The sequence below is a fragment of the Aliidiomarina soli genome, from assembly GCF_003986975.1.
GTDB lineage: Bacteria > Pseudomonadota > Gammaproteobacteria > Enterobacterales > Alteromonadaceae > Aliidiomarina > Aliidiomarina soli.
Window position 1 is genome coordinate 229,996 of sequence record NZ_PIPO01000006.1, and the last position, 55,368, is coordinate 285,363.

At 51.5% G+C, this 55,368-nt stretch carries 61 protein-coding genes, 1 tRNA gene and 1 pseudogene (2 of these 63 cut by a window edge); 49 read left to right on the forward strand and 14 right to left on the reverse strand.

Annotated features, from left to right (window positions below; genetic code table 11):
* Positions 1–2,238: the 3' portion of a bifunctional [glutamate--ammonia ligase]-adenylyl-L-tyrosine phosphorylase/[glutamate--ammonia-ligase] adenylyltransferase gene (gene glnE, locus CWE14_RS13445; protein WP_126799853.1), read on the forward strand. The gene continues 639 nt to the left of window position 1, outside the view; only the last 2,238 of its 2,877 coding nucleotides appear in the window; its start codon lies beyond the left edge, outside the window; its stop codon occupies positions 2,236–2,238.
* Here glnE and lpxL read toward each other — a convergent pair.
* The 3 genes from lpxL to tolC form a co-directional block, all read right to left on the reverse strand.
* On the reverse strand, positions 2,235–3,194 hold the full coding sequence (gene lpxL, locus CWE14_RS13450) for an LpxL/LpxP family Kdo(2)-lipid IV(A) lauroyl/palmitoleoyl acyltransferase (RefSeq protein ID WP_126799854.1): 960 nt from the start codon (positions 3,192–3,194) through the stop codon (positions 2,235–2,237). The genes glnE and lpxL overlap by 4 nt on opposite strands.
* A 28-nt stretch (positions 3,195–3,222) precedes the next feature.
* Positions 3,223–4,020: an undecaprenyl-diphosphate phosphatase gene (locus tag CWE14_RS13455; RefSeq protein ID WP_126799855.1), complete on the reverse strand. Its 798-nt coding sequence runs from the start codon at positions 4,018–4,020 to the stop codon at positions 3,223–3,225.
* Positions 4,021–4,090: 70 nt separating this feature from the next.
* Complete coding sequence (gene tolC, locus CWE14_RS13460) at positions 4,091–5,467, reverse strand: outer membrane channel protein TolC (protein WP_126799856.1); 1,377 nt, start codon at positions 5,465–5,467, stop codon at positions 4,091–4,093.
* Positions 5,468–5,700: 233 nt separating this feature from the next.
* Between tolC and nudF the strand changes: the two genes are divergently transcribed.
* The 6 genes from nudF to rraB all read left to right on the forward strand — a co-directional run bounded on the left by nudF (position 5,701) and on the right by rraB (position 12,267).
* A complete protein-coding gene (nudF, locus tag CWE14_RS13465; RefSeq protein ID WP_126789318.1) occupies positions 5,701–6,318 on the forward strand; it encodes an ADP-ribose diphosphatase in 618 nt (205 codons plus the stop codon).
* 25 nt (positions 6,319–6,343) lie between these two features.
* Positions 6,344–6,811 (forward strand): DUF1249 domain-containing protein, encoded by a 468-nt coding sequence (locus tag CWE14_RS13470; protein WP_157981832.1) that lies wholly within the window; start codon positions 6,344–6,346, stop codon positions 6,809–6,811.
* An 18-nt stretch (positions 6,812–6,829) separates the two neighbouring features.
* Positions 6,830–8,716, forward strand: coding sequence for a DNA topoisomerase IV subunit B (parE, locus tag CWE14_RS13475; protein WP_126799859.1), 1,887 nt, complete (start codon positions 6,830–6,832; stop codon positions 8,714–8,716).
* A 3-nt stretch (positions 8,717–8,719) separates the two neighbouring features.
* Positions 8,720–11,017 (forward strand): DNA topoisomerase IV subunit A, encoded by a 2,298-nt coding sequence (gene parC / locus CWE14_RS13480; protein WP_126799860.1) that lies wholly within the window; start codon positions 8,720–8,722, stop codon positions 11,015–11,017.
* A gap of 83 nt (positions 11,018–11,100) precedes the next feature.
* A complete protein-coding gene (locus CWE14_RS13485) occupies positions 11,101–11,844 on the forward strand; it encodes a 1-acylglycerol-3-phosphate O-acyltransferase (RefSeq protein ID WP_126799861.1) in 744 nt (247 codons plus the stop codon).
* 9 nt (positions 11,845–11,853) lie between these two features.
* Positions 11,854–12,267: a ribonuclease E inhibitor RraB gene (rraB, locus tag CWE14_RS13490; protein ID WP_126799862.1), complete on the forward strand. Its 414-nt coding sequence runs from the start codon at positions 11,854–11,856 to the stop codon at positions 12,265–12,267.
* A gap of 112 nt (positions 12,268–12,379) precedes the next feature.
* Here rraB and CWE14_RS13495 read toward each other — a convergent pair whose 3' ends face one another.
* The 3 genes from CWE14_RS13495 to pepA are packed head-to-tail and all read right to left on the reverse strand — an operon-like array spanning position 12,380 to position 17,207.
* Positions 12,380–15,241 (reverse strand): valine--tRNA ligase, encoded by a 2,862-nt coding sequence (locus tag CWE14_RS13495; protein WP_126799863.1) that lies wholly within the window; start codon positions 15,239–15,241, stop codon positions 12,380–12,382.
* Positions 15,242–15,253: 12 nt separating this feature from the next.
* Entirely contained in the window at positions 15,254–15,700 is a 447-nt protein-coding gene (locus tag CWE14_RS13500) for a DNA polymerase III subunit chi (RefSeq protein WP_126799864.1), read from the reverse strand.
* Between the two features lies 1 nt (position 15,701).
* On the reverse strand, positions 15,702–17,207 hold the full coding sequence (gene pepA / locus CWE14_RS13505) for a leucyl aminopeptidase (RefSeq protein ID WP_126799865.1): 1,506 nt from the start codon (positions 17,205–17,207) through the stop codon (positions 15,702–15,704).
* 181 nt (positions 17,208–17,388) lie between these two features.
* On the opposite strand from pepA, the gene lptF reads away from it, so the two are divergent.
* Positions 17,389–18,495, forward strand: a complete 1,107-nt coding sequence (gene lptF / locus CWE14_RS13510; protein WP_126799866.1) for an LPS export ABC transporter permease LptF — start codon at positions 17,389–17,391, stop codon at positions 18,493–18,495.
* The gene (gene lptG / locus CWE14_RS13515) at positions 18,495–19,565 is read left to right on the forward strand and encodes an LPS export ABC transporter permease LptG (RefSeq protein WP_126799867.1); all 1,071 of its coding nucleotides are present in this window, start codon (positions 18,495–18,497) and stop codon (positions 19,563–19,565) included. Before lptF ends, lptG begins: the two co-directional genes overlap by 1 nt.
* Positions 19,566–19,638: 73 nt before the next feature.
* Here the strand turns inward: lptG and CWE14_RS13520 are convergent, their stop codons facing one another.
* On the reverse strand, positions 19,639–20,142 hold the full coding sequence (locus tag CWE14_RS13520) for an RDD family protein (protein WP_126799868.1): 504 nt from the start codon (positions 20,140–20,142) through the stop codon (positions 19,639–19,641).
* Between the two features lie 143 nt (positions 20,143–20,285).
* Between CWE14_RS13520 and CWE14_RS13525 the strand changes: the two genes are divergently transcribed.
* The 6 genes and pseudogenes from CWE14_RS13525 to CWE14_RS14910 all read left to right on the forward strand — a co-directional run bounded on the left by CWE14_RS13525 (position 20,286) and on the right by CWE14_RS14910 (position 24,344).
* Positions 20,286–20,372 (forward strand) — tRNA-Leu (locus tag CWE14_RS13525).
* A gap of 354 nt (positions 20,373–20,726) precedes the next feature.
* Positions 20,727–21,254, forward strand: a complete 528-nt coding sequence (locus tag CWE14_RS13530; protein ID WP_126799869.1) for a hypothetical protein — start codon at positions 20,727–20,729, stop codon at positions 21,252–21,254.
* A 37-nt stretch (positions 21,255–21,291) separates the two neighbouring features.
* Positions 21,292–21,663 (forward strand): DUF805 domain-containing protein, encoded by a 372-nt coding sequence (locus tag CWE14_RS13535; RefSeq protein ID WP_126799870.1) that lies wholly within the window; start codon positions 21,292–21,294, stop codon positions 21,661–21,663.
* A 329-nt stretch (positions 21,664–21,992) separates the two neighbouring features.
* Complete coding sequence (locus tag CWE14_RS13540) at positions 21,993–22,775, forward strand: ferredoxin--NADP reductase (RefSeq protein ID WP_126799871.1); 783 nt, start codon at positions 21,993–21,995, stop codon at positions 22,773–22,775.
* A 342-nt stretch (positions 22,776–23,117) separates the two neighbouring features.
* Positions 23,118–23,816, forward strand: a pseudogene (locus CWE14_RS14905) (PAS domain-containing protein); the annotation flags it as partial.
* 33 nt (positions 23,817–23,849) lie between these two features.
* Positions 23,850–24,344 carry a methyl-accepting chemotaxis protein gene (locus tag CWE14_RS14910; RefSeq protein WP_420837107.1) on the forward strand — a complete coding sequence of 165 codons (495 nt, stop codon included), beginning with the start codon at positions 23,850–23,852 and terminating at the stop codon, positions 24,342–24,344.
* Between the two features lie 43 nt (positions 24,345–24,387).
* Here CWE14_RS14910 and CWE14_RS13550 read toward each other — a convergent pair whose 3' ends face one another.
* The 5 genes from CWE14_RS13550 to CWE14_RS13570 all read right to left on the reverse strand — a co-directional run bounded on the left by CWE14_RS13550 (position 24,388) and on the right by CWE14_RS13570 (position 30,938).
* Positions 24,388–25,932: a methyl-accepting chemotaxis protein gene (locus CWE14_RS13550; RefSeq protein ID WP_126799873.1), complete on the reverse strand. Its 1,545-nt coding sequence runs from the start codon at positions 25,930–25,932 to the stop codon at positions 24,388–24,390.
* 97 nt (positions 25,933–26,029) lie between these two features.
* Entirely contained in the window at positions 26,030–26,980 is a 951-nt protein-coding gene (locus CWE14_RS13555) for a GGDEF domain-containing protein (RefSeq protein WP_126799874.1), read from the reverse strand.
* A complete protein-coding gene (locus CWE14_RS13560) occupies positions 26,977–28,005 on the reverse strand; it encodes a response regulator (protein ID WP_338022827.1) in 1,029 nt (342 codons plus the stop codon). Before CWE14_RS13560 ends, CWE14_RS13555 begins: the two co-directional genes overlap by 4 nt.
* A gap of 77 nt (positions 28,006–28,082) precedes the next feature.
* The gene (locus CWE14_RS13565; RefSeq protein WP_126799876.1) at positions 28,083–28,883 is read right to left on the reverse strand and encodes an aldo/keto reductase; all 801 of its coding nucleotides are present in this window, start codon (positions 28,881–28,883) and stop codon (positions 28,083–28,085) included.
* A 138-nt stretch (positions 28,884–29,021) separates the two neighbouring features.
* Positions 29,022–30,938: a DUF885 domain-containing protein gene (locus tag CWE14_RS13570; protein ID WP_126799877.1), complete on the reverse strand. Its 1,917-nt coding sequence runs from the start codon at positions 30,936–30,938 to the stop codon at positions 29,022–29,024.
* Between the two features lie 215 nt (positions 30,939–31,153).
* On the opposite strand from CWE14_RS13570, the gene rnr reads away from it, so the two are divergent.
* From rnr to alr, 9 genes are all read left to right on the forward strand, one after another.
* Entirely contained in the window at positions 31,154–33,544 is a 2,391-nt protein-coding gene (gene rnr / locus CWE14_RS13575; protein ID WP_126799878.1) for a ribonuclease R, read from the forward strand.
* A 7-nt stretch (positions 33,545–33,551) separates the two neighbouring features.
* A complete protein-coding gene (gene rlmB, locus CWE14_RS13580) occupies positions 33,552–34,298 on the forward strand; it encodes a 23S rRNA (guanosine(2251)-2'-O)-methyltransferase RlmB (RefSeq protein ID WP_126799879.1) in 747 nt (248 codons plus the stop codon).
* Positions 34,295–34,720, forward strand: a complete 426-nt coding sequence (locus CWE14_RS13585) for a hypothetical protein (protein WP_126799880.1) — start codon at positions 34,295–34,297, stop codon at positions 34,718–34,720. The genes rlmB and CWE14_RS13585 overlap by 4 nt, the downstream gene beginning before the upstream one ends.
* 129 nt (positions 34,721–34,849) lie before the next feature.
* Positions 34,850–35,257, forward strand: a complete 408-nt coding sequence (gene rpsF, locus CWE14_RS13590) for a 30S ribosomal protein S6 (RefSeq protein ID WP_126799881.1) — start codon at positions 34,850–34,852, stop codon at positions 35,255–35,257.
* 20 nt (positions 35,258–35,277) lie between these two features.
* On the forward strand, positions 35,278–35,610 hold the full coding sequence (gene priB / locus CWE14_RS13595) for a primosomal replication protein N (RefSeq protein WP_126789343.1): 333 nt from the start codon (positions 35,278–35,280) through the stop codon (positions 35,608–35,610).
* A gap of 12 nt (positions 35,611–35,622) precedes the next feature.
* A complete protein-coding gene (rpsR, locus tag CWE14_RS13600; protein ID WP_126789344.1) occupies positions 35,623–35,850 on the forward strand; it encodes a 30S ribosomal protein S18 in 228 nt (75 codons plus the stop codon).
* Between the two features lie 42 nt (positions 35,851–35,892).
* Positions 35,893–36,345 (forward strand): 50S ribosomal protein L9, encoded by a 453-nt coding sequence (gene rplI / locus CWE14_RS13605; protein WP_126789345.1) that lies wholly within the window; start codon positions 35,893–35,895, stop codon positions 36,343–36,345.
* Positions 36,346–36,539: 194 nt separating this feature from the next.
* Positions 36,540–39,440, forward strand: coding sequence for a replicative DNA helicase (gene dnaB / locus CWE14_RS13610; protein ID WP_241972419.1), 2,901 nt, complete (start codon positions 36,540–36,542; stop codon positions 39,438–39,440).
* Positions 39,440–40,522 carry an alanine racemase gene (gene alr, locus CWE14_RS13615; RefSeq protein WP_126799882.1) on the forward strand — a complete coding sequence of 361 codons (1,083 nt, stop codon included), beginning with the start codon at positions 39,440–39,442 and terminating at the stop codon, positions 40,520–40,522. Before dnaB ends, alr begins: the two co-directional genes overlap by 1 nt.
* 83 nt (positions 40,523–40,605) lie before the next feature.
* Here alr and CWE14_RS13620 read toward each other — a convergent pair whose 3' ends face one another.
* Complete coding sequence (locus CWE14_RS13620) at positions 40,606–41,076, reverse strand: chemotaxis protein CheX (protein ID WP_126799883.1); 471 nt, start codon at positions 41,074–41,076, stop codon at positions 40,606–40,608.
* Positions 41,077–41,095: 19 nt separating this feature from the next.
* Positions 41,096–41,548 carry a zinc uptake transcriptional repressor Zur gene (gene zur / locus CWE14_RS13625; protein WP_126789349.1) on the reverse strand — a complete coding sequence of 151 codons (453 nt, stop codon included), beginning with the start codon at positions 41,546–41,548 and terminating at the stop codon, positions 41,096–41,098.
* A gap of 92 nt (positions 41,549–41,640) precedes the next feature.
* Between zur and dusA the strand changes: the two genes are divergently transcribed.
* From dusA to rplO, 25 genes are all read left to right on the forward strand, one after another.
* Complete coding sequence (gene dusA, locus CWE14_RS13630) at positions 41,641–42,612, forward strand: tRNA dihydrouridine(20/20a) synthase DusA (RefSeq protein WP_126799884.1); 972 nt, start codon at positions 41,641–41,643, stop codon at positions 42,610–42,612.
* A 206-nt stretch (positions 42,613–42,818) separates the two neighbouring features.
* Positions 42,819–43,076, forward strand: coding sequence for a hypothetical protein (locus CWE14_RS13635; protein WP_126799885.1), 258 nt, complete (start codon positions 42,819–42,821; stop codon positions 43,074–43,076).
* Positions 43,077–43,281: 205 nt separating this feature from the next.
* Positions 43,282–44,478, forward strand: a complete 1,197-nt coding sequence (locus CWE14_RS13640; protein WP_126799886.1) for a dipeptidase — start codon at positions 43,282–43,284, stop codon at positions 44,476–44,478.
* Positions 44,479–44,702: 224 nt separating this feature from the next.
* Positions 44,703–45,014, forward strand: coding sequence for a 30S ribosomal protein S10 (rpsJ, locus tag CWE14_RS13645; protein ID WP_126789353.1), 312 nt, complete (start codon positions 44,703–44,705; stop codon positions 45,012–45,014).
* A gap of 33 nt (positions 45,015–45,047) precedes the next feature.
* Positions 45,048–45,686 carry a 50S ribosomal protein L3 gene (rplC, locus tag CWE14_RS13650; RefSeq protein WP_126789354.1) on the forward strand — a complete coding sequence of 213 codons (639 nt, stop codon included), beginning with the start codon at positions 45,048–45,050 and terminating at the stop codon, positions 45,684–45,686.
* Positions 45,687–45,704: 18 nt separating this feature from the next.
* Positions 45,705–46,310 carry a 50S ribosomal protein L4 gene (gene rplD / locus CWE14_RS13655; RefSeq protein WP_126789355.1) on the forward strand — a complete coding sequence of 202 codons (606 nt, stop codon included), beginning with the start codon at positions 45,705–45,707 and terminating at the stop codon, positions 46,308–46,310.
* Positions 46,307–46,609 carry a 50S ribosomal protein L23 gene (gene rplW / locus CWE14_RS13660; protein WP_126799887.1) on the forward strand — a complete coding sequence of 101 codons (303 nt, stop codon included), beginning with the start codon at positions 46,307–46,309 and terminating at the stop codon, positions 46,607–46,609. The genes rplD and rplW overlap by 4 nt, the downstream gene beginning before the upstream one ends.
* A gap of 17 nt (positions 46,610–46,626) precedes the next feature.
* On the forward strand, positions 46,627–47,451 hold the full coding sequence (rplB, locus tag CWE14_RS13665; protein WP_126789357.1) for a 50S ribosomal protein L2: 825 nt from the start codon (positions 46,627–46,629) through the stop codon (positions 47,449–47,451).
* A 19-nt stretch (positions 47,452–47,470) separates the two neighbouring features.
* Positions 47,471–47,749 carry a 30S ribosomal protein S19 gene (gene rpsS, locus CWE14_RS13670; RefSeq protein WP_126789358.1) on the forward strand — a complete coding sequence of 93 codons (279 nt, stop codon included), beginning with the start codon at positions 47,471–47,473 and terminating at the stop codon, positions 47,747–47,749.
* 12 nt (positions 47,750–47,761) lie between these two features.
* Entirely contained in the window at positions 47,762–48,094 is a 333-nt protein-coding gene (rplV, locus tag CWE14_RS13675) for a 50S ribosomal protein L22 (protein WP_126789359.1), read from the forward strand.
* 10 nt (positions 48,095–48,104) lie between these two features.
* A complete protein-coding gene (gene rpsC / locus CWE14_RS13680) occupies positions 48,105–48,797 on the forward strand; it encodes a 30S ribosomal protein S3 (RefSeq protein WP_126789360.1) in 693 nt (230 codons plus the stop codon).
* 11 nt (positions 48,798–48,808) lie between these two features.
* On the forward strand, positions 48,809–49,222 hold the full coding sequence (gene rplP, locus CWE14_RS13685) for a 50S ribosomal protein L16 (RefSeq protein ID WP_126789361.1): 414 nt from the start codon (positions 48,809–48,811) through the stop codon (positions 49,220–49,222).
* Positions 49,222–49,413, forward strand: coding sequence for a 50S ribosomal protein L29 (gene rpmC / locus CWE14_RS13690; protein WP_111570013.1), 192 nt, complete (start codon positions 49,222–49,224; stop codon positions 49,411–49,413). The genes rplP and rpmC overlap by 1 nt, the downstream gene beginning before the upstream one ends.
* The gene (gene rpsQ / locus CWE14_RS13695) at positions 49,413–49,676 is read left to right on the forward strand and encodes a 30S ribosomal protein S17 (protein ID WP_126789362.1); all 264 of its coding nucleotides are present in this window, start codon (positions 49,413–49,415) and stop codon (positions 49,674–49,676) included. Before rpmC ends, rpsQ begins: the two co-directional genes overlap by 1 nt.
* Positions 49,677–49,818: 142 nt before the next feature.
* Complete coding sequence (locus tag CWE14_RS13700; protein WP_241972420.1) at positions 49,819–51,117, forward strand: carbohydrate porin; 1,299 nt, start codon at positions 49,819–49,821, stop codon at positions 51,115–51,117.
* A 232-nt stretch (positions 51,118–51,349) separates the two neighbouring features.
* Positions 51,350–51,718, forward strand: a complete 369-nt coding sequence (gene rplN / locus CWE14_RS13705; protein ID WP_126789364.1) for a 50S ribosomal protein L14 — start codon at positions 51,350–51,352, stop codon at positions 51,716–51,718.
* A gap of 10 nt (positions 51,719–51,728) precedes the next feature.
* On the forward strand, positions 51,729–52,043 hold the full coding sequence (gene rplX, locus CWE14_RS13710; protein WP_126799888.1) for a 50S ribosomal protein L24: 315 nt from the start codon (positions 51,729–51,731) through the stop codon (positions 52,041–52,043).
* A 19-nt stretch (positions 52,044–52,062) separates the two neighbouring features.
* Positions 52,063–52,608 carry a 50S ribosomal protein L5 gene (gene rplE, locus CWE14_RS13715; protein ID WP_126799889.1) on the forward strand — a complete coding sequence of 182 codons (546 nt, stop codon included), beginning with the start codon at positions 52,063–52,065 and terminating at the stop codon, positions 52,606–52,608.
* A gap of 4 nt (positions 52,609–52,612) precedes the next feature.
* A complete protein-coding gene (rpsN, locus tag CWE14_RS13720; RefSeq protein WP_126789367.1) occupies positions 52,613–52,918 on the forward strand; it encodes a 30S ribosomal protein S14 in 306 nt (101 codons plus the stop codon).
* 26 nt (positions 52,919–52,944) lie between these two features.
* Positions 52,945–53,337 carry a 30S ribosomal protein S8 gene (gene rpsH, locus CWE14_RS13725; RefSeq protein ID WP_126789368.1) on the forward strand — a complete coding sequence of 131 codons (393 nt, stop codon included), beginning with the start codon at positions 52,945–52,947 and terminating at the stop codon, positions 53,335–53,337.
* A 14-nt stretch (positions 53,338–53,351) separates the two neighbouring features.
* A complete protein-coding gene (gene rplF, locus CWE14_RS13730; protein ID WP_126799890.1) occupies positions 53,352–53,885 on the forward strand; it encodes a 50S ribosomal protein L6 in 534 nt (177 codons plus the stop codon).
* A gap of 9 nt (positions 53,886–53,894) precedes the next feature.
* On the forward strand, positions 53,895–54,248 hold the full coding sequence (rplR, locus tag CWE14_RS13735; RefSeq protein WP_126789370.1) for a 50S ribosomal protein L18: 354 nt from the start codon (positions 53,895–53,897) through the stop codon (positions 54,246–54,248).
* A 9-nt stretch (positions 54,249–54,257) separates the two neighbouring features.
* Positions 54,258–54,758, forward strand: a complete 501-nt coding sequence (gene rpsE / locus CWE14_RS13740) for a 30S ribosomal protein S5 (RefSeq protein ID WP_126789371.1) — start codon at positions 54,258–54,260, stop codon at positions 54,756–54,758.
* 7 nt (positions 54,759–54,765) lie between these two features.
* A complete protein-coding gene (gene rpmD, locus CWE14_RS13745; protein ID WP_126789372.1) occupies positions 54,766–54,948 on the forward strand; it encodes a 50S ribosomal protein L30 in 183 nt (60 codons plus the stop codon).
* A 3-nt stretch (positions 54,949–54,951) separates the two neighbouring features.
* Positions 54,952–55,368: the 5' portion of a 50S ribosomal protein L15 gene (gene rplO / locus CWE14_RS13750; RefSeq protein WP_126799891.1), read on the forward strand. It continues 18 nt past the right edge of the window; the window shows 417 of its 435 coding nt (coding positions 1–417); its start codon is at positions 54,952–54,954; its stop codon lies off the right edge, out of view.

The following is a 55,368-nucleotide window of genomic DNA, read 5'->3' on the forward strand; positions in this document are numbered from 1 at the left end:
GGACAAAACCTGATTAAGCTGCTGGGCCAGCAAACGGTGGACGGTCAGGCGTTTCGGGTCGATATGCGCCTGCGCCCTTTCGGTCAGTCTGGCCCGATGGCGGTGAGCTTCTCCGCACTGGAGGATTACTATCAGGAGCAGGGGCGGAACTGGGAACGCTATGCGATGGTCAAGGCGCGTTACCTGAACGCCACTGAGCGTTTGCAGGAAGTGCTTTTTCAGTTGTTACGGCCGTTTGTATTTCGCCGTTACATTGATTACAGCGCCATTGAAGCGTTGCGCAAAATGAAACTGCTGATTAACCAGGAAGCGCGGCGCCGCGGCGTCAGTGCCAATATTAAGCTGGGCCCGGGCGGTATCCGTGAGGTTGAGTTTATTGCGCAAACCTTTCAGCTGATTCGGGGTGGCCGCGACATCGATTTGCAGACACGCTCACTGCTAAAAGCGCTGCATGTATGTGAAAAGCTGAACTTACTCAATGAGGACAGCGTTGCCGAGCTGCATTATGCCTATTTGCTGCTGCGTAAGGTTGAGCACGTGCTGCAACAGTTGCGTGACGAACAGACCCAGACTTTGCCGGCGGATGACACGGATCGTATGCGCGTCGCCGTGGCCTGTGGCTTTGACAGCTTTGAGCCGCTGCTGGAGGTGATTAAACAACAAATGCAGTGCGTTCACGGTCACTTCCTCAATGTGGTGGGGGGCGAAGATGATCTGGAGGATGAAGATGACAGTGAACTCGCCATTCTGTGGCAGGATCTACTCGACGATGCGACGGCGCAGGATGTGCTGGCAGACGCTGGGGTCAGTGATGTGGAAGGCTGGTGGAAGGAAATCAGTGATTGTCGGCGCGATGTGCGCAAAAAAAGCCCGGGTGTGCGCGGCCGCGAGTTGCTGGCTACCGTGGTGCCACGGCTCATTGAACGGGTGCTTGAGTGCGACGGCAACAGTGAGTTGTTAAAACGGGTCTTTACCATTTTGCAGACGATTGCCTCGCGCACCGCCTATCTCGATTTGCTGGCCAGCAACAAGGGAGCGCTGAAGCAGCTGGTGATTTTGTGTAAAGCGAGCCCCTGGATAGCGCACCAAATCCAGCGTTATCCACACTTGCTGGATGAACTGATTGACCCGCAGCAACTGTATGACCTGCCTGTGCTGACCAGTTATCGGGCTCAGGTTCAGGAATTTCTGACCCGCATTCCACAGGATGATATGGAAGCGCAAATGGAGGCCCTGCGTCAGGTTAAACAGAGCTTTCAGCTTAAAGTCGCGGCGGCGGATGTGAACGATGCTGTGCCTTTAATGAAGGTGAGCGATCATCTGACTTACCTCGCTGAGGCGGTCATTGAGCAGGTAGTCTGGATGGCCTGGCAGCAGCTGACTGACCGCCATGGTGCACCGCCGGGGCGGGATACCCACAATACGGGTTTCGCGGTGATCGCGTACGGCAAGCTGGGCGGTATCGAACTTGGCTATGGATCGGATCTGGATTTGGTGTTTGTCTGTGATGAGATCCCCGAGGTGCAGACCCAGGGAGCTAAACCGATTGATGCACAGCAGTTTTACCTGCGGCTGGCACAGCGTGTTTTACACTTGTTTACGACGCGGACCCTGAGCGGCGTGCTGTATGAGGTGGATATGCGCTTACGGCCGTCCGGTAACTCCGGCTTGATGGTGGTGCAGCTGAGTACCTATGCCAGTTATCTGCAGGACGATGCATGGACCTGGGAGTTACAGGCACTGGTGCGGGCGCGGATGGTTTTTGGCCATGATGGCCTGGCCAGACGGTTTGCCTCGATCCGTGCGGAGCGACTGCAACAACCGCGAGAACTGGATGTATTACGCAGTGATATTTGCGCGATGCGGGAAAAAATGCGCGGCCACCTGTGGCAGTCACGCCCGGGGTATAGCGATATTAAACAGATGCCCGGGGGCATGACCGATATCGAGTTTATTACTCAGTATCTGGTGCTGGGGTATGCGCAACAATACCCTCGGTTATGTGAGTTTACCGATAACGTACGGATTCTTGAGGTAGCGGCGGAGCATGACTTAATCAGCGACGACGATGCCGCGGCGTTAATCAGCAGCTATAAAGTGTTTCGGGCCAAAGTGCACCGGCTGGCACTGGCGGAGCAGGGCGGTTTGACTGAACACGACTTTAGCCAGCACACGGCCATGGTAAGTGCTATCTGGCAGCGCTTGCTGGGAGCCGGTTCAGTCAACCCAGACGGTTAGCTTAAGTTGTGATAGTAGCTGGGTAAGTCTGGAGCTGGCCGGGTTTTATAGCGACGGTGCATCCACATATAAAGTTCAGGCTGGATGGCAACGGCCCGTTCAACTTCCTTATTCACGTTGCAGGCGTCCTGAAAGCTGTCGCCGCTGGGGATAGCCTGTTCTGGCGGGTAGAATATGAGACGGTAACCGCGCCCTTTGGGCAGACGCTGCAGCACCGAGATCATCGTTGTTGCGTTTTTGACATTGGCAAAAATACTGGTGCCGGTGGTGGTGCAGGCATCTTCAACATCGAACAGGGGGGCGAATACACTGCGTCGCGGGCCGTAATCCTGATCCGGCAAATAACCAGCAATTTCGCCGTCCTTCAACGCCCCGATCATGCCACGGACGTCTTTGCGGTCGACCATGTATTTGTTGCTGCGGCTGCGCCCTTTGGTTTGCAGATACTCCATCAGCGGATTGTTGTGCGGGCGGTATAGCCCTACTGAGGGTTCGAACAGTCCGACGGAGCGGGCATGTACTTCCAGATTTAGAAAGTGGAACAGCAGGACAAAGGTGCCGCGGCCCTGATCAAGGTTCTTCTGCACATGTTCCCAGCCTTCCAGCGTGATCTTCCGTTTTAGCCGCCAGTCCGGCCACCACCAGGCAATACCCGTTTCAAACAAGGCGATGCCGGCATTTTTGAAATTTTCTTTGAGCAGCTGTTCGCGTTCGTCCTCCGGCATATCCGGAAATGACAGTGCGAGGGTGCGACGAGCTACTTTTACCCGCTTTGGGGCGACTTTCATCAGTAGCCGGCCAACGGCTTTGCCCATTGCCAGTTGCAGGCGATAAGGCAACCATGACAGCGCGTACAGAAAGCCGACCATCAACCAGGTAGGCCAATAGGTTGGCAGTAGAAAGCGAAGTTTAAAACGGGGCAGCCGGACTGCGCGCTTGTCTTCAGTGGTGCTCATTCAAATACCTTATGTTTTCCAGCAGAACTTACCAGAAGAACCAAATTAATAGCAAACCAAGCAAGATACGGTAGACCACGAATGGTTGCATGCCGATTTTACGGATGAAGGCGAGGAAATAATGGATGCACAGGTAGGCACTCAGGCCAGAGAGAACTGCACCCACTACCAACGCGAGCCAATCTACCTCGGTGTCCGCCTGAACCAGCCCCAGCGTCTCGTAACCGCCGGCGAGGGCAATCACTGGGATCGAGAGTAAAAAGGAAAAACGAGCGGCGGCTTCGCGGGACAGTCCGAGGAAAAGCGCGGCGGTGATGGTAATGCCTGACCGTGAGGTGCCGGGGATCAAAGCCAGCGCCTGAGCGAGGGCGATGCAGAGTACGTCCCAGCGTGACATCTGGTATTCACTGCGGTTGCCACGATGGCGCCAGTCTGCGATACCAAGGACGATACCGAAGCCTATCAGCCCGGCGGCAACGATCAGAGGTGAACGCAGTGTCGAGGAGATGAAATCGTTGAAAAGTAAACCTGCTACTGCCACTGGAATGGTGGCCAGAAGAACCGCCCAGGCCAGCTTGCCGTCTTCGTCGACCTGGCGGGTGCGTAAGGACTGAATCCAGGCCCACCACATGCGCGCAATTTCGTGACGAAAGTAAATAACAACCGCACTCAGGCTACCAATATGCAGCGCAACATCGAAGGCGAGGCCCTGATCCTGCCAACTGGTAACAACCGGAACCAGTAATAAATGAGCTGAGCTGGAAACCGGTAGAAACTCGGTAAGACCCTGAATAATAGCGAGAATTATAACGTGCAATAAATCCATAACAGGCACTCAATGAGGAACAAATAGTAAAAAGCCGGCGCGAAGCCGGCTTATGGTAACTGATTTTTGGCTAGTCGTCTTGCGGGGCAGGACGCAACGCGTCGTTGATAGCAAAAAGTGCGTCTTCACTGATAGTGCCGGCGGCCTGTTGCAGTTGCAGAATACCCTGAATGTAGCCGTAGCGGGCTTCAGACAGGTTGCGACGAGCGTTAAACAGGTTGCGGGTGCTGTCGAGCACATCGACGATGGTGCGGGTACCTACTTCAAAACCAGCCTGGGTGGCATTGAGTGCACTGTCGGCAGACACCACAGCCTGTTCAAGGGCGCTAATGGTGGAAATATTGGCGACTACATCAAGGTATGCACTGCGCACTTCGCGTTCAACGGCTCGGCGGTTTTCTTCCAGAGTCTGACTTACGGCAACATAGTCACTGCGCGCTTCTTCGGTGCTGGCGACCGTACGGCCACCACTAAACAGCGGCACGTTCAGTTGCAAACCGATGGAGCTTGAGTCAAGCCCGTCATAGCTGCGACCACCGCCATAGTTTACATCGCGGTTGCCATAACTGGCAGTCAGGCTAACGGTTGGATAGTGCCCGGAGCGAGCCAGTTCGATGCGCTGGTCGGCAATCTCAAGGCCACTGCGGCTGATCAGCAGCTGCAGGTTACGTTCGTGTGCTAAATCGACCCACCGTCGTGGTGAGTCAGGTTGTGGCGTGACGGGTTCGAATAAATCGGTATTCAGTACATGTACGTTCTGATGCTGGCGTCCGGTAATTTCACGCAATGCTTCATAAGCAATTTCAACCGAGTTCTGAGCCTGGATTTCACGGGCCAGAGCCTGATCATACTGTGCCTGAGCTTCATGCACGTCAGTTACCGCAGTCAGACCGACCGAAAAGCGATGACGGGTTTGATCCAGCTGGCGCTCAATGGCACGCTTTTCCGATTGGGCAAATTCAAGATTATCGCGAGCAGCGAGGATCGAGAAATAGGCGTCGGTGACGCGAAGCATGAGTTGCTGACGGGTCAGTAAGTAGTTGACTTCGGCCTGGTAGGCTTGTTTTTCAACGATGCCAGTGGCACGCCAGGTGCCCAAGTTAAAGACTTCCTGACTAAGGGTTAATTCACGGTTGAAGGTGCGCGAACTGCTACCGTTGATCGCAGTAACGGGCTCTCCTTCGGGGTCATCAGGGTCAACCACATTAGCGGTGTTGTCTGAGTCGCTGTAGTTATAACCAAGACGGAATCCGATTTGTGGATACCAGTCGGCTCGTGACACATCAACAGCAGAACGGGCGGCGTCACGCTCAGCGGATGCACGCAATAACTGAGGATCGTTTTCCAGCGCCATACGATAGATATCGGTCAAGTCTGTGGCGTTGGCTGTCAAACCGGAAAGGCCAAGCCCTAAGCTTAGCGCGAGTGACAGGATTTTGATTTTCATCGATCGTTTCCTTCAAAGTAGTATTGAAAAACACCGCGTTGCGCTGGTTTTCGCTTTGTATGTTTTTTCTTTTGCTTTGTTGTTTGCTTTTTTGAAACTGCCGCCATGTTAGCGCGTTTTTATAGAAAAGCGTATGCTAAACGCACTTTCTGAGCCCGGCCAAGTGTAACAGAATGTTTGGATGAAACATGGCCGAATCGTTAACAGGTATAGAATCTACGGTGACTTCATTGATGAGAGTAAAGTTTTCTGGCAGTGATGTGAAGGTATTAGAAAAAAAGCCTTTGCATCAAGGATTTTTTAAGACCACGTTGTACCGTTTGCAGCATAAGCTGTTTCGCGGCGGGTGGAGTGAAACCATTGAGCGTGAGGTGATGGATCGCGGCCACGCGGTGGTAGTGTTACCTTATGACATGGAACGCGACGAGATAGTGATGCTGGAGCAGTTTCGGGTTGGTGCTATCGCTACCAGCGAAACGCCCTGGTTGCTGGAGCTGGTCGCTGGCATGACTGAGCCGGGCGAAACCGTGGAGGCGGTGGCGTTGCGTGAGCTTGACGAAGAAGCGGGGTTAACCAGTGACAGGCTGCGTTTTGCGCTAAGTTACCTGTCCAGCCCCGGTGGGCTGACGGAACGGATTTATATTTACATGGCGCGGGTTGATGCCCGGCGAGCCAGTGAGTACGGAGGCCTGGCCAGCGAGCATGAGGATATCCGGGTGCAGGCAGTCACGCGGGCCGATGCGATGCAATTGCTGGATGAAGGTAAAATAGATAATGCAGCGACGGTCATTGCGTTACAATGGCTGGCCTTGCATAAAGAAACGCTGTGCAACGAGTGGGCACAGGAGTAGACCGGGTTATCAACCCAGGAGTAGTATGAATAAGAAGCGCTACGTCCCTGATTTACGTGAGCTGCAAAGTTTGGCCGAACGCAATTATGCGGCGGCCTGTGGTTTGTTGGCGGACGAGTATCAGCAGGGCGACGTGCGGCAGCTGACGTTGGGCGAAGGGCTTAACTTTAGCGTTACCATATTAACCGCCGCGCCTTACACAACCGACATTAAGGTTGAACAGCAGAGTGCGGCGGCGGACTACCTTAAGTCCAGTTTTGTGGTGCGGCTGTATCATGACATGCAACTGGCGGAGATGATTTCCAGCCAGGGCCTGGAGCGTTTTGCAGCGACTTATGAACAGCCAAATCCGCAGATGCACCAGCGCGATGAGAAACGGCAGATTAATCATTTTCTGGCAGACTGGTTACGGCTTTGTTTTCACCGCGGACACTGGCATGATGTAGCTATCTCTACGAGCGGCACAACTTTCGAGTTTCAGGTAAAAAGATAACTCAGGTAAACAATACTAATGACAGATTATAAAGCAGATGCCATTGAGGTCCTCAACGGCCTTGAGCCTGTGCGACGTCGCCCGGGCATGTACACCGACACCTCGCGGCCTAACCATCTGGCGCAGGAAGTAATAGACAACAGTGTGGATGAGGCGCTTGCCGGCCATGCGCGATCAATTAAAGTCATTCTGCATACCGACCAGTCGCTGGAAGTCATTGACGACGGACGCGGAATGCCGGTCGATGTGCACCCGGAAGAAGGTTTACCCGGGGTCGAGCTGATCATGACCAAGCTGCATGCTGGTGGTAAGTTTTCCAACAAAAACTATCAGTTTTCCGGTGGTCTGCACGGTGTCGGGATCTCGGTGGTGAATGCGTTGTCGTTGCGGGTTGAAGTGACCGTTAAGCGCGATGGCCAGGTTTATCAGATGGCGTTCGAGAACGGCGACAAGGTCAGCGAGCTGGAAGTGACCGGTACCGTGGGTAAACGTAATAGTGGAACCACGCTGCGCTTCTGGCCTGATGTAAAATATTTTGATTCGCCTAAATTTTCGGTGCGCACCCTGATGTATCAGTTGCGCGCCAAGGCAGTATTGTGTCCGGGGCTGGCAATTACCTTTATTGACCATAACCAGAGCCTGGAAGAAAACTGGCTGTATGAAGGCGGTTTGCAGGATTATTTATGCGAAGCGGTGGATGGCTTTGAACGTTTACCGCAAGAACCTTTTATCGGTACTTTTAGTGCTCGCGAAGAGGCGGCTGAATGGGCGGTGACCTGGTTGCCTGAGGGCGGCGAAGGTCTGCATGAGAGCTACGTCAACCTGATCCCGACCGCTCAAGGCGGTACCCATGTAAACGGCTTACGCCAGGGGATGCTCGAAGCACTGCGTGAATTCTGCGAGTTTCGTAACCTGTTACCGCGCGGGGTCAAGCTGACGCCGGAGGACATCTGGGAGCGCTGCAGCTTTATTCTGTCGATAAAAATGGCTGACCCGCAGTTCTCCGGACAAACCAAAGAGCGCCTGTCTTCCCGCCAGACCTCTGCGTTCGTGAGTGGCGTGGTAAAAGATGCCTTTAGCCTGTGGCTCAACGAACACACAGATTTAGCCGAACAGATTGCCGAGCTTTGTATTAACAATGCCCAGCGGCGCATGCGCGCGAGCAAAAAAGTAGTGCGCAAACGAGTGACCTCAGGACCTGCCTTGCCGGGAAAATTAACCGACTGCTCGACCTCGGACACCATGCGCGGCGAACTCTTTCTGGTCGAGGGTGACTCGGCGGGTGGTTCCACCAAGCAGGCACGGGACCGTGATTTCCAGGCGGTGATGCCGCTGCGCGGAAAGATCCTCAATGCCTGGGAGGTAGACCCGGATCAGGTGCTGGCGTCGCAGGAAATTCATGATATTTCGGTGGCCTTAGGGGTCGACCCGGGCGCCGCTGATTTGACCAAACTGCGCTACGGTAAAATTTGTATCCTCGCCGATGCGGACTCTGATGGGTTGCACATTGCGACCTTGCTCTGTGCGCTCTTTGTGCGCCACTTCAGACCGCTGGTGGAAGCGGGCCATGTCTATGTGGCGATGCCACCGCTGTACCGTGTGGATGTCGGCAAAGAGGTGTTCTACGCACTGGATGAAAGTGAAAAACAAGGCATTTTGGATCGAATTGAAGCGGAGAAAAAGCGCGGTAAAGTCAACGTGCAGCGCTTCAAAGGTCTCGGTGAGATGAACCCGCTGCAGTTACGTGAAACCACCATGGACCCGAATACCCGGCGCCTGGTGCAGTTGACGGTGACAGATAACGAACAGACCGATGCGCTGATGGACATGTTGTTGGCGAAGAAACGTTCAGGTGATCGCAAAACCTGGCTGGAGTCAAAAGGAAACCTGGTGGAGCTTGCCTAAACAATGAGTACTATGGTTGAAAGCACAGAACAAATGGAACTGCATCGCTTTACTGAAGATGCCTACCTGAATTATTCGATGTACGTGATTATGGATCGGGCGTTGCCACATATTGGCGACGGTCTGAAGCCGGTCCAGCGGCGTATTATCTACGCCATGTCTGAGCTGGGCCTGTCGGCATTGGCCAAGTATAAAAAATCGGCGCGTACCGTCGGTGACGTATTGGGTAAGTTTCATCCCCACGGTGATTCCGCCTGTTATGAAGCCATGGTGTTGATGGCGCAGCCGTTTTCCTATCGCTACCCGCTGGTCGATGGCCAGGGTAACTGGGGCTCACCGGATGACCCTAAGTCGTTCGCGGCGATGCGTTATACCGAATCCCGTTTGTCACGCTTCAGTGAAGTTTTATTGTCTGAACTGGGGCAGGGCACATCGGACTGGGTACCGAACTTTGACGGTACCATGAATGAACCTAAGGTGTTGCCAGCCCGTTTGCCACATATTCTGTTGAACGGGATAACTGGCATCGCGGTCGGCATGGCGACGGATATTCCGCCGCACAATGCCCGCGAACTGGCCAGTGCCTGCTCGCTGTTACTGGATAAGCCAACGGCTGATCTGGATGAAGTAATGGAGCACGTGCACGGGCCTGACTACCCCACCGACGCGGAAGTGATTACACCGCGCAAAGACCTTGCCCAGATTTACCGTACTGGTAAAGGGTCGGTCCGGATGCGCGCGCGCTACAAAATGGAAGACGGTGAAATTGTCATCGATGCGCTGCCGCATCAGGCTTCAGGTGCACGTATTCTGGAGCAGATTGCGGGGCAGATGCAGGCGAAAAAACTGCCACTGGTAGCAGACTTACGTGACGAGTCAGACCATGAAAACCCAACCCGGCTGGTGGTTGTGCCGCGTTCGAACCGAGTCGACACCGACCAGCTGATGGCGCATTTGTTTGCGACCACCGATCTGGAAAAAAGTTATCGGGTTAACCTTAATATGCTCGGCCTGGATGGCCGGCCACAGGTTAAGCCGCTTGTCACTATCTTAGGTGAGTGGCTGCAGTACCGTATTCAGACGGTTACCCGGCGCTTGCAATATCGCCTGGATAAAGTGGAAGCGCGGCTGCATATTCTTGAAGGTTTGCTGATTGCGTTTCTGAACATTGACGAAGTGATTGAGATTATCCGCAGCGAAGACAAGCCTAAACCTGTGTTGATGGAGCGCTTTAAGCTAACGGATACTCAGGCCGAAGCGATTCTGGAACTGAAATTACGCCACCTGGCAAAGCTCGAAGAGCATAAGCTACGTGGTGAGCAGGACGAACTGGCAAAAGAGCGCGAGCATCTGGCTAAGTTGTTAGGGTCCGAGCGTCGTTTAAAAACGCTGGTGAAAAAAGAACTGCAGGCTGATGCCGAGAAATATGGCGATGCGCGCCGCTCACCACTGGTTGAACGTGGTGAAGCCAAGGCATTCAGTGAGCGTGAACTGGCGCCTTCAGAGCCAGTGACGGTGGTTCTGTCGAAGAAAGGCTGGGTGCGGGCGGCAAAAGGCCATGACGTTGATGGTGCAGCGCTGGCTTATAAGTCAGGCGATGAGTTTCTTGCCAGTGCGAAAGGGCGCAGCAACCAGCCTGTGGTCTTTATTGATTCTTCCGGGCGCAGTTTTGCCTGTGAAGCACACACCTTGCCGTCAGCGCGGACCCATGGCGAACCGGTGACCGGGCGCTTCTCGCTGGTCAGTGGTGAGTCGATTGAGCGGGTCCTGATGGGTGCTAACGAGCAGTGTTATCTGGTCGGTTCGGATGCGGGCTACGGCTTTGTGACTAAGTTCAGTGATATGCAGAGCCGGGTCAAAAACGGCAAGGCGCTGCTTAGCCTGCCGAGTGCTGCCAAGGTTCTGGCGCCAGTGCCGGTGCATACCATTGAGCACGACCGGGTGGCCATTGTGTCCAATGAAGGCCGTCTGCTGGTATTCCCGCTCAGTGAGATGCCGCAACTGAGTAAAGGCAAGGGCAATAAAATGCTCAGTATCCCCTCTACCCGGGCGAAAATGCGTGAAGAGTATGTGTGTGCCATGACCATACTGCCGCAGGGCGCAGGGCTGACGGTGATGGCTGGCAAGCGCAAATTATTGCTCAAAGCCAGCGACCTGGAACACTACGAAGGCGAACGGGGACGCCGGGGCAATAAACTGCCTCGCGGTCTGCAACGAGTGGATGCCTTATTTGCTGAAATACCAGCGGGTGATAAGTCGATCCAGGCGGACAACGAGCCGGATGAAGGTGTAGTGGAATAAAAAGGTCACACCTGTACGCTGAAGGCAGTTTTTTTCAGCGTACAGGTGTATACTGTGCCCTTTTCGCGACTTGAGAAGGTTTCATGTTAGCCGTAGTTCGACTTTTAATTCTGGCCGTATTTTTTGTAGTAGTGGGTGTACTGGGTTGTTTGTTCTGCATTTTGCGACCTTTTCACCGCAATAACACTGCATTTGTTTCGCATGTTTTTGGCCGCATGCACCGTTTATTTGGCTTGCGACTTATTATTCGCACCCCAGAAGGCCTGCAAGAGCAGGGGCCTTTTGTTTTCATTGCCAACCATCAGAACAGCTATGATATTTTTACCATGAGCCGTTCGTTGTTACCGGGCACGGTAACCATTGGCAAGAAAAGCCTGAAATGGATCCCATTCTTTGGCCAGCTTTACTGGCTATCCGGTAATATCCTGATTGACCGTAAAAACAAAGGGCGCGCCCATGGCACTATAGGCACCGCTGCAGCGGCTATTCGTCAGCGCAAGCTGTCGGTGTGGATGTTTCCTGAAGGCACCCGTAACTATGGTCGTGGTTTACTGCCGTTTAAAACCGGTGCATTTCATACTGCACTGCAGGCGAAGGTACCGGTGGTGCCGGTGTGTATGTCGACCACTCATAATCAGGTGAACCTTAATCGCTGGCACAATGGCACTGTGATTCTCGAGTTTTTACCGCCGATAGAAACAGCTCACCTAAAAAAAGAAGGCGCGCGTGCGTTAATGCAGACCGCGCATGAGCAAATGAGTGCTAAAATAGCCGAACTGGACGCTGAAGTGGCGTCACTGGATAACAACCTTCCGCGAAAAAAATAGGAGTGCCCCATGGCCGAACCCGACTACGACGTACTGGACAGTGAACAGTCCTGTCGAGCGTTTACCCGTGAAACCCTGGCTGAATTGAAAGAAGTGGGCGCTGATATGGATGAGCCACATTTGATTGAGCATCATTTATTCGGCGTGGATTTTGATAAGCTGGAAAAGGCCGTGGTTGAGCTGGCTAAGAAGGGCTTCGAAGTCGAAGATGCCGACGAAGTGGAAATGGAAGATGGCAGCACTGGCTATTGTTGTGATGTGATGACAGAAAGCGTGCTGCAACAGGACGAAATTAACCAGCAAACCGATTTAATTTTCAGCCTGGTGGTAAAGTTTGACCTTGAGTACGATGGCTGGGGCACCTATTTGCCTGAGCTGGATGGTGACGAATACGAAGACGATGACGAGCCGGTGATGCACTAGCGGTGATTTTCAGCGTTCGAGTTTAAGTCGAATAAAAAAGCCTGAAGCTTTGATTGCTTCAGGCTTTTTTTGTGCCTGCCACCGTGGTGGCTACGGACAGGGTTGGCGCCGCTTACATGGCGGCGATTTTCGCCCGCTGCTGCTCCAGCGTGGTTAGCGTTTCCTGTTGCTCAGTCAGTTTGGCTCGCTCTTTATCAATCACCGCAGGCGGTGCTTTGCTGACAAAGTTGTCGTTGTTGAGCTTGCCTTCAACTCGTTTGATCTCGCCTTGTGCTTTATCAATGGCTTTATCTAGGCGCGCCAGTTCGGCGTCCTTGTCAATCAGGCCAGCCATAGGAATATGCAACTCCAGTTTGCCGACCAGCGCAGTTGCTGAGGCCGGGCCTTCGTCGCCGGCACCGAGGAACTCAATACTTTCCAGTTTTGCCAGCGCTTTCAAGAAGCTCGCGTTGTCATTCAAACGACGGCTGGCGGTGTCATCGGCATGCTTAATCAGCAACGGCAATGCTTTGTTCGGTGAGATATCCATTTCACCGCGCACGTTACGAATGCCTTCGATGACCAGCTTAAGCCACTCCAGATCAGCCATTGCCTGCGGGAAGCGTTCTGCTTCAACCATCGGGAATGGCTCTACCATGATGCTTTGGCGGGCACTGGTGTCGATGCCTGCGACCACAGCGACACGTTGCCAGATGGCTTCGGTGATGTAAGGTGTGATTGGATGCAGCATCCGCAGCAGCTTCTCTAAGGTTTGCACCAGAGTGCGACGGGTGCCGCGTTGCTGGGCTTCGGTGCCGTTAAAGAGCACTGGCTTGGTCAGCTCCAGGTACCAGTCACAGAACTGGTTCCAGGTGAACTCATAGGCAATACTGGCGGCCTGATCAAAACGATAGGTGTCCAGTGCTTTGCGAAAATCCGCGACCGTTTTGTTAGTGCGCTCGATAATCCAATGGTCGGCCAGTGACAGCTCAAGATCGGCGTCAGCGGCATGCACACCGCAGTCATGCTCTTCGGTGTTCATCAGTACATAGCGGCTGGCGTTCCACAGTTTGTTGCAGAAATTACGGTAGCCTTCGAGACGCTTCATGTCCCAGTTAATATCACGCCCGGTTGAAGCCAGTGCGGTGAGGGTAAAGCGCAGCGCATCGGTGCCGTGGGCGGTAATGCCTTCAGGGAATTCTTTGCGTGTGCGTTTGGCTATTTTATCTGCCAGTTTGCCCTGCATCATGTTGGCGGTGCGTTTCTGTACCAGCTCATCGGCGCTGATGCCGTCGATCATGTCCAGTGGATCAAGCACGTTGCCTTTCGACTTGGACATCTTATTGCCTTCGTCGTCACGTATCAGCCCGGTCACATAGACTTTTTTGAATGGTACCTGCGGCTGACCCTGCTCGTCTTTGAGGAAATGCATGGTCATCATGATCATGCGCGCGACCCAGAAGAAAATGATGTCAAAACCAGTGACCAGAACGTCGGTCGGGTGGAAGGTCTTCAGATCCTCAGTGTTTTCTGGCCAGCCCAGAGTAGAGAAAGTCCACAAGGCGGAAGAGAACCAGGTATCCAGAACATCGTCGTCCTGTTTCAGCACCACGCTGTCGCTCAGACTGTGCTTCTGGCGTACTTCAGCCTCGTCGCGGCCGACATAGACCTTACCGTCTTCGTCGTACCAGGCGGGGATACGGTGGCCCCACCATAGCTGGCGCGAGATACACCAGTCCTGAATGTCACGCATCCAGGCAAAGTACATATTTTCATACTGCTTTGGCACGAACTCGATACGACCGTCTTCAACCGCTGAGGTGGCTTCTTTGGCCAGTGGGGCAACGCGGACGTACCATTGATCGGTCAGGTAGGGTTCGATCACCACGCCGGAACGATCACCCATAGGAACCTTGTTGGTATGTTTTTCGATTTTCTCCAGCAAGCCTTTGCTTTCGAATGCCTCAACGATGGCTTTACGCGCCACGAAGCGGTCAAGACCAGCGTACTCACCCGGCAGGCTGGTGTCAGCATCAGTCAGTGGTTCGCCGTTGCTGCTGTAGATTTCTGCAGCAGCCAGCAACTGGGCATCGTCATTGAGTACATTGATCAGTGGCATGCCGTGCTTTTTACCCACTTCATAGTCGTTGAAGTCATGGGCCGGGGTGATTTTCACGCAACCGGTACCAAATTCAGGGTCGACATAGTCATCGGCGATGATCGGAATACGACGGCCGACTAATGGCAGCGTGATGTACTTGCCGTGCAGGTGTTGGTATCGCTCGTCGTCCGGATGAACCGCAACGCAAACATCACCGAGCATGGTTTCAGGGCGGGTGGTGGCAACGATCAGGTAGTCAGCACCTTCGGCTGTGGTGGCGCCGTCGGCTAACGGGTAGCGTAAATGCCACAGGCTGCCGTCAGCGTCGATGTTTTCAACTTCAAGATCTGAAATAGCGGTCTTCAGCTTGGGATCCCAGTTGACCAGGCGTTTGCCACGGTAAATCAGATCATCTTCAAATAAGCGAACAAAGACCTCCTGCACCGCTGTGGAGAGGCCTTCGTCCATGGTAAAACGTTCGCGTTCCCAGTCGACTGAGTCGCCTAAACGACGCATTTGCTGGGTGATAGTGCCACCGGACTCTTCTTTCCATTCCCAGATTTTATCGATAAAGGCGTCGCGGCCTAATTGGTGCCGGGTCGGGCCGCCTTCGGCCGCCAGTTTGCGCTCGACCACCATCTGCGTAGCGATACCGGCGTGGTCACTGCCAACCTGCCATAAGGTGTTGTTGCCATCCATCCGCTTATAACGGGTCAGGGTGTCCATGATGGTGTGCTGGAATGCATGCCCCATGTGCAGGGAGCCGGTTACGTTCGGCGGTGGGATCATAATGCTGTAGGACTGGCCTTGCCCACTGGGTTTAAAGTAACCCGCCTGTTCCCAGGTGTCATACATGGACTGCTCAATGGCGTGCGGAGAGTACGTCTTATCCATAATATCCTTCAATTAATCGTTGGCGGTCAGGGTGGCCTGCTCGGTATGCAGAGCGATGCCAAACTGACGATATTGCTTATAGCGTTCGCGGGCGAGGGCACGCGCCGAATCGTCCTGAGGAACAAAATCTATGACCTGCTGGGCGCGTTGCGCGACAGAGGGTACTTGCTGGCTGAGGTTAATCAGCAATGGCCAGGGTTTGCCCTGACTAGCAGCCGGCCAGCTGACCTCGACCGGACAGCCTGAGGGCGGGCCTTCACCGGTTAAATTATGAGGAACAAAGGCCTGCGCCGGTAGTTGCCAGAGCAACTCGTCGATAGCCTCGGCCTGGTTTTTGTCGCTTGCCATTATTAGCACCCGACGGCCCTGCCGGAACGCGTCGCTAACCTGCTGACAGACGAAAGGTAACAGGTTGTCGTCGCCGATGCTGTCAAGCAGGTAAAAGCGCGCGTGAGCCATGTTATTCGCCAGCCTCGGCACCAGCACGGCTGAGCAGGAACTGAGTTAACAGAGGAACCGGGCGACCGGTTGAGCCTTTGTTTTTGCCGCCTTGCCAGGCGGTACCGGCGATATCCATATGCGCCCACTGGTATTTCTTGGTAAAGCGCGAGAGGAAACAGGCGGCGGTAATGGTACCCGCCGGACGGCCGCCTAAGTTGGTCATGTCGGCAAACGGACTGTCGAGCATGTCCTGATACTCATCCCACAAGGGTAAGCGCCAGGCGCGGTCACTGCTTTGTTCACCGGCATTGATCAGTTCATGAGCGAGCGGGTTATGGCTACTGAGGACTGCACTGGCGTGGGCACCGAGAGCTATAACACAGGCTCCGGTCAGGGTTGCCAGGTCGACGACGGACTCTGGATTAAAGCGCTCAACATAGGTCAGTGCATCGCACAGTACCAGGCGCCCTTCGGCGTCGGTGTTGAGAACTTCTACGGTCTGCCCTGACATGGTGGTGAGCACGTCGCCGGGGCGATAGGCTTTGCCGTCAGGCATGTTTTCACAGCCGGCAAGAACACCGATGACATTAATAGGCAACTGCAGTTCAGCCAGTGCCTGCATGGTGCCAAGGACACCGGCGGCACCACCCATGTCGTATTTCATTTCATCCATCGCTTCAGACGGTTTGATTGAGATACCACCGGAATCAAAGGTCAGCCCTTTTCCGACTAATACGATAGGGGCTTTGTCATCGCTAGCGCCCTGGTAATGCATCAGGGTCATCACGGGTGGATTGGCAGAGCCTTCCGACACGGCGAGATAGGCGTTCATGCCAAGTTCAGCCATTTGTTCGCGTTCAACCCGCTCAACACGCAGATTGTCGTAATTTTCCGCTACGTTCTCTGCCTGTTCTGCAAGCCAGACCGGATTGCAGATATTCGGTGGCATATTACCGGCGTCGCGGCACAGGTGAACCCCTTTGGATACGGCCAGGCCATGATTGATAGCCCGTTCGCCAAGGTTGAGCTCGCGGCGGGTTGGGACGTTGAAGACCAGCTTGCGCAACGGACGACGAGGCTCTTCTTTTTTGGTCTTAAGCTGGTTAAAGGTGTACAGGCTGCTGTGGGCGGCTTCAACCGCCTGACGTACTTTCCAGTAGGTATCACGGCCTTTGACATGCAGCTCGCTGAGGAAGCAGATGGCTTCCATCGAGCCGGTTTCATTGAGGTTGGCGATGGTTTTGCTGATGATTTGCTTATACTGACGCTCATCGAGCTCGCGTTCTTTGCCACAACCAACCAGAAGTACGCGCTCACTAAGGATATTAGGCACATTGTGCAACAGCAGCATTTGTCCGGCTTTGCCTTCAAGATCGCCACGGCGTAACAGGTTGCTGATATAGCCGTCGCTGACGGTGTCCAGTTGCTCGGCAGCGGGAGATAAACGGCGCGGCTCAAAAACGCCGACTACAATACAGGCTGAACGCTGTTTTTCGGGACTGCCGCTTTTTACATTAAATTCCATGGTGACTCCCATTTCTGGTGAATTCCAAACAAGCATGGCATTATACGTCGAATCCATGGGTCGAACTCATGACGCGAGCCTATGCTGAATATTGGCTTGCAGGGCTATTCTTATGAAAACGACAAGTTTACCTAAATACTCGCTTATTTCCAGTGAAAAGCAAGGTTAAGAGAACTATTACGTGCGCATTTTTCGTTACTTAACTCGCGAAACATTCAAAGCCCAGCTCGCTGTTTTTACCGTGCTGATGGTTATTTTTCTAAGCCAGCAGTTTGTTTCTGTGCTGGCTGATGCTTCAGAAGGCAGTATACCAGCCGGACTCATTCTCCAGGTGCTGGGATTGCAGTTGCCTGCGTTAGCGGCGCTGATCCTGCCAATTAGCCTGTTTTTGGGCATTTTGATGGCTCATGGGCGTATCTATGCCGACAATGAAATGGCGGTGTTACATGCCTGCGGCGTCAGCGAATGGTACGTCACCCGGGTCACCCTGGTGCTCTCGTCTGCGTTGGCATGTATGACCGCGGTGCTTACCTTATGGCTCGGGCCATGGGCGCTGAGTCAGGAGTATGAGATTGCAGAACGGGCGCGGATGGAAGCCGGACTGAGCGCGGTTCAGACCGGACGCTTTCAGCAGGCGGCGAGTCAGAACGCGGTCATTTTTGTTGAACGTCAGGAATCGGATGGCACTCTGAGCGGGGTTTTCGTCGCCCAGTTGCCGGAACGTGCAGAGCTGCGCGGTGAACGGGCGAGTGTGGTCATGGCTGAAACGGGCACGGTCAATTCGGACGGTGCCGGGGCCCAGACTCTGGTACTGGAAAACGGACGGCGTTATTCACAACATGTGATCGATCTCGATCATCAGGTGATGCAGTTTGACCGCTATCAAATGCAAATCCGCGAGCAGGAAGTGGATCAGGAGCGGCGACGTTTAGAAGCGATTCCTACTTTTGAGCTGGCCGGTCGCGACGATTACCAGGCACAAGCCGAGTTGCAGTGGCGCATTGCCATTCCACTGGCGATGCCCCTGCTTACTCTGATTGCGGTGCCACTATCGCGGGTTAATCCGCGGCAGGGGAAATTCGCCCGCATGGGGCCTGCATTGTTAATTTACCTGGGGTATTTCCTGGTACTCATGGCTGCTAAACGGGCACTGGGTGATGGTGCGTTTTCACCCGTGATTGGCTTGTGGTGGATCCATGTGGCGCTGGCCGTGTTTGGATTCTTACTGGTATTTAAAGGGCGTTCCGCGGGGCAGAAAGTGGTGGCCAGAATCAGGGGGCGTAGCTGATGTTCAGTATTCTAGACCGTTACATCGGTAAAACCGTGTTAACCACCACAGCCCTTAGCCTGGCGGTACTGGCTGGGCTAAGCGGTTTGATCCGCTTTGTTGAGCAGGTGCGTAGTATTGGCCGCGGCAGTTACGACATGATGGACGTGCTGGCGTTTGTATTCCTTAGCGTACCGCGTGATGTGGAGCAATTTTTCCCCATGGCAACACTGCTGGGGGGCTTAATTGGGATGGGCATGCTGGCCAGTAACAGTGAGCTGGTGGTTATGATGGCGGCTGGCCGATCGCGGCTTGATATTGTTGGCTCAGTGATGAAGTCGGCGATTATTATGATGCTGGCGATTACCGCAATTGGCGAGTGGGTGGCGCCGCAGATGGAAAGTAAGGCGCGTCAGTTGCGTGCCCAGGCGATATCGGGCGGTAGCCTGATCAGCGGCCCGCAAGGGCAGTGGGCACGGGACGGCAGCCAGTTTATCAATATTGGTGAAGTGCAGGACACGGGATTGCTGCTGGACGTGACGATTTACCAGTTTTCAGAACAACGCAAACTGGAACGGGTCATTCGTGGTGAAAGTGCTCAGTATGCTGATGACGGCTGGCGGGTACGCAATGTGCGCTATACCGAAATGCAGGAAGATGCGATTGACAATTACCGGCTGGCGAGTTGGGTCTGGCGCTCAGGCCTGACCCCGGACAAGCTTGGGGTGTTAACGGTTAACCCAGAAGCCTTGCCTATCCGGGGATTGCGTGGGTATGTCAATTATCTGCACAGCAATAACCAGGATGCCAGTCGCTATGAGTTGGCGTTATGGCGCAAAACGCTGGCGCCTCTGACTGTCGCGGTGATGTTATTGGTGGCCTTGTCTTTTATTTTCGGCCCACTGCGCTCGGTAACCATGGGCGCAAGGATTCTGTTAGGGGTCATTACTGGTTTCGTCTTTCATATGTCGAACGAAGTGTTTGGGCCGGTTTCCCAGGTCTATAATCTGCCGCCAGCGTTAGGGGCGGTGTTACCGAGCCTTTTATTCGCCAGTGCGGCAATCTATATATTGCACCGACAACGGGTTTAGCCGACAAAAAAACGCCTGACTAGCAGGCGTTTTTTGTCTATATGTTAGTTATATATGTTACTTAGGTTGTTGGTTATTTAAGGCGCCGCCAGTTGCGTAATTTATTGGCTTCGGCGCTTAATTCGATGACCTCACAGCCTGCGACCCGGTCATGCCAGCCCAGCTTCTCCCGCGAAAATAACACGCCGATATTGCTTAAACCGAACGCTGCTAATAGCAGCCGAATGGTTGCTTGCTTCCAGCTAATGCCGGAACCATCGGTATTCTGTACCTTCATTCGCCAGGCGCGCATGCCAATGGTTTGACCGCCGCGAACCCAGAACCCGGCAAAAAACCAAAACACCACAGCTATCAGATAAGCCTGAAACAGCAGATTGCCTTCCAGAACGCTGGCATGGTCGGTGTCGGCCGGAAGTGTTACCAGGTTGCTGGCAACCAATATAGCAACAAAAGCCAGCGCGAGCCCGGAAGCAAGCATCAGGATAGCGGTAATCGCCAGAAGATCGTATACCCATGCGCCAACGCGACGGAAAAATCCGGCGCGGGGAAAGACGGTGTGGTCGGGGTTTGCGGACATAACCGAGTCTCATGTTTAAAACTTGAACGGGGACGCATGATAACATGAAATTTCTGTGAAATTCCCCTTGATTCAACTCAGTGCGCGGGTATAATGCCTCTCGCTTTGACGGCACTTTTAGCGCAGTCGGGCAGCCCTCCTAAGCCTGGGTGGCGAAATTGGTAGACGCAGCGGATTCAAAATCCGCCGGGGTTAAACCCGTGTCGGTTCGAGTCCGACCCTAGGCACCATATCGTTTGATTCCTCTGTTATATATAACGTGTTACATAGTAAGGTTTTTGGCCTCATCTCATTGCGTTTCTTTCCTTACAAGACCGCGGTTAAGTGCGCCAGGACTTGATTTGTCTGTTCGAGTTAAAGCGTTGATCACTAATTGCTTGATGAAAATCGAGAACATTGATACGGTCTACTCAGGGATGTAAAAAGAACGTAAAGGGATTTACCGTGTCAATTCACAGCACTACTTCCATTGACTCACACCCCCTCTGTACTCGTCGTTCAAATATCCTGCAAGAAAGCAAATGTCATTGTATGCGCGGTCATGACTTCGCATAGGATGAATCAATAACTAATGGAGATAGAGTATGAAGAAGTTGCTCTTCGGCGCGCCTATTATTTTGGCTTTAACTGGTTGCGTGAGTGATACAGATTTTGTGAAAAACGGAACCATGGATTTCAATGGGACTATTACCGTTGGCGAAGCTCTGGATAGCTGGAAAAGCTGTGAAAGAAGAGAGTGGGAAGAATTTGAGACCGATAATGGTGTGCAAGTTGTTCAGTTTTCCTGTCAACATAAGATCGATCAGTTTATTTCCCGCACAAAGAGCTTATTGCCAGAAAATGAGTTAGAAGACGCTGACCACCTGGATATTGATTCAAATTTACAAATTTTCCAGTTTACGATAAATCGAGATCAGACGTTTCAAATTGATAATGTTCAAATAAGAACAACATGGGCGGATGGTACTTCATTCGAAGACTCGCAGGAACCGGTTGAGCAATTACAAACCGCCTATGCTAATCAACTTAACTTTGATCCGAATGAGCTGGACAGTGCAGCTGCGGCGCAGACGGCTTATGTTTTTATGGTTATTAAATCAAGAGCTAATTAAATTTTATCAGGTACATCACACACAATAAGGAAACTATATGAACTGGTATTTAAAAGTGCTACAACAGTATGCAGTATTTCAGGGGCGGGCACGCCGCAAAGAATACTGGATGTTTGTACTTTTCAACTTAATTGTAAGCATTATTCTTGGCTTTATTGATGCTGGCATAGGTACTTTCAATGCGGAAACTGGGCTAGGGTTACTCAGCGGTGTGTATGCACTCGCAATATTTATTCCAAGTCTGGCTGTTCTGGTGCGGAGACTGCATGACACAGGACGGTCAGGTTGGTGGATTTTAATCGCATTCATTCCGTTAATCGGTGCGATCGTACTGCTTATATTTTTAGTTCAGGACAGCAAACCCGAAGACAATAAATATGGTAGCAATCCAAAAGCAATAGCTGCCTAAGGTTAGTATCAAAAGATAATCAGGTCTTCTAAAAGCGCGACTTGTAAAAGTCGCGCTTTTTTTCTTTAGTCACTAGCCTCCCACGTTTTCGTCGCTCTTCACTCTTCACTCTTCACGCACCGAATCCCCAGGCGCTGATCTAGGGTTGCTGGTGTCACTCATGTTAACCTCGCCTAATCTCACTTTGGGCTTCCAGTTAAGCCCAGCGTAATCCGGCCTGGCTTTGCCGTGCTTATAGCTCGCGAATACCGGTCAGAAGGCGCATAGTGAGCAGCTGGTGCGGATGCATCATCCAGGTAGATTTGTTAGGTGGCAGAAGGGACGTGTTTATGCGCAATTTAGTTTCTGAGCGGGTGACTCAGGTTCATCACTGGAGCGACACATTATTTAGTTTTAAGACGACCCGGCGGCCAACCTTTACCTTTGAGAACGGGCAGTTTGTGTTGATTGGTTTACGCGTTGAGGGTAAGCCACTGCTGCGGGCATACAGCATCGCAAGTGCAAACTATGAAAGTGAACTGGAATTTTTGAGTGTGAAAGTACCGGGTGGAGCGCTGACATCCAGACTGCAACACTTGCAGGTTGATGATGAGATCCTTCTGTCGACTCGTCCCACGGGGAGCCTGGTTCCTGGCCATTTGGTTCCCGGCAAGCACTTGTATTTGCTTGCGACGGGGACCGGGTTAGCGCCTTTCATGAGTATTATTAAAGATCCCGATATTTATGAGCGGTTTGACAAGGTTATTCTTGTTCACGGCGCACGTTTCATAACCGAGTTAGCCTACCAGCAAACAATTTGCGATGAACTGCCTGGCAATGAGTTCTTTGGTGACTGGGTCCGCGACAAGCTGCTCTATTACCCAACGGTTACGCGTGAGCCCTTTCGTACTGAGGTGCACCAACGCCGCATTACTCACTTAATTGAAACCAATACCCTGACAGAGCAACTTAATATGCCGGCATTAAACCCTGAGCATGACCGACTAATGCTATGTGGCAACGACCATATGCTTGAAGATTGCATGAGGTTATTGACCGAACGGGGGTTTCAGAAGGCCACGTCGCGGCGGCAGGGGGATTTTGTTGTAGAGCAGGCTTTTCTGGAAAAATAAGTAAAAACGCGCGGCCTGTTTACGTTAGCAAATAGTACACGTTTGGCTGGCGAGCTTTACGTGCTTTCACTGTGCTGATATTCGGCTTGAAACGCTTGCTAAAAGTTTCAGGAATGACACATCTTGGATACACATTTAGCGAGTTTGGAGTGAGTTTAATTGTAGTGTACTTACAGTAACCTTTGCTTGTTTAGCTATCTCACCTGAGATATTGAGAACGAATGATGCTCTTTTATACTTTCTGCTTTGAATTTGACCAATGGATATGGGTATATGTTTGGTAGCAAAAGGCGTTCTCAACTGGCAGGTTTGAGTCAGCGAGTCGAACAGCTTGAACAGCAAATGGCGGCAGTTGACGAGAATGTGACGCGTATTGATTTCACTCCTGAAGGGTATGTTATTACTGCGAACGAGGTATTTCTTCGCGGTATGCAATACCAGTTGAGTGACGTGCAGGCCAAGCATCATCGTATGTTTTGTAGCAAAGAAGAACGCGAGTCACCGAACTATCGCCGATTCTGGTCTCAACTTGCCGCAGGTGAGGTTCAGCATGGACGTTTCCTGCGCTTAAAGGGCGATGGCTCAGTTTGTTGGTTGGATGCGACCTATTTTCCAGTTCGCGACGCAAGTGGTCGGGTGACATCGATAATGAAGATCGCCAATGAGGTTACTAAGGACGTACACGCGCTGGAGCAGGAGCGGGCAATTAGTGACGCCATCAATCGTTCCATGGCGGTTATTGAATTTAGTCCGGATGGCGACATACGCTCGGCGAACGATAATTTCCTTAATGCGGTGGGATACAGTAAGTCAGAGGTTGTGGGTAAGCATCATCGAATTTTCTGTGATGATGAATTCTACAACAACCACCCGAAATTTTGGCAAGCGCTGGCGCAAGGCGAATACAAAACGGGTCAGTTTAAACGCTTTCGCCGGGATGGCGAGATTATCTGGCTGGAAGCAAGCTACAACCCGATTCTGGACGCCCAGGGTAAGGTAATTAAAGTTATCAAATTCGCAACTGACATTACCCAGCGAATAATTGCTGCCGAGCGGACCCGGGAAGTGGCAGAAATGGCCCTGGTGAGTTCAAGGCAAACCGCTGCGCTTATTGTTAAAGTGAAAAGCGCTATTGAGTCTTCCGTGGCTACCGGCACCTTGGTTAATCAGTCGAGTGATCAAATCGGTACGGTCGTTGAGCGCTTGCAGGGGCAGACTAAGAACATCGAAGAAACCGTGCGAACGATTAATGGTCTTGCTGAGCAAACCAATTTGCTGGCGTTAAATGCGGCTATTGAAGCGGCGCGAGCGGGCGAGCAGGGACGTGGTTTTGCAGTCGTCGCGGACGAGGTGCGAAACCTTGCCCGGCGAACCACTCTGGCGACCGATGATATTGGCAGGGTGATGCAATTAAGTCGTGATATCGCAAATGAAATATCGTCGAGCACCGAGTCCATTGCGGAGCTGGCGCAGGAGAGTCATAGCAGTATTTCATTAGTTGAGAGTGTGATGACAGAAATAGAGGCGGGCGCAGAACATATCACTCAGGCAATCCAGCAGTTGAATTAGACGCTGGAGTGCGGTGCGTAAATTCTGGCTCTGGGTCGCTTACCTATTCTTTAAATCCCACCCGAAAGCCACCCCAGTGCTTACCATGGACATAAATCGGTACCGAGAGGTCGTGCAGGATCTCGCCGGTGTCTCTTTTATAAGTTTGCAGTAACAATGGGTGCTGGTGGTCGCCACAGCGACTACCGGTACGGTCATCGAAAATGCGTTTACTGCGGTTGTTGAGGAGGTCGGTCTGGTAGTTACCGGTCAGCGGCTTACTGAACTTTTTGTTGTGAGTCGGAAAGTAGCCCTTACGGTCCACAGCACCTGCATAGAGAACGTTGCCCAGGGTTTCTAATATTGGCTCCTGAATGGCTGGTAAATGGCGGTCCGTGTAGCTGTCGTACGGGGTCTGATATTTTTGCGGATTGGTATTGGCAATCGGCTTGTAGTCGTAACTAAACACATCAGACTCGTTCAGTTCACCATTGGCAATGGCCTTTTCAAAGCAACTCCCGACCGCGGCGGCCGCCTCTTTGGCAGCGACGAAAATGGGGGAGTAAAAGCTCTCGTGACTTGAATCACTAAGGTTGCTGTAAATGCTTTCAGTCTGTTCTGAAAGGGCCACCGCCTGCTGAGCAATCTGTGAACTCTTTTGCTCGACGTCGCGCAATGCGCCGGTTAACTCCTCGACGGACTGATTGACCCTTTCGCTGGTGTTCTGCAGGGTATCGCTGAGGGTTTCGAGGTGACCGACCGACTCGGTTGCGGTGTTAACCTGACCGGTGATGTCGTTGAAGTCGGCGGCGGTGGTGTTGAGATCCTGCTGCACTGCCGTACTCTGCTGTTGCAGTTGCTGCATGGCTTCAGCACTGTCGGCGCTTTGCTGGCGAATAGTGGAAAGCATGTCGGTGATTTCATGCGTGGCCGCTGCGGTCTTGGCGGCAAGACTGCGCACTTCATCAGCTACAACAGCAAACCCGCGGCCTTGCTCGCCGGCCCGGGCTGCTTCGATAGCGGCATTTAGCGCCAGTAGATTGGTTTGTTCAGCAACTTGTTCAATGACCTGGGTAATACGCTGAATGTTATCGGCGCTATGGTGCAGCTGCTGGAGCTGGTTACTGGTGTCGGTGACTGAGGTGGCCAACAGGTTGAGGTTATCGACGACCCCTTTAATACGCTGATCGGCGGCGGCTGTGGCGGTTGAGGTTTGTTGCAAATTGCCGGCAATTTGCTGCAGGTTGTCATTCAGGTGTCGGCTGGTATCAGACAGGTTCTGACTGGCGGAGCCGAGCTCGCGACTGGCATCGCTGCTGTGGTGAATTTGCTGGCTGAGGCCGTCAATAAAAAAAGATACCTCGGCAGAGCCAATTGCAAGCCGCGAGGTGGCATCGGTAATGGCAGCGACATCCAGTTCATCGCCAGCGTCGGTCTGTGTCTGGTCGACTTGAGCGCGCTGTTGTCGGCTTAACAGGATGATCAGGCCGCAGGCAGCGACAAGCATCGGCGACAGGCTTAACCAGGCTGGCATGTTAAAGCTGAGTGACAGCGTATGCAGAACCACAATACCGAGCAGGACAATAGCAGAAATCCATATATGAGCCATTGAGAGCACCTATTAGTTATAATTATTAAGTGCTTATATTGTTAACATAATTTACGCTCAAAGTAGTGCTTTTACGACCAAGGTCGAGTGATTTCAGCTATTTTTTAAAGAGGATCGCCTGATCACGGCCTGCATTTTTCGCCTCATAAAGTGCGTTGTCAGCGTGTTTTAACCACTCCTGATGCGACGTCTGGTCGCTATCGAAGTCGGCTACGCCAAGACTGACAGTGACCTGAAAGTTACCCTGGGTATGTTGCATGGGGTATTCGCGCACTTTTTGCCGTAACCGTTCGGCTAACTGCATGGCCGCTTCAGCCTGTGTGTTGGGCAAAAGAATGGCGAACTCTTCACCTCCAAAACGGCCTGCAATGTCGGTCTCACGCAGATTAGCCCGGATCAGGTTGGCCATTTGGCGGAGCACTTCGTCGCCGACGTCGTGGCCATAGTTGTCGTTGACTGCTTTAAAATGGTCAATATCAAAGAGCAATAATGAGGCGTCGCCGGAATAGCGTTTGAGGCGCTGGAATTCCTGAATTAAACATTCTTCCCAGTGCCCGCGGTTAAATAATCCGGTTAGTTTATCGGTCTGACTTAAGTGTTCCAGGGCCTGATTGGCACTGCGCAGCGCCAGTTTACTCATCGCCGTGTCGGTAACGTCGTAGATCAGCATGCACACCTGAGCGACCTCGCCATCTGGTCCGAGTAACGGGTTGATAGTCAGGTTTTGATACATCAGCGTGGTATTGCCGGTGAGCGGACGCACACTGCTGAAATCAAACAGGTGAGGGCGCTGTTCCCAGGTTGAATAGGCGCGGCTTTTAAGGCCGAAGACAAAATCAATTTTACGCTGCAACCAGCGCTCGGGGAGCTCGGGAAATAATTCGAACAGGTTGCTGCCGCGAGCCTTGGAGACACGGATACCGCTATGGTTCTCCATGAAACTATTCCACACCTGGACCTGGTTGTTCCGATCTAATACCACTAAGCCTGCTTCGATGGTTTGCAGCATCTGTAACAGGCTGTGCATGTTTTGCGTTTGTTCGTTCATTGGTGGCACCCGGCTCTGTCTTCCAGTTCGGCAATTGATTGTTCGGTAAACACAATCAGCAAATCGCAGTCTATTGACTGGTCGGGAATCGCATAATTTACTTCGATGGCAAGGACCTGTTGTGCTTTGTTGGCATTATTGAGTAATTCGCTGGCATTTTGCTGCCGGCCCAGCATGACGGGTGCGCTATAACTTAATTGTAAATCCAGCTGGGTGCCTATGCTTTGCAGACAGGCACCAGTGATTACCGAGGATAAGTCGACCAGTACTTCAAGGTCACTGACTTTGCGCAGCCGCTGGTCGTAGTCAAAGAGTTTGAATAAACGACCAAAGCTTTGCTCGTCAATCAGCAAAATGGCTTCGCCAGTGATGTTGTTACCGATAAAACCTTCGGTGACACCACTCAGGGTGGTGTAGTTGGCTGCTGCGATATGACGATGAAGTTCGTCATAGCGGCAGGACATTACTTTGGGTACGGGTAATTTAACAAAGGTATTGAGCAATTTACTTAGGCTGGCACCTGCTTCGCCCATTGCGATATTTACGACTTCCTGCATCAGGTCCTGTAAGGCGACTGCCAGGGTCGGGGTGTCGGCGACACTGTCGACGATACGCTCTGACGGTGGTTGAGGTTTCTCAACGATGCCGTAACGCTGCAGGATATCGGCAATCTTTGTACTGTTGGCTGGCTTTTTAATGAAATCAAGGGCACCTAATGCCATGACTTGATCATAGGCGGCCTGCTGGACATCGCCAGAGACTACAATCGCCATCGTCGGCAAATCGCGCTGACGAATGGTCTGCAGGACTTCGTAGCCGTCCATCACCGGCATATTTAGATCGAGAAAGAGTAAATCAGCGCGACCCGCTTCGATCGCGCTGATGGCTTCTCGTCCATCACAGGCAAAGCTGACGTCGATATCCCAGTCACCTGGTAACGATCGAGCCATCACTTTACGAGCCATGGCGGAGTCGTCGCAGATTAGAACAGGTAACGGCATAGGTCCACTCGCTTTTGAATACATCAGGAATCGGGCTTATGGGTCTATTTTGCCCGACTCAGGGTGATGTCGCAATGGCACCTATGCCTGAGCGGTGTTGACTAACTGGACCAGTCGGGAGCGAAATCCGGATCGATCAGTCGCATGCCTTTATCCAGACTGTCTATCTGGTGCATTTGCTGCGGTGACAGGTGAAGGTGCTGAGCATCAAAATTGCTACGCAGATGCTCGAGCTTAGTGGATGACGGGATGGCTGTGCGTTTGTGCTGCAGCAACCAGGCAATACTAATCGCTGCAGGGTTAGTGTCGTGATCTTCAGCGATTTGTTGCAGCGTCGGCTCTTTCATCACTTCGCCTTTGGCCAGTGGCATGTAAGCGGTCACCCGGATGTCATGCTGGTCACACAGGTTGGCAATTGGCAGATTGGCTAGGAAAGGGTGCATTTCTATCTGGTTGGTCAGAATATTGTCCGCACCGACGTGAGAAATTGCTTCTTTTAACAGCTGACGGTTAAAGTTTGAGACCCCAAAATGTTTTATCAGCCCTTCCTGCTTTGCTTTTTGTAGTGCATCCAGTGACTCCTTCAACGGGACTTCCCCGGAGGTATCCGGCCAGTGGATCAGGGCCAGATCAAGGTAGTCGCGTTTGAGGTCATCGCAGCTTTTACGCAGGCTGTCGAGCAGAGCGTAATGCTCGAGATTTTCATGCCAGACCTTGCTGGTTACCCAAACTTGCTCTTGCCGCAATGAACTTTGCTGCAGGCCTTTGCCTATATCTTTTTCATTTCCATACATGCGTGCGGTGTCGATGTGCCGATAGCCAATCTCAAGCGCATCAGTGACCACCTGGGTCATTTGTTTGCCCTGAATACGAAAGGTACCGAGTCCGATAGGTTCAAACATACTGCCTCCATCTTTGTTACGGATACCCCTAACTATAGAAAGGCTGACGCGGCTTGCCAGCCACAGTGGTGTAAAACAGGGATAAAAAAAGCCCTGCCAGTGGCAGGGCTTTAACGAGTAACGCGGACGCGGCGTGTTTTAACTTTGTTGCTCGCGGACCCAGTTTTGCACCTGACGTTCCAATAACGGCAATGGCAGTGCACCACCGCCTAATACGGTGTCGTGGAAGCCGCGAATATCGAAATCGTCGCCCAGCTCCTGCTCTGCCCAGGCACGTAGCTGCTGAATTTTCATCATGCCGATTTTATAGGAGGTTGCCTGACCTGGCATAACCAGGTAGCGCTGAACTTCAGAGCGTACAGCGGCTTCTGGAACCGGTGTATGCGACGAGAAGTACTCGACTGCATCCTCTTCGGTCCAGCCTTTGGCATGCATACCGGTATCGACGACCAGGCGCACTGCGCGCCAGATTTCAGTGACCAGCCGACCAAAGTCAGAGTACGGGTCTTCGTAGCCGCCCATTTCTTTAGCTAACGGCTCTGAATACAAAGCCCAGCCTTCGCTGTAAACAGTAAAGCGTGCCTGCGTACGGAACTGAGGAACATCCTCAAGCTCTTGCGCAATAGAGATTTGCATGTGGTGACCAGGGTTACCTTCATGGTAAGCAATGGCTTCCATTTCGTTTTTAGGCATCGCATTCATGTCACTCAAATGCGCGTAGTAGACCCCTGAACGCGACCCATCCGGTGATCCCGGGTAGTAATGCTGCGGCGCGCCGTCCTGTTCACGATAAGGCTCAACACGACGGACAACGAGGTCTGCTTTGGGTAAACGACCGAAGAATTCAGGTAGTTTATCGGCAATGTTGTCAAGAAAGTCACGGGATTGCTGCAAATAGGCTTCGCGACCTTCGTCGGTGTCCGGGAAAAAGAATCGTTCGTCAGTGCGAATAAATTCAAAGAACGCCTGTAAGTCACCGTCGAACCCGACCTGTTCGCGAATGGCATTCATTTCCCCGGTGATGCGGTCGACTTCGTCAAGCCCGATCTGGTGGATTTCATCGGCAGTCAGTTCGGTGGTGGTAGAGACCCGCAACATGTAGTTGTAGTAGTCTTCACCATCCGCGTGACGGCTAACACCAACGGTGTTGACTTCGGTGTTTTCTCGATCACTTTCAAGCCAGTCAATCAGTGACTGATAGGCCGGCGCAAAGTCTTCGGTCAACGCTGCACGGGTTTCGCTAAGCAACTGGTCAGCCTGCTCGGCGCTAATTTCTTCTTGTTCTCGCAGCTCGTCAACTTTGCGTTTGGCGTCAGCGTAGATAGGTGCTTCGTTGTCGCTGTCGCTGAACGGGGCCCCGTCAATGAGCGCTTTGCTTTGACGAATCACGTGATCGTAGGCAAAGCGTGGTGGCCGGCGGTCGTCTTCAGCGGCTGCCTGGGCCTGGCTTAGCAGTTCTTCAATTGCGCCGCCGATGCCCCGGATACGGCTGTTGTATGCTTCCATGTCACCCTGGTTATCTACCCCGTGGTAGGCCAGTAACACTTGCGGTAAGAACGAGTGGGCGCCGCGCATTTGATCAAAGGAATAGCCGTGTTCAAGAAACGGCATGCCATCGCGGGCTAACTCGTACTGAAACATCCACAGGTCGTAGGAAATTTTGCCATCGTCGTCGAGCAGGTCATAGTCAAAATTGGCTTGTAGTTCCTCGGCGGTACTTTCTAACCAGGCAAATTGCTCGCGCTCCGCTTCTCGGCTGACATCGTCAATTTCATCATAGCGGTCCTTACGCCCTAGCATGGTTAACCGCAGCGGACTTTGTTGCAGTTGCTCTTCGAATTTTTCATCGAACCAGCTATTGAGGCGTGCTGTTTCTGCGTCGCTGGCGCTCTGGTCGCTTTGTGCCTCGCTGCTTGCTTCACTTCCTGTTTCGCTTCCTGCTTCGGCATGGTCCTGAGCGTTTTGTTGGCCGGCTGGGGCTGAACTGGTATCGGGCGCGTCCTGACAACCGGCGAGTAACGCCAGCAAGGTCGCGGCAAGGATGGACTTATGCATATGGACTCCTGTTATTGTTTTCTTTATTTGCTGCTCCAGCCCTTGGGATGGGGCAAAAAAGTCGTGCAAGCAACAACATAGCATGATAGTGGTGCGACTGTTATACTCAGTTTAAAAGTAGTAATGAAAGGTCCAGGCCGCCAGGCGCTGGCCGGGACAGGGTGACACCCAAATTTGAAATTAAACCATTTATTAAGCAGGAAACAATCATCGCAATGACAGATGAGCAGGGCGCAAATCAGCCCGAATACGAAGTGACAATACCCACTCGTGACGAATTACTTGCCGCCGTTGAGGCTCAGGCAAAACCACTCGCCTACGACGACATTCTCCGCCAGTTTAAGCTTGACGATGAACGCCAGCATATAGGCGTTAAAAGACGTTTACGCGCGATGGAGCGGGACGGTCAGCTGGTATACACCAAAGCAAATGCCTACGGCTTGCCCGAGCGCATGGACCTGAAAAAAGGTCGCGTGATCGGCCACCGTGACGGCTTTGGCTTTGTCCAGTTATTGGAAGGCGGGGCGGACTTATTCTTACCGTATCATCAGATGCAGCTGGTTCTGCATGGCGATATTGTACTGGTTAAAGAAAGCGGTACTGACCAACGCGGCCGCACTGAAGCACGTGTGGTACGTGTAGTCGAAGCTGGGGCCCAGGAAATTGTCGGGCGCTTCTTTGTCGAGAAAGGCGTTTCGGTGGTAGTGCCGGACGATAGCCGCATTAGCCAGGACCTGATCGTCCCGGCGGAAAATGTAAATGGCGCCCGCCACGGCCAGATGGTGGTAGCAAAAGTAGTGTCACGGCCGAGCCGACGCAGTAGCCCAGTGGCTACCGTGACTGAGATCCTTGGCGAGCACATGGCGCCGGGCATGGAAATTCAGGTTGCGATTCGTGAGCACGGCATTCCCTATGAGTGGAATAGCGAAGTGCTGGCGCAGGTGGAGGGCATCGCTGAGGAAGTCAGTGACGCCGACAAAGCGGGTCGGGTCGACTTAACGGACATGCCGTTGGTGACCATCGATGGTGAGGACGCGCGCGACTTTGATGATGCCGTCTACTGTGAGCCTGACGGAAAAGGGTTTCGTCTGTGGGTGGCGATAGCCGACGTTAGCCATTATGTGACGCCGAAATCCGCCTTAGATGATGAAGCACATACCCGTGGTACCTCGGTCTACTTCCCTGATAATGTGGTGCCCATGTTGCCGGAGAAGTTGTCCAACGGTCTGTGTTCGCTGAACCCGAATCTGGACCGCCTGTGTATGGTCGCGGAAATGAGTATTGATGGCCGCGGTCGTCTGCAGAAATACGATTTCTACCCGGCGGTGATGAACTCGAAGGCCCGGCTGACCTATACCAAGGTATTTAAGATCCTTGAAGGTGACCCTAAGTTACAGCAGCAATATGAACAACAGGTGCCGCATTTAAAGAACTTAAAATCGCTTTATGACATTTTGAAAGCGGCACGGGCACAGCGCGGCGCGATTGAATTTGAAACCCTGGAAACGCGTTTTATCTTCAATGCCCAGCGCAAAATTGACGAGATTGTGCCGGTACACCGCAATGTGGCGCATAAGATCATTGAAGAATGCATGATCATGGCCAATGTGGCCGCTGCACGCTTTGTTGAAAAACATCAGGGTTTAACCCTGTATCGGGTGCATGAAACGCCCGATGACGACCGTCTTGAAGGTTTCCGCTCGTTCCTGGGTGAGCTGGGTCTGCAACTGGGGGGCGGTGATGAACCGCAACCAAAAGACTTTACTAACCTGCTGCAGCAAGTTGCTGAACGGCCTGACCATGAACTGATCCAGACCTTGTTGTTGCGCTCGCTGAAGCAAGCTGTGTATACGCCGGACAATGAAGGGCATTTCGGGCTGGCGCTGGATGAATACGCGCATTTCACCTCACCGATCCGACGTTATCCGGATCTGCTGTTGCACCGCGAGATTAAGTACATTTTGCGCTCATTGAAGCGTGACCTGAGCGGCCTTGACGGTGGCTTTCATTACGGTGAAAAACACATGGCTGAACTTGGCGCACATTGCTCAAGCACCGAACGCCGTGCCGATGATGCGACCCGTCAGGTTGATGACTGGCTGAAATGTGAATACATGCAGGATCATGTGGGTGCCGAGTTCGACGGCGTGGTCTCAACGGTGACCAATTTCGGTTTCTTTGTCCGCCTCAGCGACCTGATGATCGATGGTCTGGTGCATATTTCTAACCTTTCCAGTGAGTATTACCACTTTGATGCCGAGCGCCATTTTCTGATTGGCGAGCATTCGCGGCGGGTCTTCCGGATTGGCGATAACCTGCGGGTGAAAGTCAAAGGGGTCAATCTGGATGAGCGTAAGATCGACTTTGAACTGGCTGATATTGAAAGTGCCGGACGGGTCGAGTCGCGTCGCGATGCCGATAAGATGACTGCACGCATGGCTGCCAGCAAAGGCGCGAAGAAGGGTGACCGAGGCAAAGCGGGTCGGCCAGGCAAAAAGCCAGTGAAGAAGTCGGGCACTAAACCAGGCAAAAAAACAGACAAGAAGAAACCCAGCAAAGGGAATCGAGCGCGCAAAGCGAAACAAGCTAAGCGTGCCCAGAAATAGGTAAAGCATGAGTAAAAAAGATTTAGTACACGGCATTCATGCGGTGACATCGATCGTGAAGAACAACCCGGAACGACTGGTTGAGCTATTTGTATTGCAGGGACGCCGTGACAAAGCGCTGGATACCATTCTGCAGCAGGCGCGTAAAGCGGGTGTACGGGCGCAGGAGTGTCAGCGTAAAACGCTGGACCAGAAAGTTCAGGGTGAGAATCACCAGGGCGTGATTGCGGTGGTTACTGCGCCTAAACATTATCAGGAAAACGATCTGCCTGGGTTGTACGAAAAGGCTGGAGCAAAAGCCTGTTTTCTGGTGTTGGATAATGTCACTGACCCGCATAACCTGGGGGCCTGTTTACGCACGGCCGATGCGGCAGGAGTGACCGCGGTCATCGTGCCGAAAGACAAGTCAGCCAAAATTTCCAGTACGGTGAGTAAAGTGGCATCCGGAGCGGCAGAAACCATGCCGCTGGTTGTGGTCACAAACCTGGCCCGGACCTTACGCGAACTGCAGCAGTTGGGCGTGTGGATTGTAGGTACCGCGGGTGAAGCAACGGACTCATTGTATCAGGCGGATTTCAAAGGGCCGGTGGCCTTAGTGATGGGTGCAGAGGGCAGTGGCATGCGCAGGTTAACCCGCGAGCATTGCGACCAGTTGATTGCGATTCCTTTAGTTGGGTCGGTCAGTAGCCTCAATGTGTCGGTTGCTGCGGGGGTGTGTTTATTTGAAGTCGTGCGTCAGCGACAAAGCGCATGAAATCATCTGAACAACCTCGTGCAAACTCATTAAAGATCCCGATTTTGGTCGTGGCTGGGGCGCTGGTATTGCTGGTTCTGGCCTGGCTACCGGGGCAACAGCTGCCGATGCAGCAACGCCCTTATGTGGATGTGCAAATCAGTTACGACAGCGGCAACCGACGTCTGGCTCAGGTGGCGGATGACCTTCGTTACCGGATGAATACCCACCATGGCTATCGTCTGCTAACTGAGAATATGGTTATTCCTGAAGAGTACCTGCTGCACGATGTTGTTATTGAACTGAACGAGGAAGCAGGCACTTTATACTTACGCGCACTGGTGGATAACCAGCCGATCGAAGTGAATGGCCCTGCCGGAGCTGCATCGAGCCTGTCAGCAAAACTCTTTAGTTTAATAAATAGCACCCTCGAGCAAGCCTAGTGCTTGCCCCCAATGTTTAAATCCCGTACAATTCGCCAGCTTAAATCAGCCTTTAAACTACTTTAAGTTCCTTGCCTCCATGTCAGTGTGGCTGATCTGATCGAGGCTTAACATCCATAAGGAGCAGCAATGCGTCATTATGAAATCGTATTTATGGTTCACCCTGACCAGAGTGAACAAGTTCCAGGCATGATCGAGCGCTATAGCGAAACGATCAAGCAAGGCGGTGGTGCTATTCACCGTTTAGAAGACTGGGGCCGTCGTCAACTGGCTTACCCAATCAACAAGCTGCACAAAGCACACTATGTTCTGCTGAACATTGAAGCGACTGCAGAAGTTGTGGAAGAGCTGGAAACCACTTTCCGTTACAACGATGCCGTTCTGCGTAATCTGATTATGCGTAAAGACGAAGGTGTAACTGAGCCTTCTCCTTTCGCTAAGCCGAAAGAAGAGCGTCGCGACAGCAAGTCTGACGCACGCACTGAAGCAACTGAAGATGCTGAAACAGAAACTGAGACAGAGTCTGAGTCTGAGTAGCGTTAGCAGTTGCCGTCTCTGTGCTTAACCGACTTGTTCTGCAAGGTGAGGTGGTTAAACCTCCACGCGTAAGCAAGAGCCCTGCTGGTATTGCGCACCTGCATTTGGTCATTGACCACAGGTCGCAGCAACAGGAAGCGGGAATGGCGCGACAGTGCTTTTTACGTATTCAGGTTGTAGCTAGCGGTGCCGCTGCCGGTGATGTTTTCACTGACAGCAAAGGGGCACAGGACTTGGCAAACCAATTAACTGTCGGGAGTGTGGTAGAAGTGGCTGGTTTTTTAAATCGCCATGAGACCAGTAGCGGTGTCGCTAAACTGGTATTACACGCCCAGCAACTAAAGAAGATTTAACAGGAGACCACCATGGCTCGTTTTTTCCGTCGTCGCAAATTCTGCCGTTTTAAAGCAGATGGCGTTAAAGAAATCGATTACAAAGATATCGCTACGTTGAAAAACTACGTAACTGAAAGCGGCAAGATTGTACCAAGCCGTATCACTGGCACTTCAGCGAAGTATCAGCGTCAGCTGGCTCGTGCTATTAAGCGCGCACGCTACCTGAGTTTGTTGCCTTACACTGACTTGCATAAGTAAGTGTCGGTTCGTTTTAACTAATTCGAAAGGGGTAACATACTCATGAATATTATCTTATTAGATAAAGTAGCTAACCTGGGTGGCTTAGGCGACCAGGTTGCTGTGAAGCCAGGCTACGCACGTAACTTCTTATTCCCGCACGGTAAAGCAGTACCTGCGACCAAAGCAAACGTTGAAGCGTTTGAAACACGTCGCGCCGAGCTGGAAGCTAAAATTGCTGCCGATCTTAAAGCTGCTGAAGAGCGCGCTGAGAAAGTTAACGCACTGGAGCCAGTGGTTATCGAATCTAAAGCGGGCGACGAAGGCAAGCTGTTCGGTTCTATCGGTACTCGTGACATCGCTGATGCTATTACTGCAGCCGGTGTTAAAGTTCAGAAGAGCGAAATCCTGATGCCACACGGCACCATTCGCGAAACTGGCGAGTTCGATATTGAGCTGCAATTGCATGCTGAAGTAACTGCACAAGTGAAGCTGGTTGTTGAAGCTGCTAAGTAATTAGCATTTCTGAACCGCTTAAAAAAGACGCCTCATGGCGTCTTTTTTTTTGCCTGAGGCTTAGCCGTTTAAGTGTTTCCAGGATGTTGTAAAGGAACGCTATTATTTAGGGTAATATAAGCGACATTGAAGAGTGCTTAAGGTATCATTTTTAGCCTGTTCGAGCATCGTTACCGCTTATAAGAGGAGCATCCGTGGCACAGTTAAACACCAAGCCCAAAGACGCCAAAGTCGACGCTATTAAGTCAGCACCGCATTCTATTGAAGCTGAGCAATCTGTATTAGGTGGCTTGATGCTGGACAATGAGGCCTGGGATAACGTTGCTGAACGGGTTATCGCAGACGATTTCTATCTGCGCTCACATCGGATTATTTTTAGCTCGATGCAGGGACTGATTTCCCGCGAGAAACCAATTGATCTGGTGACCCTGTCCGAGCTGCTGGAGCAGACTGGTGAGCTGCAACAGGTTGGCGGTTTCCCGTACCTGCTCGAAATTCAGAAGAATACCCCCAGTTCAGCCAATATTCTTGCCTATGCAGACATTGTCCGTGAACGTGCGGTCGTGCGCGAAATGATCGGTGTGGCCAATGAAATTGCGGAATCAGGTTTTGACACTCAGGGCCGTAGCAGTAACGAACTGCTTGATATGGCAGAGTCGAAAGTCTTTAAAATTGCAGAGAAACGCACCAACGCCAACGATGGTCCCAAAGGGATCGGCGATATTCTTAACCGGACGCTGGATCGCATCGAATTTTTAAGCACGCAAACCAATCACAATGGCGTCACCGGCGTCTCTACCGGTTACCACGATCTCGACCGCATGACCACGGGCTTGCAGCCTTCCGACCTGATTATTGTGGCGGCCAGGCCTTCAATGGGTAAGTGCATTGTGGCTGGTTCGCGGGTAATGGACCCGCAGAGCGGAGCCCTACATGTTATTGATGATCTGGTGAAGAACGGCGAGGCAAATGTATTTTCGCTGAACAATGATTTTAAGCTTCGGTCAACCCGGCCAAGTGCTTTTGTTGATGATGGTTATAAGCCTGTATTCCGTGTTACCACGGCGTTGGGCCGCGAGATTGAAACTACGATTACGCATCCTTTTCTAACCGGAGAGGGCTGGAAGCCTTTAGCTCATATCGACGTTGGCGAACGCGTAGCGGTACCCCGAAAGCTAGATGCGTTCGGTAATTCAGCGTTACCTGAGCATGAAATTAAGCTATTGGCCTATATGTTGGCGGATGGCGGCACGACCGATACCAACCCGAAATTTACCAATGGTAACCCTCGCGTTCTCGATGAATTCAGACACTGTGTAGAGCAATTTGGAGGGGTACGCTGTAGTTCAAGCTTATCACTCAACCGCACACCTTCAGTTCGAGTTAGAGCTTGTGAAAAAAGCCTGCTTGAGCGCCGCCAAATTTTCGCGACACGCTTACGTGAGTCGATGCAGGCTCTTAGTTTGACGGCGCGTCAGGTCGCGCTGTTAAGTGGCGTGGTGCCGTCTGCGACAACGGCTTGGCTGCAAGGCAAAAGCCTGCCAAATAGCGACGCGTTTAAACGTCTTAGCGATGGGTTAGGTGTGACTGCTGAGGGCTTACTGCAGGGTGGGCGAGACAGCGCAGGTAAGAATGATAAAAATCGTTTTACTGCCTGGCTGCAACAGCATCAGGTGATGGCAAAAAGCGCACTGCATAAGTCTGTGCCTAAAGATGTGTTCAAGCTTCCCCGAGCACAGCTGGCATTGTTCCTGAACCGACTGTTTTGCTGTGATGGCAGTATTTTTGTGCAGAATAAGCGTCAGGTTGCGTTGTCGTACGCGAGCTCGAGCAAGGCGTTAGCGCGGGATGTACAGCATCTGCTACTTCGTTTCGGTGTGTTGGCCCGCCTTCGAGAGAAGCAGGTCAAATACAAAGGGTCGTTCCGAAGCGCCTGTGAGTTGGTGATTACTCATCGCCAAAGTATCAATACCTTTATTAACGAAATTGGTATTTTTGGCAAAGAAGAGCGGGTTGAAACTGCCCGGGCGGTACTCGGTGAACTGCAGGAAAGCCATAATCTGGACTCATTGCCTGATTCCGCGATTGACTATATACGAGCGAGAAAAGGGAGCCGTAGCTGGGCATCTTTGTTTACTGAAAAAGGCGAGGTGATGCCGAATGGCTTCAATCCTCACTTGAGTGCCGGGTCCAGGCGTCGTATTTCAAGAAACAAAGCGGCAGAGTATGCCAGGTTGCTGGATGATGAGTATTTGCAGAACCTGGCGAGTAGCGATCTGTATTGGGACGAAGTGGTCAAAATAGAGCCGCTTGGAAGCAAGCAGGTGTACGATCTTAGTGTTCCCGATACACACAACTTCGTGGCCGAGGATATTCTGGTTCATAACACGACTTTCGCTATGAACCTGGCGGAGCATGCGGCGCTGAACGAAGACAAACCGGTGGTAATATTCAGTCTGGAGATGCCGGCTGAGCAGATTATGATGCGGATGCTGGCGTCACTGAGCCGGGTTAACCAGACCAAGGTTCGGACTGGTAATCTGGATGATGATGACTGGGCGCGGATCAGCTCGACCATGGGCATGTTGAACGAAAAGAACAACATGTACATTGATGATGGATCGGGTCTGACACCAACAGAAGTACGTTCCAGATCACGGCGCATTGCCCGTGAGCACGGCGGGGTCAGTATGATCATGGTGGATTACCTGCAGTTGATGACAGTACCGGGAATGAGTGAAAACCGGACGCTGGAAATTGCGGAGATTTCACGCTCATTAAAAGCGCTGGCGAAAGAGCTGAAATGCCCGGTGGTAGCGCTTTCTCAGTTGAACCGGTCACTCGAGCAACGCTCGGATAAGCGCCCGGTTAACTCGGATTTGCGCGAATCAGGTTCGATCGAGCAGGATGCCGATGTGATCATGTTTATCTACCGTGACGAGGTCTACCATCCGGACGGGGATAAGCAGGGACTGGCTGAGATTATTTTAGGTAAGCAGCGGAATGGACCGATCGGTTCAGTGGAGCTGAAGTTCCATGGTGCGTTGTCTCGTTTTGATAACTACGCCCGCGCGGATACAGAGGACGACTATTAATGCGCCCGGCCTGGGCCGCGATTGATTTAGCGGCATTACAGCATAATTTGGAAGCGTTGCAGCAGCTCGCTAAGGGTGCGCGCATACTGGCGATTCTTAAAGCCAATGCCTATGGGCATGGGTTAACCCGAATAGCGCAGCAACTCGATGGGGTTGATGCGATCGGGGTGGCGCGCCTGGACGAAGCACTGGCGTTGCGCAATGCAGGTGTAGTGAAGCCGATTGTCTTGTTGGAAGGTTTCTTTGCTGCGGAGCAGTTGCCGATTCTGGCGGCCAGTGGTTTGCAGCCGGTTATCCACAGCGAGTATCAGTTGCTGCAACTGGAGCAGGCCAAAGGCCTGGTTAACCCACTTAAAGTGTGGCTGAAAGTGGACACAGGTATGCACCGGTTAGGCGTTGAACCGGAACAGGCTGTGGGTTTTTACCGCCGACTGCAGGCCTGCCCGAATGTTCAGTCAGAGCCGGTGCTGATGTCGCACTTCGCCAGTGCTGATTGCCCGCAAACGGTCCAGAACGAAGAACAACGTCAGGCCTTTGCCGCGATTCAAGCACAGTTGCAGGCGCCTGTATCATTCTCTAATTCGGCGGCTTTGTTGGCTGCTGTTGCTGAGCATGATGATTGGGTACGTCCGGGGCTTGCACTGTATGGTGTGTCACCCTTTGCTGAGCAAACCGGGGCGATGCTTAACCTTAAGCCGGTGATGAAATTGCAGGCAAGCGTTATCTCGGTGCGTAGTATAGGTGCGGGGGCAGGAGTCGGTTATGGCGCAGCCTGGCATGCGTCGAAGTCGACCCGGATTGCGGTGCTGGCAATCGGCTATGGCGATGGCTATCCGCGAACGGCACCGGACGGAACGCCGGTTTTTATTAACGGACGGCGTTACCCAATTGTTGGCCATGTGTCGATGGATATGCTGGCGGTGGAAGTTGGGCCTGACAGCGATGTAGAGGTCGGAGATACAGGCCAGTTGTGGGGGCCTGATTTACCAGTGGAAGAAGTGGCACGCTATGTAGGTACCATCGCCTATGAGCTTTTGTGCAATGTTGCCCACCGGGTGGTGCTTGATTACGACAGTGTCTAATGGTTTTTTATGAGCATGAGAAAGGCCGCACGTGTGCGGCCTCTCTTTTTTGTTTTGCAGCGAGGGTGCTGGTTTTGACCCGACTAGCTGATTTTATCGAAGCAAATCTCGATATGGGCTTTGCCTGCTTCATGCTCAAACGGCATGATCAGTTTGGCGCCTTCCGACTTATGACGGATGGTGTGACCTGTACCTGTTACCACGACTGGTGAGGCCATTTCAAATTCGTAGCCTTTTTCACCCAGGGTACGCTTTGCTCCACCGGTTACCATATTGGTAATTTCACCGACCATGTCGGTTACTTCTTCATTGATGCCGGACGGACGCTCACCAAGCATTTTATGCATGATCTCAATTGCCAGGTTTTCATCAAAGGAGATTGAAAATGAGCCTTTGGTTTGTGGGCCAACCATTCCGATAAGGCCTGAGACGTCGCCCCGAGCCACATCGTCTTTCTTGATCTGCGGCTTTCCTGGCTTAAGTTCGATTTGTGCCATCATCGACAACACATTTTGTACTGCGGTCAAAAAAGGATTTATAAAATCAGCATTCATACCAAGTTTCCATTTACGACTAACTGCTCTTGTGTGCGCACTGAGCGCAAACTCCTAAAGCTTCGACGGTTTGCTGCTCCACAGCGAAACCTTCAGCTCGTGCCTGATCAATGAACTGTTCGTGCACTCCATCAGAATGAATCTCTTGTACGCTACCACAGACCCGACAGATCAACATCTGCACTGGATGCTGTTTTTCAAAGTGGGAGCAGAGAACATAACTATTCGACGATGAAATTTTATGCACAAACCCTTGCGACTGAAGGAAGTCCAGCGCCCGGTATATAGTTGGTGGTTTCGCGTTTGGCACCACTTCTTTTAACTGTTCAAGCAGATCATAAGCGCCAATGGCACCTTCCTGCTGACTTAATAGCGCAAACACTTCACGCCGCGCGGGAGTAAGACGAACACCCCGATGCACGCAAAGTGTTTCTGCACGAGAAAGTAATTGTTCAGTATTATTATTGTTCATGGTGTTAGCTTAGCATGAGAATGTAGCCGAATGCATGCATTTTAAAGCTGTTGTATAATGTTGCGCTATTTTACCCGAATCCGAGGAAACTGATGTCACAAATTTTTGCGGTAGCGCCGATGATCGACTGGACTGACCGTCATTGTCGCTACTTTCATCGTCAGCTAAGTACGCGGGCTGTTCTCTATACTGAGATGGTGACGACCGGGGCGATTATTCACGGCAAAAATGACTTTCTGCTCTACAACGAGGATGAACATCCACTTGTGTTGCAGCTCGGTGGCAGCAACCCGGCAGACCTGGCGTCCTGCACCCGGCTAGCGGTCGAACGCGGTTATGATGAGATTAATTTAAACGTCGGTTGCCCGTCGGATCGTGTCCAGAATGGGCGCTTCGGGGCCTGTTTAATGGCTGAGCCGGAGCTGGTTGGTGATTGTCTGAAAGCAATGCAGGACGCTGCGGGCACAGTGCCAGTCAGTATTAAAACGCGCCTTGGTATCGATGATCAGGATTCGTATTCGTTTCTGATGCGGTTACTGCAGGCGGTGGATAAAGCGGGTGTATCCCGCCTTACCCTGCATGCGCGCAAAGCCTGGCTGAACGGCCTGAGCCCGAAAGAAAACCGAGATATTCCGCCCCTTGATTATGCTCGAGTGCATCAGGTCAAACGCGATTTAAACCATTTTGAGGTGCTGCTAAACGGTGGCTTGCAGAGTCTAGACGAGGCGCAGGAGCAATTGCAGTTTGTTGATGGCGTAATGTTAGGACGGGCGGTGTACCAAAACCCCTGGATGCTGGCAGCGGTGGATTCAGCTTTTTATGGGCAGCCAACGAAGTGGCAGGCTCCCGAAGAGGTGCTGCCGGTGATGGCTGACTATATTGAGCGTCACATTGAGGCAGGGGGCCGTTTCTGGCACGTCGCCAGGCACATGCTCGGCTTGTTTCAAAATCGTCCTGGTGCCCGTCAGTGGCGACGTCATTTAAGTGAAAATGGGCCCCGCGCGGAGTCTGCTGCACCTTTATATGAAGCAGCGGAAAAAGTGCTTGGACAGGCAGTGGCGTAAAAAACTAAAGATTAGCGATTTTTTTAAGCGAATGGTAAAGCTCGCTAAGTCGAGCATTTGCATAATCTCTCGGGTTTATATAAAAACATTAAATATCAATATCTTATAGGTTTTGTAGAAGTTGGCACAAGGTTTGTAATCTCTTAGGTACGAAGTGAAGTAAAACTTCGCAACGAACGACTCATTACTTAAGAAGGAAACAAATCATGAACACTTTATTAATCACTGTCAGCTTATTTTCTCTACAGTCACCAGCACCAGTTGCAGACACCATGTCATTTAATCTGCACGAAGTGAAAGCGCAAATCCGTAGTTATCTGGTTGACGATGTTAACGCAGTAAGCTCGATGGTTAAGTCAGCGGTCCGTGAAGGTATTTCAGCCAGTACTCGCTTCTTCGACGAAGATGACGTGGATACTGAGCAAGCAGAGGTTCTAGCCGCTGCCGATTCCGAGAGCAACTAATGTGGGTGTGGCTGGGCATTGTATGGATATTGCTGCCAATACTAGCAATTACCTTAACCTGCTTGCTGACACTACTGGTAAGCCGCTGGTCGCGACGGACTAATCGTCACCCGCGACGAGTATATGAGTCGTAACTCGTCGCGCTGTCCTTTCTCTGATAATCTGGTTACTCTTCTATTTGCAATTTCCCTGATGAGGACCTTTGATGCGTTTATCTATCCTGAGCATAGCGCTGGCTAGCGTATGCACCATGGCTTCGGCTTCGGCAACCGAGATATTTGCCGGCGAACGGGCACAACAGATCGCCCAGGAAACCCTGATTATCGATACTCACATTGACGTGCCATGGCGGCTGATGAATGACTGGGAAGATATGACCGGTGCCGCTGAACGTGGTGACTTTGATTACGAACGAGCGGTGACAGGGGGGCTGAATGCGCCTTTTATGGCGATTTACGTTCCGAGTAGCTATGAAGACAATGGCGCCTATACGCTCGCCAACCACCTGATCGACTTTGTCGAATCCATGGTCTACCGGGCACCGGACCAGTATGCAATTCCACACAGCGTGGACGAGCTTCTGGAGCAGGTCGAGCAGGGCCTGATTTCATTGCCGATGGGGATGGAAAACGGTGCGCCGATTGAAGGCAAACTCGAAAACCTGCAGCATTTTTATGATCGTGGGGTGCGATACATTACCCTGGCTCATTCTGAAGACAATCATATCAGTGATTCCTCGTACGATATCCGTCAGCGCTGGGGTGGCCTGAGCCCGTTTGGCAAAGAGCTGGTCGCGGAGATGAACCGGATCGGAATGATGGTGGATATCAGCCATGTTAGTGATAAAGCATTCTATGACGTTATGGAGATTACCCAGGTCCCGGTTATCGCGACTCATTCGTCCGCGCGCTCTTATACGCCGGGGTGGCAACGAAATATGAGCGACGAGATGATCGAGACCCTGGCAGAGAACAATGGGGTGATTCAGGTGACCTTTGGTTCGACCTTTGTTACTGCCCAGGCGAACCAGTTCCGTGCCCGCATCCAGCGTCTGACCGCTGCTATTAATGAAGAACACGGCGAGGGGACGCCTGAAGCCGAAGCCGCCATTGCGCGTATGGAGGAAGAGAACCAGTTCCCGTATGCCACCTACGATGACGTGCTTAACCACATTGACCATATTGTTGAATTAGTCGGAATTGACCATGTTGGCATTGGTTCAGACTTTGATGGTGTTGGCGATACCCTGCCTGAAGGTTTGAAAGATGTCAGCACCTTTCCGAACCTGATTCAGGGCTTGCTGGACCGCGGTTACAGTGAAGATGAGATAGATCAGATCCTGTATAAGAATACGGTTCGCGCATGGCGTGCAGTAGAGGCATACGCGGCGGAACATAGCTAAGCGAAGGCGTACTGACAGTCGTGATAAGCAGTTGACTTCACCTTTGGCTGCTGTATAATCTCGCGCCAAGGTAGGTAGAGTTTTCTCTTCCTGCCGGCAACAATGCCCCCGATTGGGGGGCAAACGTGTAGTTAAAAAAACGTCCTCTGACGGCAGTAATGCCGGGCTAGAGGCGCGTTTTTTTATGCTCTTTTTTAAATGCTCTTTTTTATGAGGCTTTGATTATGTCTAGTCAAAGAATTCGAATTCGCTTGAAAGCGTTCGATCACCGTCTGATCGACCAGTCTACTGCGGAAATCGTTGATACTGCCAAACGTACCGGTGCACAGGTTCGTGGTCCAATTCCACTGCCTACACGCAAGGAACGTTTCACTGTGTTGATTTCTCCTCACGTGAACAAAGATGCTCGTGATCAGTACGAAATCCGCACTCACAAGCGTCTTATCGACATCATTGAACCTACTGAAAAAACGGTAGATGCACTGATGCGTTTGGACTTAGCTTCTGGTGTTGATGTACAAATCAGCCTGGGCTAAGAGCACTAGGATTCTGGATAAGAGGTTTTAACAATGGCTATTGGTCTAGTCGGTCGTAAAGTCGGAATGACTCGCATCTTTCAAGAAGATGGCGCTTCTGTTCCTGTGACTGTGATCGAAGTGCAGGCAAACCGCGTGACTCAGGTTAAAGACCTGGACGTTGACGGTTACCGTGCGCTTCAAGTGACCACCGGCAGCAAAAAAGCTAACCGTGTCAACAAAGCTGCAGCGGGTCATTTCGCTAAAGCAAGCGTTGAAGCGGGTCGTGGTCTTTGGGAGTTCCGCCTTGGTGAAGGTGAGGGCGACGAGATCGCGGTTGGTGCTGAGCTGACAGTGGAAATTTTTAATGATACTAAAATGGTTGACGTAACCGGTACCTCTAAAGGTAAAGGTTTCGCCGGTACTGTTAAACGCTGGAACTTCAGCATGCAAGACGCGACGCATGGTAACTCATTGTCGCATCGTGCACCGGGTTCCATCGGGCAGAACCAGTCACCAGGTAAAGTATTCAAAGGTAAGAAAATGGCCGGCCAAATGGGTAACGTGCGCGTCACTGTACAGTCCCTGGAAGTCGTCCGTGTTGACGCTGAGCGCAACTTAATTTTGGTTAAGGGTGCTGTCCCTGGCGCGACTGGCGGTGACGTCATCGTTAAGCCTGCGGTCAAAGCGTAACGTCTGAGGAGATTAGTGATGGAATTAGCATTAAAAGACGCAAAAGGCGCTCTTGAAGTTTCCGAAGCTACCTTTGGACGTGAGTTTAACGAAGCGCTCGTGCATCAGGTTGTAGTTGCCTATGCTGCGGGTGCGCGTCAAGGTACGCGAGCTCAACTGACTCGCTCTGAAGTTTCAGGTGGCGGTAAAAAGCCATGGCGTCAAAAGGGTACGGGCCGCGCTCGCGCAGGTACTATCCGTAGCCCAATCTGGCGTTCTGGTGGTGTGACCTTTGCAGCTAAGCCGCAGGATCACAGCCAGAAAGTAAACAAAAAAATGTATCGCGGTGCGGTAAAAAGCATTTTATCTGAACTGGTTCGTCAAGACCGTTTGATCGTAGTTGAAAACTTCAGCGTTAGTGCGCCGAAGACTAAAGAACTAGCGGCCAAACTGAAAGAACTGGACTTAAAAGATGTTCTTATCGTGACTAAAGAAGTAGATGAGAATCTGTTCCTGGCATCACGCAACCTGTACAAGGTTGACGTACGTGACGTACAGGGTATCGACCCGGTCAGCCTGATCGCATTCGATAAAGTTCTAATCACTGCTGACGCGGTCAAGCAGCTTGAGGAGGCCTTATCATGATTAGCGAAGAACGTATGTTGAAAGTGTTACTGGCTCCTCATATTTCTGAGAAAGCAACGATGAGCGCTGAGGCGAACAACACCTTGGTTTTCAAAGTAGCAAAAGACGCTACTAAGAAAGAAATCAAAGCTGCAGTTGAGAAATTGTTTGAAGTCGAAGTAACTGGCGTTCGCACTCTGAACGTGAAGGGTAAAGCCAAGCGCACTGGTTCGCGCATGGGCAAGCGTAGCGATTGGAAAAAAGCTTACGTAACCCTGACCGAAGGTGCCGACATCGACTTCGTCGGCGGCGCTGAATAAACAGGAGGATAGTGAAAATGGCTGTTGTTAAACAGAAGCCTACATCTCCGGGTCGTCGCCACGTCGTTAAAGTCGTTGGCCAGGACCTGTATAAAGGCAAGCCTTACGCCCCGTTGCTGGAAAAGAACAGCAAGTCTGGTGGTCGTAACAACAAAGGTCGTATCACAGTTCGTCATATCGGTGGTGGACACAAACATCACTACCGCGTGATTGACTTTAAACGCAATAAAGACGGTATTCCTGCAAAGGTTGAACGGATTGAATATGATCCAAACCGCTCTGCAAACATTGCGTTGGTGCTGTATGCCGACGGTGAACGCCGTTACATCCTGGCACCGAAAGGCCTGAAAGCTGGCGCTAGCGTCGTTTCAGGTTCTGATGCACCGATTAAAGCAGGTAACACTCTGCCAATGCGCAATATTCCAGTAGGTAGTACTGTGCACGCGGTAGAAATGAAGCCTGGTAAAGGTGCTCAGTTAGCACGTTCGGCTGGTGCTTACGTTCAAATCCTGGCTCGTGAAGGCTTGTACGTAACTGTACGTCTGCGCTCTGGTGAAGTTCGTAAAATCTTATCAGATTGCCGTGCAACTATCGGTGAGATCGGTAACGCTGAGCACATGCTGAAGCAACTGGGTAAAGCTGGTGCTGCACGCTGGCGTGGTGTTCGTCCGACTGTTCGTGGTGTTGCCATGAACCCGGTTGATCACCCACACGGTGGTGGTGAAGGTCGTACTTCAGGTGGTCGTCACCCGGTATCTCCGTGGGGCATGCCAACTAAAGGCTTCAAGACCCGTAAGAATAAGCGTACTGACAAGTACATCGTGCGTCGTCGCACTAAATAAAGGCAAGAGGATTCATTAAATGCCACGTTCTCTTAAAAAAGGTCCATTTATTGACCTTCACCTATTGAAAAAGGTGGAGAAAGCGATGGAAAGCGGGGACAAGAAACCATTAAAAACTTGGTCTCGTCGTTCAATGATCATTCCAGATATGATTGGATTGACCATCGCTGTTCACAATGGCCGTCAACATGTTCCAGTATTCGTTACTGATGAAATGATTGGTCATAAACTAGGCGAATTTGCTCCGACTCGCACTTACCGCGGCCACGCTGCGGATAAGAAAGCGAAGAAACGTTAAGAGGTAAATACAATGGAAGCTATTGCTAAACATAAATTTGCCCGCGTTTCCCCTCAAAAGGGGCGTCTGGTTGCAGATCAAATTCGAGGCCAATCGGTTGCACAAGCGCTTGATATTTTGGGTTACAGCCCGAAGAAAGCGGCAGCTTTGGTTAAGAAAGTTTTAGAGTCTGCTATCGCCAACGCGGAGCATAATGAAGGTGCTGACATCGATGAGCTCAAAGTATCCTCCATCATGATTGATGAAGGTCCTACTATGAAGCGCATCAAGCCTCGTGCTAAAGGTCGTGCCGATCGTATCTTGAAGCGTACCAGCCACATTACTGTGGTTGTGTCAGATAGCTAGGAGATAAATTATGGGTCAAAAAGTACATCCTAATGGTATTCGCCTAGGTATCACCAAGCCATACAATGCTACCTGGTACGCGGATTCCAAGGATTTCGCCAACAACCTGCACAGTGATCACAAGGTGCGTGAGTTCTTGAAAACAGAACTTAAAAGCGCGTCTGTGAGCCGGATTGTTATTGAGCGCCCTGCAAAGAGCGTTCGCGTAACAATTCACACTGCTCGTCCAGGTGTTGTTATTGGTAAAAAAGGTGAAGATGTTGAGAAGCTGCGTCAGAAAGTTTCTAAACTGACTGGTGTTCCAGCACAGATCAACATTTCAGAAGTTCGTAAGCCTGAGCTCGATGCACAGCTTATCGGTGAGAACATCGCTGGTCAGTTAGAGCGTCGTGTGATGTTCCGCCGCGCTATGAAGCGTGCGGTACAGAACGCAATGCGTCTGGGTGCTCAAGGTATCAAGGTTGAAGTTAGCGGTCGCTTAGGCGGCGCTGAGATTGCACGTACCGAATGGTATCGTGAAGGTCGTGTTCCACTGCATACTCTGCGTGCGGACATTGACTATGCAACCTCAGAAGCTCACACGACCTACGGTATCATCGGCGTGAAGGTTTGGGTATTCCGCGGCGAAGTCCTTGGTGGCATGCCGGTTCAGGAAGAGCAACAGCAACCTAAACCTGCTAAGCGCGGCAAAGGTCGTAAGTAAGGAGAACCGATATGTTACAACCTAAGCGTACGAAATTTCGCAAGGTTCATACAGGCCGTAACCGCGGTCTGGCGCAGACTGGTAACAAAGTTAGCTTCGGTACTTTCGGCCTGAAAGCGACAGAGCGTGGTCGTATGACTGCTCGTCAAATCGAAGCCGCACGTCGTGCGATGACTCGTCACGTCAAGCGTCAAGGTAAAATCTGGATTCGTGTATTTCCAGACAAGCCAATTACTCAAAAGCCGCTTGAAGTGCGTATGGGTAAAGGTAAAGGTAACGTTGAATACTGGGTTTGCCAAATCCAGCCAGGTCGTGTTTTATACGAAATGGACGGCGTTCCTGAAGAGTTGGCACGTGAAGCATTCAAATTAGCGGCTGCTAAACTGCCATTCAAAACCACTTTTGTTTCTCGGACGGTGATGTAATGAAAGCTAGCGAACTTAATGAAAAGAGCGTTGAACAGCTGAATGAAGAGCTGCTTGGCCTGCTTCGCGAGCAATTCAACTTGCGTATGCAAGCTGCCACCGGCCAGCTGAACCAAACTCATATGTTGAAGCAAGTGCGTCGTGATATTGCACGTGTGAAAACTGTTATCAACCAGAAGGCGGGTGCGTAATGACCGAAGCTAAAACTATCCGTACTCTGCAAGGTCGTGTAGTTAGCGACAAGATGGACAAGTCTATCGTTGTTGCTATCGAGCGCCGGGTTAAACACCCAATCTATGGCAAGTACATTACTCGTACTACCAAGATCAAAGCGCACGACGAGTCTAACCAATGTGGCCAGGGCGATCTCGTGACTATTCGCGAAACTCGTCCTATCTCGAAAGGGAAAAACTGGACACTGGTTGACGTTGTTGAGAAAGCGAACACCATTTAATTGTCTATTTTGCATAGATAGTTTTAAGGTTTAAAAAACGGCCCTTCGGGGCCGTTTTTTTATCCGTTTGATTTAACTCACATTGTTAAGAAGTTAAAGGTAACTATACTTGGGCTACATAATAGCAAAACGGAGAGTAAGGATGCCTGCCAACACAGTGTTGAAAGTGATTCCAATAGCGATTGCCTGTGGCTTAATGAGTACCTCGGTCGCAGCGCAGCAAAACCCTGCGTCCGATAGAGAAGAACAGCGTCTGCAGTCACTGGAGCAGCGATTGAGTGAGCTGGAAGAGGAACTGGCCATAGCCAGACGCGATTTACGCGAGACTCAGCGCGAGAATGAAGAGGTTGCTGAGACCGTCACTGCGCGGGACGATGACAGTAACGGTATTCAGTTTGGTGGCGCGGTGCGTTTCCAGTACGTGCTGGCTGATTACGATGAAGGTCAGAAAAATCGCGGCGGCGATATGCAGTTTGACTTGTTCCGCCTCAATTTCGATGGCGAAATGAACGGCGCTATTCTGTCCGCCGAGTATCGTTGGTTTGAGTACATGGACGCGCTGCGTCATGCCTATTTTGGCTATAACTTTACGGACGAGTGGCAGGGCCAGGTTGGGGTGGTCATCCAGCCCTGGGGTGTGATGCCCTACAATTCCCATAGCTACTTCTTTAGTTCGAACTTTTATATTGGTTTTGAAGATAACCCTGGTACCGGGATAAAATTTACCAAGCGTAGCGATGACTGGGATCTCGATTTTGCCCTGATCCTCAACGATGACCTTGGTGGCAGCACCGGCGATGTGCGCAGCCGCGCGGACAGCTACAACTACAATGTCAGTGGAATTCGCCTGCCGGGTGAGGATATTTACGCCGAGCCTGAGCGTACTGCCAGCGAAAACAATACCTTTATTACCCGCATTGCCCGCAAGTTTTCATTCGGTGACGACGAACTCGAAATTGGTGTATCGGGTCAGTATGGCGATATCGACGATGGCCTTGATTCAGTGGGTAGCAAGCAGGCCTTGGGGCTGCATGCTGCGTATAGCACTGGGCGCTGGGAATTTCATGGTCAATGGACTCATTATGACTATGACCTTGATATAGAAAACGAAGGCGTGGTGGTGGGTGCCTACGCCTACTTTGATACCATTCCGACCCGCTCGAACCTATACACCGCCAATGTAGCCTACAATTATCCGGTCGATTTTGGTCCGGTTGAGTCACTCCAGTTCTATAACAATACCAGCCTGATCACTGACAAACGTGGCTATCAGGAAGACACCGTGATGAATGTAGCGGGAATGGCGGTTGCTGCCGGCGGTATTTATACCTACTTCGATTTAGTCAGCGCAAAAAATCAACCCTTCGCGAATGGTTCGATAGCGGGTGAAGACACTGGTTGGAATACTCGTTTTAACATCAATTTTGGCTACTACTTCTAATTTGTAGTACACTACGCGACAGGCAAGACTCCTTGCCTTGGACTGGGCCGCAACGGTTTGGCCCAGTTATTATTTTAATTCCCTTCAGCCCTATTCCCTGGCTTTTTTTTCTGTTACAATTCGCCGCCCTTTTAATATGGGGACGTCTTTATAATGCTCGTTAAAAAGCAGAGTAAGGATGTGGGAGAGGGTCCAATTTGGGCCTGTAATTTAACTCAAGCGGAGCACTGAGATGATCCAAATGCAAACTATGCTGGACGTTGCCGATAACTCCGGCGCGCGTAGCGTACAATGTATTAAGGTTCTAGGTGGTTCGCACCGCCGTTACGCTAACATTGGCGACATCATCAAAGTTACTGTTAAGGAAGCAATTCCTCGCGGTAAGGTGAAGAAAGGCGATGTAGTAAACGCGGTGGTCGTACGCACCCGGAAAGGCGTCCGTCGTCAAGACGGCTCTGTTATCCGTTTTGACCGCAACGCGGCTGTTTTGCTTAATGCAAATGAGCAGCCAATTGGTACTCGTATCTTTGGACCAGTGACTCGTGAACTACGCTCTGAGCAGTTCATGAAGATTGTTTCACTGGCGCCGGAAGTACTGTAAGGAGTAAACAATGGCGGCAAAAATTAAACGTGATGACGAAGTGGTAGTCCTGGCCGGTAAAGATAAAGGCAAGCGCGGTAAAGTGCTGTCTGTCTTAGCCGAGAAGGATCGTGTAATCGTTGAAGGTGTAAACCTGATCAAGAAACATCAGAAGCCAAATCCGGCTCTGAACCAGGCTGGTGGCATTATTGAAAAAGAAGCCTCCATTCATGTTTCTAACGTAGCGATTTTTAATCCAGCGACTGAAAAAGCAGATCGTGTTGGTTTCAAGATTGAAGACGGTAAAAAATCTCGCGTTTTCAAATCTAACAATGAAATCATTTAACTAAACATTGGAGTATACGATGGCGAAACTGCATGAACATTATAGAGAGACTGTAGTTCCTGAGCTGATGAAACAGTTCGGCTACGACAGCGTCATGCAAGTCCCTCGGATTGAAAAAATCACCCTAAATATGGGTGTTGGTGAAGCGTTAACCGACAAAAAGGTTCTCGATAACGCAGTAAGTGACCTGGAGGCCATTGCAGGCCAAAAACCAGTTCGCACTGTTGCTCGTAAATCTGTTGCTGGCTTCAAAATCCGTGAAGGCTTTCCGATTGGCTGTAAAGTAACTCTACGTGGCGAGAGAATGTGGGATTTCCTGCAGCGTTTGATTTCAATCGCAATTCCTCGTATTCGTGACTTCCGTGGTCTGAACGCTAAGTCGTTCGATGGCCGTGGTAACTACAGCATGGGTGTCCGTGAACAAATCATCTTCCCTGAAGTTGACTACGACAAGGTCGACAAGGTTCGAGGTTTGGACATCACTATCACCACTAATGCTGGGAATGATGAAGTAGCACGCGCACTGCTGGCTGCATTTGGCTTCCCATTCAAGAGTAAGGTGTAGAGTTATGGCAAAAGTTTCAATGAAAATGCGGGAGCTCAAGCGTACCAAGCTTGTAGCGAAATACGCAGAGAAGCGCAGCGCACTGAAGGCAGTTATTTCTGATCCTTCATCATCAGACGAGCAACGTTGGGAAGCGGTTCTAGAGCTACAAAAGCTTCCTCGTGATTCCAGTCGTGCACGTCAGCGTAATCGCTGTAATGTGACTGGTCGTCCTCACGGTTTCCTTCGTAAATTCGGCATGAGCCGGATCAAGGTACGTGAGAAAGCAATGCGCGGTGAAATCCCTGGCTTGAAAAAAGCTAGCTGGTAAGCCACGAATCACGGGAGATAGCAAATATGAGCATGCAAGATCCAATTGCGGATATGTTCACTCGCATTCGCAACGCGCAAGGTGCGAACAAGGTCGCCGTGACCATGCCAGCTTCTAAGCAAAAACAGGCGATTGCCAAAGTATTGCAAGAAGAAGGCTACATCACTGGCTTCGACGTAGCAGAAGGCGCTAAGCCTGAGCTGACTATTGAATTGAAGTATTTCGAAGGCAAACCTGTCATCGAGTCAATTCAACGTGTTAGCCGTCCTGGTCTGCGTATCTATAAAAAGCGCAACGATTTACCATCAGTTATGGGTGGTTTAGGCGTTGCTGTGGTTTCAACTTCTAAAGGCTTAATGACCGATCGCGCCGCCCGTAAATCGGGTCTTGGTGGCGAAATCATCGGTTATGTAGCGTAACGGGGAGGTAGGATATGTCACGCGTTGCTAAAGCACCTGTCGCTATTCCTGCTGGCGTAGAAGTTACGTTACAGGGCCAGGAAGTAACCATTAAAGGTGCTAAAGGGTCATTGACCCGCGTTGTTAACGACGCTGTTGAAGTAACCAGTGCTGACCAGCAGCTGACTTTCGCTCCACGCGATGGTTTTGCAAATGGTTGGGCACAAGCTGGTACCGCTCGTGCAGTGTTGAACAACATGGTGCAAGGTGTCGCCCAAGGGTATGAGCGCAAGCTTTTACTGCAAGGTGTCGGTTACCGCGCACAAGCACAGGGTAAGAAATTAAACCTAAATTTAGGCTTCTCACATCCGGTCGAGTACGAAGTTCCAGAGGGTATTACTGTGGAATGTCCGACTCAGACTGAGATCGTAGTGAAAGGCGCAGACAAGCAGTTAGTTGGCCAGGTTGCCGCTAACATTCGCGCATATCGGAAACCAGAGCCTTATAAAGGCAAAGGTGTACGTTATGCCGATGAGCATGTGCGTCGTAAAGAAGCCAAGAAAAAGTAGGGTAGGACGATGGACAAGAGAACAGCTCGCTTACGTCGCGCCACTCGCGCTCGTAAAAAGATTCAAGAGTTGGGTGCAATGCGCCTTGTGGTTCACCGTACCCCACGGCACATTTACGCACAGCTGATTGCACCAAATGGTTCTGAAGTACTTGCGGCCGCTTCAACGGTTGAAAAAGCTATCGCCGAAGGCGTTGGCAAAACCGGTAATGTTGAAGCAGCTAAAGCAGTGGGTAAAGCCATTGCTGAGCGGGCAAAAGAGAAAGGCGTTGAGTCTGTATCTTTTGACCGTAGCGGGTTCAAGTACCACGGTCGCGTTGCTGCACTGGCAGATGCTGCCCGTGAAGCAGGACTTCAGTTCTAGGAGACGAACATGGCAAATGTAGAAGCTCAAAACGGTGAGTTCATGGAAAAGTTGATCACAGTTAACCGCGTATCAAAAGTGGTTAAAGGTGGTCGCATTTTCAGTTTCACCGCATTAACTGTGGTCGGAGATGGTCAGGGTAAAGTAGGTTTCGGTTACGGTAAGGCACGTGAAGTTCCTGCCGCTATCCAGAAAGCTATGGAAAAAGCACGTCGCAACATGGTGACTGTGCAGTTGAATGGGGACACCCTTCAGCATCCTGTTAAAGGCCGTCACTCTGGTTCGCAGGTATTTATGAAGCCTGCCTCCGAAGGTACTGGTATCATCGCCGGTGGTGCGATGCGTGCAGTACTCGAAGTGGCTGGTGTTCACAACGTATTGTCTAAGGCATACGGCTCAACCAACCCGATCAACGTAGTCCGCGCTACGATCAAAGCCCTGGAAGCTATGAATTCTCCAGAGCAGATTGCTGCGAAACGTGGACTGCCTGTTGGTTCAATTGTGGGGTAAGTGAACAATGGCTAAAAAGACAGTTAAAGTAACCCAAACTAAAAGTGCAATTGGGCGTTTGCCTAAGCACAAAGCGACTCTTCGCGGTTTAGGTTTACGTCGCATTAATCACACTGTTGAGCTGGAAGATACAGTTTCAGTTCGCGGTATGATTAACCAGGTAAATTACATGGTTAAGGTGGAGGGTTAAGATATGTTCTTGAATTCATTGACTCCTGCACCAGGCGCGAAAACCTCTAAGAAGCGTGTAGGTCGCGGTATTGGTTCTGGCCTGGGTAAAACTGGTGGTCGTGGTCACAAGGGACAAAAGTCTCGCTCAGGTGGCAGCGTGAAACCAGGTTTTGAAGGCGGCCAAATGCCAATTCAACGTCGTCTGCCGAAGTTCGGTTTTACCTCGCGTAAAGCGATGGTAACTGCTGAAGTAACTCTGGCAGAGCTGGCGAAAGTGAACGGTGATACTGCTTCTGTAGCAACGTTGAAAGAACTAGGTTTAATCAAAAAGAACATTCAGTTCGTGAAAGTGGTTAAGTCTGGCGAAATCAATCGTGCTATCACTGTTCAGGGTGTAAAGGTAACTAAAGGCGCGCGCGAAGCTATCGAAGCGGCCGGC

Bases quoted from the DNA above. Each gene is read 5' to 3' on its own strand.
- lpxL (WP_126799854.1), bottom strand. From the start codon at position 3,194: ATGAGCACCACTGAAGACAAGCGCGCAGTCCGGCTGCCCCGTTTTAAA.
- CWE14_RS13455 (WP_126799855.1), bottom strand. From the start codon at position 4,020: ATGGATTTATTGCACGTTATAATTCTCGCTATTATTCAGGGTCTTACC.
- tolC (WP_126799856.1), bottom strand. From the start codon at position 5,467: ATGAAAATCAAAATCCTGTCACTCGCGCTAAGCTTAGGGCTTGGCCTT.
- nudF (WP_126789318.1), top strand. From the start codon at position 5,701: ATGAGAGTAAAGTTTTCTGGCAGTGATGTGAAGGTATTAGAAAAAAAG.
- CWE14_RS13470 (WP_157981832.1), top strand. From the start codon at position 6,344: ATGAATAAGAAGCGCTACGTCCCTGATTTACGTGAGCTGCAAAGTTTG.
- parE (WP_126799859.1), top strand. From the start codon at position 6,830: ATGACAGATTATAAAGCAGATGCCATTGAGGTCCTCAACGGCCTTGAG.
- parC (WP_126799860.1), top strand. From the start codon at position 8,720: ATGAGTACTATGGTTGAAAGCACAGAACAAATGGAACTGCATCGCTTT.
- CWE14_RS13485 (WP_126799861.1), top strand. From the start codon at position 11,101: ATGTTAGCCGTAGTTCGACTTTTAATTCTGGCCGTATTTTTTGTAGTA.
- rraB (WP_126799862.1), top strand. From the start codon at position 11,854: ATGGCCGAACCCGACTACGACGTACTGGACAGTGAACAGTCCTGTCGA.
- CWE14_RS13495 (WP_126799863.1), bottom strand. From the start codon at position 15,241: ATGGATAAGACGTACTCTCCGCACGCCATTGAGCAGTCCATGTATGAC.
- CWE14_RS13500 (WP_126799864.1), bottom strand. From the start codon at position 15,700: ATGGCTCACGCGCGCTTTTACCTGCTTGACAGCATCGGCGACGACAAC.
- pepA (WP_126799865.1), bottom strand. From the start codon at position 17,207: ATGGAATTTAATGTAAAAAGCGGCAGTCCCGAAAAACAGCGTTCAGCC.
- lptG (WP_126799867.1), top strand. From the start codon at position 18,495: ATGTTCAGTATTCTAGACCGTTACATCGGTAAAACCGTGTTAACCACC.
- CWE14_RS13520 (WP_126799868.1), bottom strand. From the start codon at position 20,142: ATGTCCGCAAACCCCGACCACACCGTCTTTCCCCGCGCCGGATTTTTC.
- CWE14_RS13530 (WP_126799869.1), top strand. From the start codon at position 20,727: ATGAAGAAGTTGCTCTTCGGCGCGCCTATTATTTTGGCTTTAACTGGT.
- CWE14_RS13535 (WP_126799870.1), top strand. From the start codon at position 21,292: ATGAACTGGTATTTAAAAGTGCTACAACAGTATGCAGTATTTCAGGGG.
- CWE14_RS13540 (WP_126799871.1), top strand. From the start codon at position 21,993: ATGCGCAATTTAGTTTCTGAGCGGGTGACTCAGGTTCATCACTGGAGC.
- CWE14_RS14910 (WP_420837107.1), top strand. From the start codon at position 23,850: ATGGCCCTGGTGAGTTCAAGGCAAACCGCTGCGCTTATTGTTAAAGTG.
- CWE14_RS13550 (WP_126799873.1), bottom strand. From the start codon at position 25,932: ATGGCTCATATATGGATTTCTGCTATTGTCCTGCTCGGTATTGTGGTT.
- CWE14_RS13555 (WP_126799874.1), bottom strand. From the start codon at position 26,980: ATGAACGAACAAACGCAAAACATGCACAGCCTGTTACAGATGCTGCAA.
- CWE14_RS13560 (WP_338022827.1), bottom strand. From the start codon at position 28,005: ATGTATTCAAAAGCGAGTGGACCTATGCCGTTACCTGTTCTAATCTGC.
- CWE14_RS13565 (WP_126799876.1), bottom strand. From the start codon at position 28,883: ATGTTTGAACCTATCGGACTCGGTACCTTTCGTATTCAGGGCAAACAA.
- CWE14_RS13570 (WP_126799877.1), bottom strand. From the start codon at position 30,938: ATGCATAAGTCCATCCTTGCCGCGACCTTGCTGGCGTTACTCGCCGGT.
- rnr (WP_126799878.1), top strand. From the start codon at position 31,154: ATGACAGATGAGCAGGGCGCAAATCAGCCCGAATACGAAGTGACAATA.
- rlmB (WP_126799879.1), top strand. From the start codon at position 33,552: ATGAGTAAAAAAGATTTAGTACACGGCATTCATGCGGTGACATCGATC.
- CWE14_RS13585 (WP_126799880.1), top strand. From the start codon at position 34,295: ATGAAATCATCTGAACAACCTCGTGCAAACTCATTAAAGATCCCGATT.
- rpsF (WP_126799881.1), top strand. From the start codon at position 34,850: ATGCGTCATTATGAAATCGTATTTATGGTTCACCCTGACCAGAGTGAA.
- rpsR (WP_126789344.1), top strand. From the start codon at position 35,623: ATGGCTCGTTTTTTCCGTCGTCGCAAATTCTGCCGTTTTAAAGCAGAT.
- rplI (WP_126789345.1), top strand. From the start codon at position 35,893: ATGAATATTATCTTATTAGATAAAGTAGCTAACCTGGGTGGCTTAGGC.
- alr (WP_126799882.1), top strand. From the start codon at position 39,440: ATGCGCCCGGCCTGGGCCGCGATTGATTTAGCGGCATTACAGCATAAT.
- CWE14_RS13620 (WP_126799883.1), bottom strand. From the start codon at position 41,076: ATGAATGCTGATTTTATAAATCCTTTTTTGACCGCAGTACAAAATGTG.
- zur (WP_126789349.1), bottom strand. From the start codon at position 41,548: ATGAACAATAATAATACTGAACAATTACTTTCTCGTGCAGAAACACTT.
- dusA (WP_126799884.1), top strand. From the start codon at position 41,641: ATGTCACAAATTTTTGCGGTAGCGCCGATGATCGACTGGACTGACCGT.
- CWE14_RS13635 (WP_126799885.1), top strand. From the start codon at position 42,819: ATGAACACTTTATTAATCACTGTCAGCTTATTTTCTCTACAGTCACCA.
- CWE14_RS13640 (WP_126799886.1), top strand. From the start codon at position 43,282: ATGCGTTTATCTATCCTGAGCATAGCGCTGGCTAGCGTATGCACCATG.
- rpsJ (WP_126789353.1), top strand. From the start codon at position 44,703: ATGTCTAGTCAAAGAATTCGAATTCGCTTGAAAGCGTTCGATCACCGT.
- rplC (WP_126789354.1), top strand. From the start codon at position 45,048: ATGGCTATTGGTCTAGTCGGTCGTAAAGTCGGAATGACTCGCATCTTT.
- rplD (WP_126789355.1), top strand. From the start codon at position 45,705: ATGGAATTAGCATTAAAAGACGCAAAAGGCGCTCTTGAAGTTTCCGAA.
- rplW (WP_126799887.1), top strand. From the start codon at position 46,307: ATGATTAGCGAAGAACGTATGTTGAAAGTGTTACTGGCTCCTCATATT.
- rplB (WP_126789357.1), top strand. From the start codon at position 46,627: ATGGCTGTTGTTAAACAGAAGCCTACATCTCCGGGTCGTCGCCACGTC.
- rpsS (WP_126789358.1), top strand. From the start codon at position 47,471: ATGCCACGTTCTCTTAAAAAAGGTCCATTTATTGACCTTCACCTATTG.
- rplV (WP_126789359.1), top strand. From the start codon at position 47,762: ATGGAAGCTATTGCTAAACATAAATTTGCCCGCGTTTCCCCTCAAAAG.
- rpsC (WP_126789360.1), top strand. From the start codon at position 48,105: ATGGGTCAAAAAGTACATCCTAATGGTATTCGCCTAGGTATCACCAAG.
- rplP (WP_126789361.1), top strand. From the start codon at position 48,809: ATGTTACAACCTAAGCGTACGAAATTTCGCAAGGTTCATACAGGCCGT.
- rpmC (WP_111570013.1), top strand. From the start codon at position 49,222: ATGAAAGCTAGCGAACTTAATGAAAAGAGCGTTGAACAGCTGAATGAA.
- rpsQ (WP_126789362.1), top strand. From the start codon at position 49,413: ATGACCGAAGCTAAAACTATCCGTACTCTGCAAGGTCGTGTAGTTAGC.
- CWE14_RS13700 (WP_241972420.1), top strand. From the start codon at position 49,819: ATGCCTGCCAACACAGTGTTGAAAGTGATTCCAATAGCGATTGCCTGT.
- rplN (WP_126789364.1), top strand. From the start codon at position 51,350: ATGATCCAAATGCAAACTATGCTGGACGTTGCCGATAACTCCGGCGCG.
- rplX (WP_126799888.1), top strand. From the start codon at position 51,729: ATGGCGGCAAAAATTAAACGTGATGACGAAGTGGTAGTCCTGGCCGGT.
- rplE (WP_126799889.1), top strand. From the start codon at position 52,063: ATGGCGAAACTGCATGAACATTATAGAGAGACTGTAGTTCCTGAGCTG.
- rpsN (WP_126789367.1), top strand. From the start codon at position 52,613: ATGGCAAAAGTTTCAATGAAAATGCGGGAGCTCAAGCGTACCAAGCTT.
- rpsH (WP_126789368.1), top strand. From the start codon at position 52,945: ATGAGCATGCAAGATCCAATTGCGGATATGTTCACTCGCATTCGCAAC.
- rplF (WP_126799890.1), top strand. From the start codon at position 53,352: ATGTCACGCGTTGCTAAAGCACCTGTCGCTATTCCTGCTGGCGTAGAA.
- rplR (WP_126789370.1), top strand. From the start codon at position 53,895: ATGGACAAGAGAACAGCTCGCTTACGTCGCGCCACTCGCGCTCGTAAA.
- rpsE (WP_126789371.1), top strand. From the start codon at position 54,258: ATGGCAAATGTAGAAGCTCAAAACGGTGAGTTCATGGAAAAGTTGATC.
- rpmD (WP_126789372.1), top strand. From the start codon at position 54,766: ATGGCTAAAAAGACAGTTAAAGTAACCCAAACTAAAAGTGCAATTGGG.